We start from the raw sequence: 57,486 nt of genomic DNA, 5'->3' as shown, positions 1-57,486 counted from the left end.
TAGAGTCGGGCACAGATTAATTAAGATTTACCGTAATCAATTCTCCATTTATTACTGTCGATATAATGAATGCAGTTGAATTATTTCTTCAGATAATTCGCGGGCCAGTAACGACGTCATTAAGTGATCCTGGGCATGCACCATAATTAACGTCATTGGCTGACGGGCTTCACCGGCATCCTGCTCAATCAATTGTGTCTGCATTTTGTGCGCCTGGCGTGAATAACCATCGGCCTCGCGCAGCAGGCTGCGGGCTTCTTCAATATTGCCCTCCCTGGCCGATCGCAGCGCCTCAAAACACAGGCTGCGCGACTGTCCGGCATTGACGATAATTTCCATTACCGCTTCTTCAAGTGCGACCATAATCATTATTCCTGAGTAAAACCATTAAGCGCGGCGGTGGCGGCAAACCACTCTCCACTTTTCTTAATAGTGCGTTGCTGAGTTGCCAAATCTAATTGCACAAAACCGTAGCGGTTTTTATATGCGTTACACCATGACCAGTTATCAATAAATGTCCACATATGGTAACCAAGACAATGACAGCCTTCGCTAATTCCTTTATGTAGCCATTTCAGGTGATCGCGAACAAAGGTAATACGATAACTATCGTTAATTTGTCCGTTTTCAATAAAGCGTTCTTCATTCTCGACTCCCATACCGTTTTCAGAAATAAAACAGCGTGGGTTGCCATAATTAAGACGCAGGTTGGTGAGAATATCGTAAATACCTGGCTCGTAAATTTCCCATCCGCGATAGGGGTTCATTTTACGGCCTGGCATTTCGTAATAATCAAACAACCACTCCGGCATAAATGGCGCATCGGGATTAACCGCGCTGTCCCGGCACTTTACCCGCCGCGGCTGGTAATAGTTGATGCCGAGCAGGTCGATTTTCCCTTCTGCAATCAGCGAGATATCTTCCGGCTGGCAGGCGGGGAGCTGATCGTACTCTTTGAGCAGCGCCACCAGGTCAGCGGGATACTCGCCACGCAGTACCGGGTCGAGAAAACTGCGGTTAAATAGCAAATCTGCGTGGTGTGCCGCTTTCACATCCGCAGGATGTTGCGAGCGCGGATAAGACGGAGTCAGGTTCAGCACAATGCCAATGTCGCCGGAGTGGTGTCCGGCGCGAAACGCTCTGACTGCGCTGGCATGAGCCAGTACCGTGTGGTACGCCACCGTCGCCGCGCGTTTGAAATCCACCACGTTTGGGTAATGGAAATCGTACAGATAGCCACCTTCGACCGGAACGATCGGCTCGTTAAAGGTAAACCAGTGCTGCACCCGATCACCGAACAGCTCAAAACAGATTTGCGCGTAGCGACTAAAAGCCTCAACCACTTCGCGGCTTTCCCAGCCGCCTTTTTCCTGCATTACCATCGGCATGTCGAAGTGAAACAGCGTAATAAACGGCGTAATTCCCTGCGCCAGCAGCTCGTCGATTACGTCGTTGTACCAGGCGACAGCCTGCGGGTTCACTTCCCCGGTTCCATCCGGGATCAGGCGCGACCAACTCAGCGAAGTACGAAAACTGTTGTGATTAAGCTGCTTCAACAGCGCGATATCTTGCCGCCAGTGGCGGTAAAACGTCGAGGTCTCCTGCGGCCCAATCTGCTGGTGAAAACGCCACGGTTCGCGAGCAAACCACGTATCCCAGGTGGTGGCGCTTTTTCCGCCTTGCTGGCTTTCCCCCTCGGTTTGCAGTGCCGAGCACGCACTGCCCCACCAGAAGTTTGCGGGAAAAACATATTTCATTACCGACTCCTTTTTAGTTACTGCGAACAGTTTCCGTCATCGGTGCGCTGGTCTGCGCTTTTTGTTCTTCCGCTTTCATCAGCGAGTGTTCATACGCCCGCAGGAACGGCAGATACATCAGGGCAGACATCACCATACAAATCAGGCACATCACCACCGGGCTAAAGGCCCAGTTCGCCGCCCATGAGGCACCGATTGGCGCAGGCGTTGTCCACGGTGTCAGCGAAACCACCTGCGCCAGCAGACCCATTTTTGTCGCCGTGTAAGCCAGCACGGCGTTAACCAGCGGTACGCAGACAAACGGCACAAACAGCATCGGGTTCATGATAATCGGCGCACCGAAAAGAATCGGTTCGTTGATGTTAAAGAAGCTTGGCACAACCCCCATTTTGCCAATGGTACGCAGATGCGCGACGCGGCTACGCAGCAGCAGGAACGCCAGCGGTAAGGTCGAACCCACGCCGCCAATCAGCAGGTAGTGATCCCAGAAGCCTTGCAGATAGACGTGCGGCAGCGCAGCACCTGCCGCCAGCGCAGCCTGGTTGGCGGAGAGGTTGGCCATCCAGAACGGGTTCATGATGCCAGTGACAATCAGCGAACCGTGAATACCGGCGAACCAGAAGATTTGGCACAGCAGCACGGAGAGCAGAATGGCGGGCAGGGAATCAGAGGCGGAAACCAGCGGCTCCAGCAGGTGCATAATCGCCTGCGGCAGGATCATTCCGGTTTGTGCTTCGATAAACAGGTTCAGCGGGTGCAGCGTACCAATGATCACCACCACCGGAATCAAAATCTCAAACGAACGCGCCACGCCGGTCGGGACCTCTTTCGGCAGGCGGATGGTGATGTTGTGCTGTTTGAGCCAGGCGTAAACGCGCGATGAGTAGATGGCGGTCAGCAAGGCAGTAAAAATGCCCTGACCGGAGAGATACTGAGTGGAGATTTTGCCGTCTGCATACGGCGCAGCAACCAGCAGGAACGCCATAAACGCCAGCAGGCCAGTCATCACCGGATCGAGATTAAACTGGCGACCGAGGCTGGCGCCAATCCCGACGGAGATAAAAAACGTCATCACCCCCATGCTGAGATTAAACGGCAGCATCAGTTGCGCGCGGTATTCGGTCGAGAAATCGAGCCAGGCGCGGGCGAAACCAACGGTGGTGTCGGCGGAAAACGGCGGGAAGATAAACACCAGCATAAAGGAGCCGATGATCATAAACGGCAGCGCAGCGGTAAAACCGTCGCGGATGGCGATAACATACTTCTGCTGTCCAAGACGACCGGCCAGCGGCGTAATGGATTGCTCAATAACCGTAATCATTGATTGATATAAGGAACTCATAAGAACACCTTTTTAATGCGCCGCTTCAATCAGCGACAAAGCGTAGTCCAGTACCTCATTACCGCGTTGCATACCGTAATCCATCGGATTGATGGATTGAACCGGAATGCCGTGTGCGGCGGCCTTTTCTGACAGCGTATTTAACATGTACTTAACCTGCGGTCCGAGAAGCACGACCTGATAACGCGGAAATTGCGTGTCGAATTCCGCAACGCCGTATGCGTCGATCTCCACTTGCAGCTCCCGTTCCTTCGCCGCCTCAAGCATTTTCCTCACCAACAAGCTGGTGGACATCCCGGCAGAGCAGCACAACATAATCCTGAACATCGTTAACCATCCTCGAAGTGTAAAAAGTTATTGCCGGGATGATTGGATATCATATGGAAACCGGTTTCCATTTTTTCTCCATAGAAGTGTGATAGCTATCAATATCTATTGCTCATAAGGTATTTTTATTGGATTTACATCACGGAATTTTGCGCCTCGTTGAGAGCAAAAGAGGTGAAATGGAAATTCGGTTTCCATCAAAAAGGGAAACAGTTATACTTTGAGTGGTTATAGATTGAACCGATTTTGCAGGGCGAATTTTCAGGCGCAGGCTACGCGCCGCTCAGGGGTGAAAGATGTCTACAATCAACGACGTATCACGGTTAGCTGGGGTTTCTAAAGCCACAGTCTCACGGGTGTTGAGTGGTTCGCGTGGCGTTAAAGAAGCCAGTCGTCTCGCGGTACTGAAAGCGGTCGAAGAGCTGAATTATCGGCCCAATGTTATCGCCCAGTCATTGCTCAGCCAGTCGACAGGCTGCATCGGGGTGATTTGCGCCCAGGAAAATATAAACCAGACCACCGGTTACCTGTATGCGCTGGAAAAACATCTTAGCCAGAGTCAGAAACATTTGCTGTTGCGCTTCGCCAATACCAAAGCCGGGGTGATGAGCGCGCTGGATGAATTGACCTGTGGGCTGTGCGACGATGTATTGATTATCGGCGCACGTTTCCCTCTGAAAATTGAAGATGAAAATGTGATTCTGGTCGATTGCGAAGAGTCCATCGATTCCACACCGAACAACATTCAGTTCGACCACGCCTTTGCGGCGGAAACCGCCTGCAACTACCTGATTAGCCAGAGCCGCCGACAGATTGCACTTATCCATCCCGATACCGCTGCGGCTGAGCAGGTGCTACACGGCTACAAACTGGCGCTGGAAAACAATTTCCTGCCGTTTAACCGCAACCTGGTTTTTATGGATGACACCAGTTCATCGGTAGCATTGCAGGTGCTGCTCAATAACGCTACCACGCTGAACTTTAACGCACTGCTGGTGGCTGACGAGCAGGAAGCGCAGCGCGTGATCCCGCAACTGCAAGCATTTAATAAATCCGTGCCGGGCGACATCATGGTCTTCAGCCTTGCTGGCTCCTTGCATTTACCGGGGATCCCGACCATTCCGGCGATTGAATATTCAATGGATGCGATGGCGGCGCGCATTGTGGCCTGGTTGAATGAAAAAACGCAGAGCGTGCTCGGTTCGCACCGCGTACGCGGTGATTTAATTATTCCCGATATCAGTAAACGCTAATCACTATTTTGAATAGCCTCCGATGAACTGCCCCCCAAAAGTTGGACACCCAGCTGACTAAGGTGCAGTTTTTTATTTCCTGCCTGCAATTTCCGCCCTTAAGTCAAATAAAAAACCAATTTAAGGTAAATTGCATTTTTACCTCTAACAATTCTCTCTCTCTGCTTGTTACTGCCGATAATCCGTTAGAACATCGTAAAAACGCGTAATGAAAGTGGGGGCGGAAGATGAACCGACTGCAGACCATTTCTGTCGAACTGGCGCAGAAGATGGATCAGTTGCAAGCGAGAGATAACAAACCGCTTGCCATCGCTGCCTGCCAGTATGCATTGCACACATCGGGCTGGAAGGACACCAATGTAGATGAAGCGTTCTCAAGGTTGCAACGCAACGTCACCCTGACGGAACCTGAATTGGCGTTCTTGAGAAAGCGCTGTGAGGCGCTGGATAACGACTATTTCATTAAGCAAGAAAACAGCGAGACTGATTCTTTAATCTCATTTAGCCGCGCCCGAATAGTATCCGCGTTACTGTTTTTGCATTCTGGCGAGTACGCTAAATCTGTCTATGAGTCATTGGTTTCTTTAGAGGATACTGCGCCGTTACTGGCGGTACTCCATGAATAAGGAGAAGTGATGAACAGTTTAAATAGTGATTGGGTGCCTGAGTTCGGTACGATCCATACCTGGTTTGCCGCCGATAAACACGGTCATATTGCCGTGATGGTGAATAACTGTTTTGGCGATCTTCCCAAAGCGTTACTGCAAATAACAGACGTTGAATCGCTGCTGGAAAATATGAATGAGTTTATATGGGAAGAATCGCCCATTTTTGATGCATATCCAGAAAATAAAAATGGCGCGTTTTCGGTGGATTTATTTTCCCATTTAAGGTTCGGAAGTTACCCTGATAAAGCACATGTTACAGAAGACCTTAAACAGGAGTGGCAACGGTTAGGATCGCAAAGTGATGCCAATCTGGCCATCAATAAAGGGATGTTTCTTTATTTTGGCGTAGAAGGTTCCAGGCCCGGTGAGGATTATCCTGTTGGGTATGAAGGTACGACGCATTTGGGCGATTACTTTCGCTTCTTAGTCCCTACGCTATTCGCATCGGTTGATGATTTTCCCCAACCGCTTCGTCGGGGTATTGCCGTTTCGACTCTGATTGATTTCGGGAAAGACAGGTTGCTGGATAATCGACAAATCAATACCTGGTTTCCAGCCATGTTTACGGACCACTAAAAATGAGCGGCGAAGGTACTATTCCGATGGATGAATCGCTCCTGGAATGCGATCTGGACTGGTTTGGTGTCGCGCCGGATGGTTCACTCGCCCATTTCGCTACCGCCGTATCGGCCCCGTTCCGGCGGAGATTAGCGACTCTGTTGCCCACTATGAATGGGTTTTTGACTATTTCGCTTCGCTGCAACCGATGTCAGATTTTGAGGTAATTGAGGAAAATCTGGCGGAGTTTTCTAATGAGGCGCAGCGCCAGAGCTATCTGGCCTCATTTATTGCCATGTCGCAAAAGGGGTTTTGTAGCTATGATGGTGAAGATGGCAAATACAGGCTTATATCACGGCCAAAAATAGCGTTAAGGTATGAAGCGCTACCAGAAAAAATAAAATGCGAAATCGTCCCGGTCCCTGCGTCGGAAAGATAATAATGCAACTCTCTCGGTGGCTGCTGTTATTTTTCTTCGTGATAATGATTTTCGGTATGCTTATTTCCTGTTTCTGATCTCGTTTTCCCTGCGTGGATATTTGTATGTCTTAAATCATTCATGGAAACCATTATCAGAGGGAGGATGTTAGGTTTATATTTATCAAGGTTTTTTTTTGGAGTTCATCGCGCTTTACCGGGGAACGCTGCTTTTATTTTCAGGAAGAAACAGTCGTTATTCCGGTATCCATATGCCATTCGCTTTATCACCCTGATCCTGTTGTTCATCCCTTCCAGTATGCGTGTACTGAGCCTGCGTGTCGCTGAGGGACTGCGGTTACACCCGCGACAACAGAGCTGCTGCGAATCGAGAAGCTGAAGACGGGTGAAGAGAGAGTGGTGGGTAATTTCAGTACAGGAAGAGACGGTGAACCCTAAAAAGGGAGGTTTCAGCCTCCCTGGTTGATCAATTCACTTTCGGGAAATCCACCACCGTGTCATTGACGCGGTTAATCATATTGGTGAACAGAATCGCGCTGACGGCGCTGATGGTTTCTACGACCTGGCGATCGTCGAAACCGGCATTGCGAAAGGCGGAAACGGTATCATCAGCCAGTGTGCCGCGCGTGGTGACCAATGTTTGCACGAATTTCACCAGTGCATCAATGTGCGCATCCTGCGGGTATTCCCCGCGACGTAACTGCCGGGTCTGCTCTTCGCTATACCCTGCGCTTTTTGCTGCCAGCGTGTGAGCGGCCAGGCAGTAATCACAGCTGCTTGCTTCGCTAACGGCAAGGTTAATGGCTTCACGCTCTTTGGCGCTCAGGCTGCTTTTTGTCAGCATGGCGTTATGTTGCAGCGCCTGGCCCAGCGCCTCCGGCGAGTGGCTGCCAATGGTCAGATAAGCATTCGGCACTTTGCCTATTGCGCGTTTGATAGCAGTAAATAATTCTGCGGCTTTACCAGTGGCTTCTTCAGCCTGAATGTGCGTTAAACGGCTCATGATTTGCTCCTATTCAGTTTAAATGAGGGCCGCTGTGGCGGCGTTGGGCTTATGTTAGGCTGGGCGGACGTTATAGAATGCGCCAAATCGTCTCTATTTTTTGTCTTATCGTCTCAGGGGAAAGGTGGATACTCTTAGCCAGATACTGACTCTGCTTGCGCCAGTTTGCGCGGTGAATCTTCACTGCCGTTTCGCTGGACGTTGGCAGGCAGATCATGTTCAACTCGCGCCCGGCGCGGTGCCCTGGCATGCGATTCTGAAAGGGGAAGCGCGGCTGAATGTCGCGGGGAAAATCTATGATGTACGCGCGGGAGACGTGTTGCTGCTGCCGCACGGTTCTCCGCATCTGTTGCAGGGGCTGATTGACTGGGGGCACCTTGCGCCAGTGACCAGCCAGCACAACGGCACGCTGACGGAGGTTGTCGCAAAAGGCGAAGGCAGCGCGGTGGAAGTATTATGCGGCGAGTTCAATTTTGGGCCGCACAGCGACTGGCTGTTTGCCCATGAAGTCGATGTTGTCCATTTGCATACCGACGGACAGCAGAATTTCCCGGGACTGCAAGCCCTGCTGGCGATGCTGGTGCGAGAAAGCCTGAGCAACCAGCCCGGAGGGGCGAAGATGGTACAAAGCCTGGCGATGTCGTTTTTAACGATGCTGCTGCGTATTTTACTGTCAGCGCAGGAGCCGCCAGAAGGTCTGTTGCGGTTGATGAGCGATCCGCGCCTCGCGCCTGCCGTACTGGCAGTGCTGGCCGATCCAGCGCAGCCGTGGACGCTGGAGACGCTGGCACAGCGCTGCTTCCTCTCCCGCGCAACCTTCGCCCGCCATTTTTCCCGCTGTTATCACCTGACACCACAAAGCTGGCTGACACAAATTCGCCTCGCGCAGGCTGCGCGTTTGCTGCACCAGCAACGGAGTCTGACGATCGATGCCATTGCAGATCGTTGTGGGTTTCTCTCCCTCTCTTCATTTTCCCGCGCATTTAGGCAATGTTACCAGCAAACACCTGCACAATACCGGCGAACATAGCCTGGTTGATGGCCACATATTCATGGCAGAAAAAGGCACGTGGGACGAAAAGCGGGATCATGTGATGAAAATCGTTATGGATGAACTGCCAGTGATTTCCGGGGTGTATTAAACCTGATTCACCCATTGCAGGCCCGGTAAGCGTCACGCTACCGGGCGTATCGGGATTAGATAAAGGTAAAAATTTCGTCGCGCGGCAGGCGGGATTTCGGCAGGGCGGCGTTGAAGTCTTTATCGCTGCGTACGCCGAGCGATACCAGTACTACGCTGGTCAGCCCTTTTTCACGCAGACCCAACGACAGATCCAGTGCGCGCTGGTCAAAACCTTCCATTGGCGTGGCGTCAATGCCGAGCATGGCCGCACCCAGCAGCAGGCCGCCTAACGCCAGGTACACCTGTTTCTCCATCCACTGTGGCAGATCGCGCTGTTCATAGCGATGCATATCGACGTAAGAACGGCGGCTTTTATCCTGGCCCGCCTGCGCGCCCTCTGCGACGAAGCGGCCATCTTTCTGCTCCTGCGCGAGAATATTTTGCAGATGTTTGTCATCAATATCACTGCGTATGCACAGCGCAATCACATGAGAGGCGTTCAGGACTTTCGGCTCGTTATAGACAAAAGCGCCGGTGGTGGATTTAGCCATGGCTTCGCGCCCTTGTGCCGTAGCGGCAACGACAAAATGCCACGGCTGTGAGTTAACGGAAGAGGGGCTGTTCTGCAGCACGTTCAGCAGTGTTTCGATTTTATCCTGCGGCAGCGTGTGGCCAGGTTCGAACGCTTTTACGGTATGGCGGGCAACGACGGCATCATCAAGGGTCATTCTTTTTCTCCTGGTGGAAATATAAACAAATCAGGGACGGTACTGTTGATTACAGCGAGCATAAACGCAAAACATAACCAGATAAATCGGTGTAAAAAGGCAGCACTTTCACTCGATGAGTGAAAATAACATTTCCCGCCACAGGGATTTCTGGCAAAACAGAAGGGTATTTGCGCTATGGGAGCCACCATGATTCGCCTGGAAGATGTCACGCTGTTTGTTCGTTCGGCAATACTGGGCAGTTTTTCCAATGCCGCTCGGGAAGCCGGATTACTACCGGGTCAGGTCAGCGCTGCCGTCAACCGACTGGAGCGCGATCTCGATAAGCGCCTGTTTGTGCGTTCGACGCGCAGCCTGCGTCTGACTGCTGAAGGAGAAAAATATCTGCCCTTCGCCCAGGAGATGCTGGAAGTGGTGCAGGCGGGCGCTGAGAGCCTGCACAGCGGCGATAACGAGATCCGCGGCGAGCTGCGCGTTGCTGTTCCTTCGGACATTGGCCGCAATGTTTTGCTGCCGCTGATCACCCGTTTTTGCCAGCAGTATCCGAAAATTTCGTTGCGCCTGTCACTTTCCGATCAGATAAGCGATGTCTTTCGCGATCCGGTCGATATTGCCATTCGCTACGGCGTGCTGGATAACAGCAGCTATGTCGCGCTGCCGGTGGCCGAGGATAATCGTCGGGTACTGGCCGCTTCCCCTGATTATTTGGCGCAACACGGTCGTCCCAAAACGCTGGATGAAATCGTGAATCACCACTGTCTGTTATTCACCATGAACAACCAGGTGTATGACAAATGGAGCTTTCCAGAAAATGGCATGCGGCGTCAGCTGATTGTTAAAAGTCGTATGCTGTGTGATGACGCGGATATTGCCCGCCGCTGGGCGCTGGACGGAATGGGCATCGTCTATAAATCCTGGATCGACATCAGCGCGGATGTGCTTGCAGGCCGGTTGGAAGTGTTGTTACCGCAACATACTGGCGAAGCAGCCCCGCTGAATCTGGTGTGTCCGCACCGCAAACAGTTCAACCCGGCCATCCGTCACCTGCATAGCGTACTGCGCGAGAATCTACGGCCAATCACTGCGCTGTTGCAGACGCATCCGGTGTTTAAACCGCACGGATGACCAAAAAACGTATGACTCAGCAGACCAGGATTAAAGTCTTTACGTAAACAGATACGCTATTTCACGGAGGTATGAGCAGATGGCTTTACGTTCACTCGGTACGACGGGTTTACAGATTCCCGCACTGGTTTTTGGCGGCAATGTTTTTGGCTGGACGGTAGATGAAAAGCAGAGTTTCAGCCTGCTGGACGCGCTTTTCGAACGCGGCTTTACCGCGATTGATACCGCAGATGTCTATTCGGCATGGGTGCCAGGCAACAAAGGCGGCGAATCAGAAACCATTATCGGCAAGTGGCTGGCGGCGCATCCGGGCGTGCGCGACAAAGTGACGCTCTTTACCAAAGTGGGGGCCGATATGCGCGAACCGGGAAAAAAAGGGCTTTCTGCTCGCTGGATAGCGCAGGCGATTGAGGATTCACTGCGCCGTCTGCAAACTGATTATATTGATCTCTACTTCTCCCATTGGCCGGATAACGACACACCGTATGAGGAAACTCTTGGTGCGTATGAAAAGCTGCTGAAAGCGGGGAAAATCCGCGCCATCGGCGCATCGAACCTCAATGAGGAGCAACTGACGGAATCGCTAAAAGTAGCAGATGCGAAAGGGCTACCGCGCTACCAGGTCCTGCAACCGGAATACAACCTCTACGATCGTTCCGGTTTTGAAGGCGCGTTGCAGAACTTAACGGTGCGGGAGAATATCGGCGTAGTGACTTACTACAGCCTCGCTTCCGGTTTCCTCTCCGGGAAATACCGTAGCGAAAAGGATCTCAGCCAGAGTCAGCGTGGGCAGGGCATTACCAAGTACCTGAACCCACGCGGCTTCGCTATTATTGATGCGCTGGAAAAGATTGCCGCAAAAAACAACGTAAAACCGGCCGAAGTCGCGCTCGCCTGGCTGATTAACCAGCCGGGCGTAACCGCACCGATCGCCAGCGCCACCAACGTCGCCCACGTTGAAAGCTTCGTCACTGCCGTAGCGTTAAACCTCTCTGCAGATGAACTGGCAACCCTGACCAAGGCGGGTGACTGATCCTCAGAGGCCCGGCGATGGAAAGCCTGCCGGGCCGTGTCCCTCCCCTCTTAAAGCTGGTTTACCTGCGCCCGTCTGCTCAGCGCCATACAAATCATCGGCAGTGGCAGAGTGACGATCAGCAACAGCCACAGCAGGGTATAAACGGAATCGACGCCGTCGTTTTGCAGGTTGGTGTAGAGTTTGACCGGAATCCCCTGTGGAAAGTAAGCGAAAATCATCACAATGCCGAACTCGCCAACCGCCCGCACCCAGGCCAACGCGAACGCCGAGGCCAGTCCTGGCATCGCCATCGGCAGTGCCAGATAGCGAAAGCGCTGCCAGCCGCCCGCGCCAAGCGTTTGCCCGGCTTCAAGAATCGTTTTCGGTACGGTACTAAAAGCGCTGCGTGCCACCACAATAAAATAGGGTAGCGCGCCGTAAAGTTGCGCCAGCACAAAGGCGGCAGGATTGTTGACCAGCGTCATACCTACCTGCGACAGCCACTGACCAAACAGGCCGTAAGGCCCCCATGCGGAAACCAGCAAAATGCCCATCGATAGCGGCGGTGTCAGCAGTGGAACCATCACCAGCAGCTCAGCGATCAGACGTTTGCGACCGGTAGCCCACGCCAGCCACCAGGCCACCGGCAGGCCAATCAGGATAACCAGGCACAGCGCCAGCAGCCCAAGACCGAGCGATACGGCAATCGCATTATCATCCCGCCAGGCAAGCCGGAAGTGGCCCCACGGCGTTTCATGCAGCAGGGTAACAAACGGAATGCACAACAGCAGCAATGCGGGAAGCGACAACCAGCCCGCCAAACGCCCGGCCTGGCGCATCAGCGGTACAGCGCGTCGCCTTTCGGCGCGGCGTAACCATATTGATTAAGGATCTGCTGACCCTGCGAGCTTTGCATAAATTCAACGAATTTCTTCGCCTGATCGGTGCCGTTTGGTGCGTTCTTCAGCACGGCTGCGTAAAATACCATCGGCTGCGTGTGCAGGGTTTGATCTTTACCTGCGCTGTCTTTAATGGTGAAGCTAACTGTGTCATACCACTGTTTCGCCAGCGCCGGGTTGCTGAGGTTGATCTCATCCGGCAGCGCAACATACGGCAGATGGGCAGAACGCACTTCGCTTTCGTAACCGGCTGCGGCATCAATCTGACCACTCTCCAGACGCGCCAGCAGCCCGCCTTCCTGGTGCGTTTGTTGCGGGTTTTGCAAGCCGCCCAGCACTTTCTGCGCCATGCCCGGCTGGTGATAATATTTTTCCGCCAGCAGCAGGGTAAAGACAATGTTCTGCCCTTTCGGATCGACATACGGATCGGTGCGGCCGAAGTGAATATCTTTCTGTGTCAGCAGATTCAGCCAGTTGGCATCATGATGTTTACTGGATTCGGCAAACTGTGCGGCATATTTTCCTTTCGGACTGTACGCGACCACCATGCTGGTGCTGGCGACCGGGACGGCATCATCGATTAAGCCTGCATCTTTCAGGATCTGCATTGGGCCTGGGTTAATGGAGACAAACACATCCGCCGTCAGTTTATGGCTCGCAAGCAGGCGTGCCATACCGTAAGCACCCTGTCCCTGGCCCTGCCAGGCACCGTTTTCCGCTTTTGCAAACACCGGCCCCAGCCCCTGATCCATTACTTTGCCCATCGAACCGGCATAAGTGACACGAATATCTTTTGCCAGAACGGGCGTAGCGCTAAACACCGCCAGCGCCATCACCGCTGCACACTTGCCTGTTATCGTTTTCATCATGCTTCTCGTTATATAAAAAAGTAAATAACGATTATCTTTTCCACACAGGAAATGAACAACGTAAGCGGCGAATTCGTTGATGTTTTGTTGAAGTTAACGAAGCGGCAGGCGGCAATTTCCGCGCACTGACATCTCCTGTCAGCCAGGGCGTTTATCTTTCCCTTAGTGGAATAAGGGAATTGCACAGAATGCGAAAATTTCATTTTAGTTTTCCTGTTTTCTGCCGTTAATCCCTATGAAAAAAACAAGGTCTTACCTGAAACTTCGGGCAGGGGCGCGATGGTCAGGCTGTACTTTTAACGTCTTGTGAGACTTTATTCCCGGAACCCGCAGCAATGAAGGAAAGTCACGACAGAAAACACGACCCGTTGATTGAGCGGTTGTGCGAAATTTTCGCAGCGCTTTATCAGGGCAAAACCATAGATAAGGCGTGGCTGTGCGATAAATTCGGCATAACGGAACGCACGGCTTACCGCGACCTTGCGCGGCTGGGACATATCCTCGATCAGGTCTCGCCTGGACGTTATAAACTCAGCGCCCCCCTTCTTCCGACATTACACAGCGGTCATCTGGCGGAATTCGCTGACTTTACCGGCGTGGCGCATCTCTTCCCTCGCCAGGACGGACAATCGCTGCGTAACAGCATGAAACAGCGCAGCAATATCGCCTTTCACGCGCCAGGCAGCCGGCAAAACCAGTTGCTCGAACCATTGCTTACCCAGTTAAATCAGGCCATTAGCCAACGTATAGAAGTGGAATATTGCTACCGCGACAAAGCCCGGCGGGCGCAACCTTACCGGCTGATTAACCAGTACGGCTTGTGGTATCTGGCGGCCGTGGAAAAAGGACAGTTGAAGGCTTTCGAAGTGGCGCGTATTCAGCGGCTAACCAGCACCGACCAGCGCTTTGAGCTGCATGCCGGGGTGGTCGCCGAACTGGAAAGTCATGTTGGTATTCGCTTTGGCTCGCGGGTGGAGACGGTACTAAGCGTATCGGCGCATGTCGCAGAATATGTCACTCGCCGGGCGCTGTTCCCCGCGCAACGAATTATTGAACACCACGACGACGGCAGCCTGACGCTCTCTACAGCGATTAGCGATCCGCATACGCTGTTTCGCTGGCTGCGTTACTGGTTGCCGGACATCGGTATTCTTTCTCCTGCCTCGCTGCGCGAGCAATTTGAACAGGATTTACATACCCGATTTCACGCCGTATAGCGGCCGCGACGTTATCAAGGACAGGGACTTATATGTTTGGTTCGCGTAAACCGAAACCGTTAACACAGAGAGACGACAGTTTGACATCCGGACGCATCAGCCCGCAGTTCGCCCGGCAACAGAAGAGAGGCGTTTCTGTACCGTTTATGACGACAACTACACACTCTCCGCCGCCCGTGCGCGGGAAGCGCGCAAGCTGCTGGTGGCCTCGCTAGATGAACAACAATCGCGGCGCGTGATTGTCGCTGGTTTTGGCGATTCACAACCGCTCAGCGGCATTTCACCTAATGATGAGCGCAACCGCCGCGTTGAAGTGCAATTTCTCACCCATGCTGCCGCACGTCAGGACAGCACTACCACAGAGTCAACAACCGATGGCAAATAACTACAGACAGGATAAAGACCTGGAGCTTCTTCGCTATGCAGACCAGGAGATGCTGGGCGTACTGGTGAACTATTTAACCACCGACAAAGACGGTTCCACGCGCTACACCGAGTCGTTAACCGGTGATGAGACATTCAAGGCTGCAAACGGCGATTTTCGCAAAATTTGGCAGCTTATCGGTGCGGAGTTGCAGCATTTTGGCGGTGATTCGCTGATGAATTTCATTCGCCGTAACGGCGTGCCATACAAAGAGATCCTGACGGATGTGTGTAAAAAAATCGGCGTAAAAACGGATTTCTCCGCCGACACGGTGGAGATCGAGAAAGCGATGCTGGCGAAGTTATTTGAGGACTCCTGGGAAAAAATGAGTGAGGCCGAACGCGCCAGCATACGCACACAGTTGAAAATCAACGGCAATCTGGCGAGCGGTGCGGCGCTGTCCGCCATTATCGCGGCGATTCGCCTCGGTGGATTTATGTCTTACCAGGTATCGTTGATTGTGGCCAATGCTGTCGCCAGAGCGCTGCTCGGACGTGGGCTGGCGCTGGCCGCCAACGCGGGATTGATGCGGGCAATTGGTATTTTTGCCGGACCAGTGGGGATGGCGATCTCCGCGCTACTCACGCTACCGGCGCTGACCGGCCCGGCCTATCGCGTTACGTTACCGGCAGTGGTGCAAATTGCGGCGATGCGTCAGCAGCTTCTGAAACCTGAAGAGGACATTTTTTGATGGATACGATATTCACGTTTGACTGGCTTAAGGTCTATCCGGAGGTGCTGGAAGCGCTGCAAAACGGGAAAGCGGTCCTGCGCGACGGCGTGGCGTACTGGACGGAACTGGCGGAAAAATCAGGGATTGCGCAACATATGCCGCTCAAACAGATCCCTTTTAACCCGGAATCCATCACCGAACTGAAACAGTTGGTGCAGATGGCGCAGGCCACGCAACTAGCGGCGATCGGCCTTTCGACGGGCATTGTTGTCGGCGCAATTGTGGTGCAAACCCTGTATCTGGCGAAAAAAATCGACAAGCTACAACAGAGCATTGACGTGATCTCCGCCGATATTCATGCGCAGAACGTCATCTTTTATATGGAAAAACTGTCGCGCTATTTTGGCGTGGTGGAATCGGCCCGCGTGCTGCTGCTGGATAAAGTGCTGGTGGAAGAGACCAGAGACGTAGCGGCAAGCCTGTTGGCACAGTTGGCCTGCGAGCGTAATGAAGTGTTATCCCTGATTGATAATCTGCTCTCGTTCGCCGATGAGCTGACCGATCGCCATCTTGAGCAAGTGCTGGATTTTATCACCCTGATGATGGATATCCTGCCGAAAGCGATCTACATCGAAAGCCAACTTTGCGACCGCTACGGCAAATTCCGGCTGGCCGAACACCTAATGCGTGAGAATGCACAGCGCTACCGCGCCACGCTGGAAGAGTATCGCCAGTGGTGTAACCGTAAAGCGAAACAGGCGATCAGTGGTAAAGCGAACCCGGAAGCGCTGGCCTTCCATAACAAAAAAACGGAGCTTAGCGAGCTATTTAACTCGCCGGATAACCCGCTGTTGTTGAGTGAGTTGCAGCGCTTTACGCCGGAATTTTTGCCGCGTTAAGGTTAAACTGTCGCGCAGGCACACTCTGTGCCACGGTTTAACTGTTCTTGTCACGTCGGGCGAAAGAGGATGTCATTGATATCCACGTCGTCCGACGGACTCCGGCAATCGCTACCACGTTGTTTTCAACGTTATTCATAACTCCTTCCTTAGCCGCGATATTGCTCGTCGGTAACCTGTTCAAGCCAGGTCACTGGGCTGCCATTTAACGACTCGGCGATGGCAATATGGGTCATGGCGGTATCCGCCGTCGCACCGTGCCAGTGTTTAACATCCTCAGGGATCCAGACAATATCGCCCTGGTTCATCTCCTGAATGGCTTCGCCTTCACACTGGATCCAGCCTTTGCCGTGGGTAACGATCAGCGTCTGGCCGAGCGGATGGCTATGCCATGCGGTGCGCGCGCCCGGTTCAAACGTCACGGTTGCACCGCCGACGCGGGCAGGTTCTTCGGCCTTAAACGGCGCGTCGATCCGCACGCGGCCAGTGAAATATTCCTGCGGGCCTTGCGCGGAAGGAACGGAAGCATTGCGGGTGATCTTCATGGTCTTCTCCAGTGTGGGTCTTATCGTTAAGTTTACTCACCGGGCGGAAAATCGGTGGAGTCTGGCGTGACAGATGCCCCGCACGTTTTCTGGCAACAGCGGCCATGGCCCTGCCCATTACCTGCGGCTATTGGGGAAAATCGATATGAGCTTATTAGCCTGAATCATGACAGCGGCCGACGGTGTCACTGAACGGTCTCCAGACCAGCTGTGCCAATGCGAAGCCGATTAAGAAACCAGGTAATGGTCCGTTCGATATCCCCTTGCAGCTCGCTGGCCGTCAGCGCGCTGAGGATCGCGAGGAACAGCGACCCGTGTATCTTGTTGCTCATAGAATCCTGATTCAGCAACGAGGAGGGTGCCGACAAAGGCGGAACGCTATCTTAATCAGAACGACACAAATGATAACCTCATTAAATCATAATGATGTCATGAGCGAGATTCATGAATGGTGTTCGTTGACCGTCAGGGTAAGACTACCGGCGGTGCGCTGTCGTTGGCATAGTGGTGCGGGATATCCGTTTGTGCGACGGCGTGGTACCGCCCATTGACCTGGTGGTGGATCTCTACAACGCTATCAACCTGCGTTACGTTGTTCCGGTTGACGGCGAAAACGATGGTTCATCCTTGAGAGCCTGTCTCACATAATACCGCAGGCCGCATTATGTGAGGCAGGCGACGAACTGATCGCCAGATTGCAACGTATGATGCCAGGCTGTTGCTGTGAGAAGACAGCGCTGGGTTTCTGACTATGAAGGGGGGAAGATATGGATTTCACTGGACTGAGCGCATTTCCGCTGACGCCGCTGGTTGATGAGCGACTGGATGAAGCGGCATACGTTCGGCTGATCGAGAAGCTCCGCGTTGCCGGGGTGGATTCGATTGGCGCGTTAGGATCGACGGGTTGCTATCCCTATTTCAGCCGTAATGAACGCGCCGCCGCACTGCGCCTGGCAACGGAAACTTCCGGCGCGGTTCCAGTGATCGCCGGGATTGGCGCACTGCGTACCCGCGATGTGCTGTGGCTGGCGGAAGATGCGCAAAAAGCGGGGGTTAGCGCGGTGCTGCTGGCGCCGGTTTCCTATCACGCGTTAACCGAAGAGGACGTCTTTGGCCTGTACGCGACGGTGACTCGCGAATTGTCGGTACCGCTCTGCGTTTACGATAATCCCCGTGCGACACATTTCACCTTCAGCGATGCGCTGATTGCCCGTATCGCCCAGTTACCCAATATCGGCTCGATCAAAATTCCTCCCATTGCCGCTCTGGAGCGGATTGCGGCGCTGCGGGAGCACATTCCGTCACATATTACGCTCGGCATCAGTGGCGATGCTATAGCAGTTGACGGTCTGAGCGCTGGCTGCGGGATCTGGTATTCAGTGCTGGGTGGACTATTCCCGCAAGCAGCACTGGCCATCTCCCGCGCAGCGCAGGCCGGCAATATGGCACTGGCAAGGGCGCATTCCGACGTGCTGGCACCGCTGTGGGATCTGTTCAACCGCTATGGCGGCAGCCTGCGCGTGATCGCAACTGCCGCCGAATTGCTTGGCGTGGTGAAGGCGCCGTGTCTGCCTCCACCATTACAGACGCTACAAGGCGACGCACGCCGTGAAGTGGCTGGAGTGATCGAAAGGCTGCGTCTGATTGTGGAGTGATTGTCGTCCCGGCATTGACGTTTTTGCCGGGATTATGCTCCAAGCCTCTTCGCCACAAAGCGTGAAATCGCCGGGCCGGTGATCAGCACCAGAATAAAGCGCCCGGTCTGCATCGCCATCACAAACGAGATATCAACGTGACTTGAAGAGGCGATAATCGCCACCGTGTCTGCCCCGCCGGGACTGGTGGCGAGATAGGCGGTGAGTGGATCGATACCGGCGAACTGTACCAGCAAAAATGCAAAGCAACAGCACACAGCCACCAGTGTCAGCACCGACAGTAGCACACGCGGCAGTGCGCGGGCGGCGTACCAGACAATCTCCCGCGTAAAGCGCAGCCCAATGCTCCAGCCAATCACAGCATAGGAGAGCGCCAGCAGCCATGGCGGCAATTCCAGCGACAACACCCCGGTATCTTCAATAATGGTTCCCAGTATTAACGTTATCAACATCGGACCAGAGGGAAGTTTTACTCGCCGGGCAATCAGATAACCCGCCGCAATGACCAGCAACGTACCGGCAAACGGTAGCCAGCGTACCGGGCCGAACAGGGTAAATGTCGCGACCGCGTGATCCGGGCTATTAGCGCCCATCCATATGCGGGTTACCAGTACCGCAACCAGCGCCACAATCATTACCCGCAGATACTGCATAAATGCCACCAGGCGGACATCGGCGCCGAAACTCTCAGCCATAATGGTCATGGCCGACGCCGCGCCCGGTGACGACCCCCAGATCGCCGTGGAGCCCGGAAAAACCTGTAGCTTCGCCATAATCCAGCCGAGAATGGCGCTGGCGAAAATCACCGAGACAATGCAACTGATAAATAGCGGCCAGTCGGCAGCAATGCGACCGAACACCGAAGGGGGAATAGCATGAGCGATCATGGCACCGACCACCGCCTGCGCAACACCGAAACTGGTTTTGCTTATCACCACATGCCGGTCAAGGATGGCGAGAGTAATCCCGGCAAACATCGGCCCCAGCAGGAGCGCAGCGGGCAGATGAACCAGCTCCATCATAGCGACAAAGAGCAGTGAGAGGAGAAGAAGCGGCAGCCCGTTACGCAGTTTGGGCATCGCCATCAGCAGCACTCCGGATGAGTGACAGTGATAACTGTGGGATCAGCGAAAGACATAACACTCCCCGAACAATAACAGTCTGAAAAGCAAAGCATGTCTTTCGAATGTAAGCGTTCTCTCAGGGTGGTGCAATCTTTCATCCATCACTGTGCAGCGCTGTTCGCTTTTTTATATTACACATGAAAGTTTATGGGCAGCTTACAACCTCGTTTGCCAGCCCTGGATAAAATGCAACTTGCGAAGGTGTTAACGAAAACATAATGTGTTGTGAACTATATACCTGTTACAGGTGAGACGGTTGATTAGAATACCTAAGGACATTATTTGTTAATAACATAATAGGTTGAAAGCTTTTTCAATGTAAAAGAATACCCCTCCAGAAAATATTAAAAATTACCAGAGAAAACGTATCAGTCATGTAAATGAGGCGAGAAAATAACTTTGTAGGCGGCTGAATATGTATATCATTTCACTGGGCAATGACTTTGTAATGGGCATGGATTTACTGCTCAAAACGATTAATCCTTGCCCAATGCATACGCAATAAGCCGTACTCACAAAATGATTCAGGTCGTCTGGTGCAACGCCGCTACAATGTACCAGGATATTCTGTGGGTACTTTTCGTAATGTATTCACGCCAGAAAAGGCGATCAGAAATCATAGGCATTGATGATCTTCATTAATTTCTCATCGTTTTTGTACTTTTCCCGTAACGTTTTAAGCTGAGCCACAGCCTTGCCGCAGGTAGCTTCAAGGCTGGCATCCAGCTCTTTTTGCCGTTGCTCATCGAGATCGCTGTCCTGTTCGCTGGCAAAATGTTCGCACTGCTCGGCAAGCACGCGGAAATCACTGACATCTTTCGGTAATGGCGCTGAGGCGAAAGCGGTGTTGAAGTAAAAAATGGTGGCGACGATAAAAAGTGAGCGTTTCATCGATTGTTGTCTGTCGGTTTTTGAAGCGCCTATGTTACTCCTGAACGCCCTGAGTGATAAATCACTGTTGTGACCGGTATTGGTTATTTTTCGCCCGAACAATATTGAGGGAGCTACATTGCATGTCTCCGTTCAGCCTTTAAATACAACGCTGCGGAAGTCGCGTCACTGGTGCGTATTACCATGAAGGAGATCGGTGAGTAACATTCATGGAAATCACCGAATAACAAAACGCGTCAAAAGTGATCTCCATGAATGTTATTCAGCGATCCCGTCAACTGTTATTACCCGATCTCGATAGATGTTATTGGACGATCTCCATTCGTGAAAATATGCAACCGTCAGGACGGCCACTACTGGGAAAAGACAGTTACACTGAATGTGCTACAGTTTCGTGAAGTGATATACAGGCAGATCAACGGATAGGGAAAAGGTTAAAAAAATCCCCGACGACCACATCAGGGATTTATATATAAAAGACAGCACAGAGAGGGGGTTGTGCTATATCACTCTTTGACATCTTTTCCGGCGAGCAGTTTATCCAATTCATCGCCGCCAACATGACGGAAATCTTGTCCCTTCACGAAGTAGAAGATGTATTCGCAGATATTCTGGCAGCGGTCACCGATACGTTCGATGGAACGGGCGCAGAACAGTGCGGTCAGGACACTCGGAATAGTACGGGGATCTTCCATCATGTACGTCATTAACTGACGAACGATGCCTTCGTATTCCTGATCCACTTTTTTATCTTCGCGATAGATCCGTACCGCTTCGTCCAGATCCATACGGGCGAAAGCGTCCAGCACATCATGCAGCATCTGCACGGTGTGACGGCCCAACGATTCCAGGCTCACCAGTAGCGGCTGATGCTGGTGAGAGAACTTCTCAAGTGCAGTACGGCAGATTTTGTCTGCCACATCGCCAATACGTTCCAGCTCGGCAATGGTTTTGATGATCGCCATAACCAGACGTAAATCGCTCGCCGTTGGCTGGCGTTTTGCAATGATGCGCACACAGGCTTCATCGATGGCGACTTCCATCATATTGACCTGTTTGTCGCCTTCAACAACTCGCCTGGCCAGATCACTGTCCTGATTGTGCATGGCGGTGATCGCATCAGAAAGCTGCTGCTCCACCATCCCACCCATGGTCATTACCTGAGTGCGGATACTTTCCAGCTCAGCGTTGAACTGCGCGGAAATATGTTTGTTAAGGTTGAGATTGTCCATGGTGCACTCCAAATGCCCGACAGATTTCACGTGGTAACAGGTAACAAGGTCGCTTATACCCTCTGGGTGCAGCAAATCAACCATAGCGCCCGGTAATGTAGTCTTCCGTTTGCTTCTTCTTCGGCTTCGTGAACAGATCATCTGTGTTGCTGAACTCAATCAACTCACCGAGATACATAAACGCCGTATGATCGGAGCAACGTGCAGCCTGCTGCATATTGTGCGTCACGATAACCACGGTGTAATCCTGTTTCAGTTCCGTGATCAACTCTTCGATACGACCGGTAGATATTGGGTCAAGGGCTGAACAGGGTTCATCGAGCAGCAGAACTTCCGGGCGAATTGCGATACCACGGGCGATGCACAGACGCTGCTGCTGGCCACCGGAGAGAGAGTATCCGCTCTGGTGCAGTTTATCCTTGGTTTCGTTCCATAATGCAGCCTTGGTTAAAGCCCACTGTACGCGCTCATCCATATCCGGACGCGACAGCTTCTCAAACAGGCGCACACCAAAGGCGATATTGTCGTAAATCGACATCGGGAACGGCGTCGGTTTCTGGAATACCATCCCCACTTTCGCACGCAGCAGCGCGATATCCTGCGTATTGGTAAGAATGTTGTCGCCATCCAGCAGGATCTCACCTTCGGCTCTCTGCTCAGGGTAAAGCTCAAACATTTTGTTAAAAGTACGCAGCAGCGTTGATTTACCGCAGCCTGAGGGCCCGATAAACGCCGTCACCTGATTTTTGGCAATATCCAGGCTGATGTTTTTCAGTGCATGGAATTTGCCGTAATAGAAGTTCAAATCACGAACTTGAATTTTGCCCGGCGTCGTATCAACCATACTCATTTATCTTTTTCCTCAACTCGACGCCGCTTTCGCCGCGTCGCAAAAATTAACCGTGTTTACTCTTCGCGAAAATGACGCGCGCCAGAATATTCAACAGCAATACGCAGAGCGTGATAATCAGAACCCCGGCCCAGGCCAGTTGCTGCCATTCGGCAAACGGGCTCATGGCAAATTTGAAAATGGTCACCGGCAGGTTAGCGATAGGCTGCATCATATCGGTGCTCCAGAACTGATTAGAGAGCGCGGTAAACAACAGCGGCGCCGTTTCCCCGGCGATACGCGCCACGGCCAGCAGCACTCCGGTCATAATCCCGGAAACAGACGCTTTCAGCGTAATAGAAGAAATCATCTTCCACTTCGGCGTACCCAGCGCATACGCCGCTTCACGCAGGCTGTCCGGCACCAGTTTCAGCATATTTTCCGTGGTACGAATAACAATTGGCACCTGCAACAGCGCCAGCGCAATCACGCCCGCCCAGCCAGAGAAGTGCTGCATATGCGCGACGACAAGGGTGTAGACGAACAGACCCACCACAATCGACGGAGCAGAAAGCAGAATGTCATTGATAAAACGGATAACTTCAGCCAGCAGAGATTTCCGTCCATACTCCGCCAGATAGATCCCCGCCATGATACCGAGCGGCGTACCAACAACGGTCGACCACAGGATCAAAAGGCCACTACCTGCCAGGGCGTTCGCCAGACCACCACCTGCCGTGTTTGGCGGCGGCGTCATTTCAGTAAACATCGCCAGTGACATCCCGTCAAAGCCGCGTGTTACGGTAGATAGCAGGATCCAGACCAGCCAGAAAAGACCAAACGCCATGGTCGCCATCGACAATGTCAGCGCAATGCGGTTTTTCAGACGGCGCTTAGCCTGCATTTTACGGCGCGATTCAGCCAGCTTTGCGATGCTTTGCATTTCGAGCGTAGCCATCAACGTGCCCCCTCGTTTTTCGCCAGGCGCATGATCATAAACTTAGAGATAGCCAGTACGATAAAGGTGATCACAAACAGAATCAGACCCAACTCCATTAATGCAGCAACATGCAGACCGGATTCCGCTTCGGCAAATTCGTTCGCCAGCGCAGAGGTAATACTGTTACCCGGCATAAACAGCGAAGCGCTGTCGAGTTGGTAGGTGTTACCGATGATAAAGGTCACCGCCATGGTTTCACCCAGCGCGCGCCCCAGCCCCAACATCACGCCGCCAATCACCCCGTTTTTGGTAAATGGCAGCACAATGCGCCAGATAACTTCCCAGGTGGTGCAGCCAATACCGTAGGCCGACTCTTTCATCATCACCGGCGTTTGTTCGAATACATCGCGCATTACTGACGCAATATAAGGAATAATCATAATGGCGAGAATAACCCCGGCCGCCAGGATCCCAATACCAAATGCCGGGCCAGAGAACAGCGCGCCGACAAACGGGATGTTAGAAAGTACGTTACCCACCGGTTCCTGAAAGTAAGTCGCGAACAAAGGAGCAAAAATAAACAACCCCCACATGCCGTACACGATACTTGGAATCGCAGCCAGTAATTCAATGGCGATACCCAGTGGGCGCTTCAGCCAGTTCGGCGACAGTTCTGTCAGAAACAGGGCAATACCGAAACTCACCGGAACGGCGATCAGCAGAGCGATGACAGAGGTAACGATCGTCCCGTAAATAGGCACCAGCGCGCCGTAAATATCATTGGGCGCATCCCACTCTTTGGTCCACAGGAATGAAAAACCAAACTTCTGAATGCTTGGCCATGAGGAGAAAATCAGCGACACGATGATGCCACTCAACAGCAATAGCACAATCAGCGCAGCCAGTCTTACCAGCGCGCCGAAAATCATGTCACCTTTTTTACCCGGAGGATTAAATGCCGGCTTGGTTGCAGCCATAAGTTACTCTTCAGTTTAACGTCTTACGAATTTGCCCGGTAATGCTTACGCAGCCAGGCCTACAGAGGATCTGTAAGGCGGATGGTGTAAGCGCCATCCGCCATATTCCAAAAAAACCGTTGTTAGTACAGTGCCTTACCGCTGCTGTCTTTCACATTGGTTTTCCATGCAGCACGAACTTGTTCAACGACGCTATCCGGCAGGGTTGCGTAATCAAGGTCGTTAGCCTGTTTGCCACCTTTTTTGTACGCCCAGTCAAAGAATTTCAGGACTTCAGCACCTTGCTCCGGCTTAGCCTGCTCTTTGTGGACCAGAATAAAGGTGGTTGAGGTGATCGGCCACACATCAGCACCTTTCTGGTTGGTCAGGTCCTGGGCGAAGGATTTGCTCCAGTCGATATTTTTAGCCGCATTGGAGAAACTCTGCTCAGTCGGGCTTACAGCCTTACCATCCGCAGACAGCAGCTTGGTATAGGTCAGGTTGTTCTGCTTAGCGTAGGCATATTCAACATAACCGATTGAACCCGGCAGACGCTGAACAAATGCCGCGATACCGTCGTTACCTTTACCACCCAGACCGGTCGGCCAGTTAACCGTTGAGCCGGAACCCACTTTGGATTTCCACTCTTCGTTCACTTTTGCCAGGTAGCTGGTGAAGACAAATGATGTACCGGAACCGTCAGCACGGCGAACTACGGCGATGTTCTGCGAAGGCAGTTTAAGGCCTGGGTTGAGTTTAGCGATCGCTGCGTCATCCCATTTTTTAATATTACCCAGGTAGATGTCACCCAGGGTTTTACCGTCCAGCACCAGCTCACCGGATTTTATGCCCGGGACGTTGATAGCCAGCACGATACCGCCGATCACGGTCGGAAACTGGAACAGGCCTTCCTGAGCCAGTTTATCGTCAGCCAGAGGGGCATCAGATGCACCGAAATCCACAGTTTTAGCAGTAATTTGTTTTACGCCACCAGAAGAACCAATACCCTGGTAGTTGATCTTGTTACCCGTTTCTTTCTGGTAAGTATCAGCCCACTTGGCATACACCGGCGCCGGGAAAGTTGCGCCCGCACCAGTCAGGCTAGCTGCTGCATTAGCAGCAAAAGCACTCAGAGAAAAGGTCGCGGCGACAACAGTTGCGACAGTGGTACGCATAACGTTCATAATGTCTCCTGCAAAGATCGTAAATCGTTGTTTAGTGGCTACGACGAGCAAAATAGGACACTTTGATGACAGTTATATGTGATCATTGTTACTGTTTGATGACAGCAGGAAAATATCGTTATCGCATGATATAAAATAGATAGAAATCAAATTATTAATAAAAAACATCACAGTAAGATTTCAGTCATATTTTATTTTTGTGACAATGCAAACGTAGTTGAAACGAACGAGAATTCACAAAATAAAGTCAAAAAAAGAGGTTGCCCGCAGGCAACCTCTTTCGCATTAAATGTCAGTAAATGTTTACTCTACCGTTACTGATTTCGCCAGGTTACGCGGCTGATCAACGTCGGTGCCTTTAATCAGCGCAACATGATAGGCCAGCAATTGCAGCGGCACCGTATAGAAAATCGGCGCAATCACCTCTTCGACATGCGGCATATCAATAATGTGCATATTGTCGTTGCTGGTGAAACCCGCAGCCTGATCGGCGAACACATACAGTACGCCGCCACGGGCACGCACTTCTTCGATGTTGGATTTCAGTTTTTCCAGCAGTTCGTTGTTAGGCGCAACGACAATCACCGGCATATCCGCATCAATCAGCGCCAGCGGGCCATGCTTCAGCTCGCCTGCCGCATAGGCTTCGGCGTGAATGTAGGAGATCTCTTTCAATTTCAACGCGCCTTCCAGCGCGATCGGATACTGATCGCCACGCCCCAGGAACAGAGCATGATGCTTGTCGGAGAAATCCTCGGCCAGCGCTTCAATGCGTTTATCCTGCGACAGCATCTGTTCAATACGGCTCGGTAAAGCCTGCAACCCGTGAACGATATCATGCTCAATGGATGCATCGAGCCCTTTCAGGCGGCTCAGTTTCGCCACCAGCATCAGCAGAACGGTAAGCTGAGTGGTGAACGCTTTCGTGGAGGCAACACCGATTTCAGTACCGGCGTTGGTCATCATCGCCAGATCGGACTCACGCACCAGGGAGGAGCCCGGAACGTTACAAATCGCCAGCGACCCCAGATAACCCAGTTCTTTGGACAAACGCAGCGCCGCCAGCGTATCTGCCGTTTCACCGGATTGCGACAGGGTGATCATCAGGCTGTTACGACGCACAGCGGATTTGCGGTAGCGGAATTCAGAGGCGATTTCGACATCACACGGCACACCGGCCAGCGCCTCAAACCAGTAACGGGAAACCATACCGGAGTTGTAAGAGGTGCCACAGGCAACGATCTGAATATGTTCAACTTGCGATAACAGCACGTTGGCATTCTGACCCAGTTCGCTCAGATCCACCTCACCGTGGTTGATACGGCCGGTCAGCGTATTTTTAATCGCGTTCGGCTGTTCGTAGATCTCTTTTTGCATGTAGTGACGGTAGATACCTTTGTCGCCCGCATCATATTGCAGGCTGGATTCGATATCAGGACGTTTTACTTGCACGCCGGATTTGTCAAACACTGTCACGTTGCGGCGAGTCACTTCCGCTATATCGCCCTCTTCAAGGAAGATAAAGCGACGCGTTACTGGCAGTAATGCCAGTTGATCGGAGGCAATAAAGTTTTCACCCATGCCGAGACCAATGACCAGCGGGCTGCCAGAGCGAGCCGCAAGCAGAGTGCCGCTGTCACGGGTATCCATAATCACTGTGCCATAAGCGCCGCGTAATTGCGGAATAGCGCGCATAACCGCTTCACGCAGCGTGCCGCCCTGCTCAAGCTCCCAGTGAACGAGATGTGCGATAACCTCGGTATCCGTTTCAGAAACGAACACATAGCCACGCTCTTTTAACACTTCTCGCAGAGGCTCATAGTTTTCAATAATACCGTTATGTACAACCGCAATATGATCAGAAACATGCGGATGCGCGTTACCTTCTGACGGTTCACCGTGTGTTGCCCAACGGGTGTGCGCAATACCGGTTCCACCATGCAGCGGATGCTCTTCTGCGGCCTGGGCCAGCATCTGGACTTTACCAAGACGACGCAGACGGGTCATATGACCTTCTGCATCTACAACGGCCAGACCAGCAGAGTCATAGCCACGGTATTCCAGACGACGTAATCCCTCGAGAAGGATTTCTGCAACATCACGCTGCGCGACTGCGCCAACAATTCCACACATATTTTTCGATTCCGATTTAGGCGTTATGCCTTTTGTTGTCGGTCAACCTGCATTACCCCGAGCCTTGTAGAGAGTGGGGATATTTTTATAGGTACTGCCTGCCGGGTGGAGGAATTATCTTTCCCCTCACCCTAAAATCGTTATGAATACATTGCCGGATGGTGCTGCCCTTATCCGGGCTACTTCTTCTTAACCGGACGTATCCAGCCTTGTTTATTGATCTGCGGTACACGGCTGATAACCAGTTCATTTTCAGCAACATTGCGTGTTACTGTGGTACCCGCAGCGATAGTTACACCTTTCGCAACGGTAACCGGTGCCACTAGCTGCGTATCGGAGCCAACAAACACATCATCGCCAATAATGGTTTTGTGCTTGTTCGCACCATCGTAATTACAGGTGATAACACCCGCGCCAACATTCACGTTGTCACCAATTTCCGCATCACCCAGGTAAGTCAGGTGGCCTGCTTTAGAACCTTTGCCCAGACGTGCTTTTTTCATTTCCACGAAGTTGCCAACGTGCGCACCGGCAAGCAGTTCAGCGCCAGGACGCAAACGCGCAAATGGCCCGATGGTACAATCGGCTTCGAGTCGCGCATCTTCCACCACACTGTAGGGACTGATTTCACAGTCGTCACCGATGTCGCTGTTTTTCAGCACGCAACCTGCGCCAATCTTCACCCGATCGCCCAGTTTTACATTACCTTCAATGATGACGTTAGCATCGATCTCAACATCCCGCCCGTGCTGCAGTCTTCCGCGCAGATCGAAGCGCGCAGGATCACGCAGCATAACACCAGCCAGCAGCAGCTTTTCGGCTTGTTCAGCCTGATACGCACGCTCCAGCCGGGATAGCTGAAGACGGTTATTCACGCCTTCCACTTCACTCAGACGCTGCGGATGCACGGCGGTAATCTCACGGCCTTCATGCCAGGCAAGGCTGATGATATCCGTGATGTAATATTCACCCTGCGCATTATTGTTAGTCAGCTTGCTCAACCAGCGTTTCAGATCGCCGCCGTTGGCAATCAAAATACCCGTGTTGATCTCAGTAATCTTACGCTGTTCTTCAGTGGCATCTTTCTGTTCCACAATGCCTGTCACCGCACCGTTTTCACGCGTGATACGCCCATAACCCGTCGGGTCTTCGAGCACCACCGTTAGCAGACCGATACCACCCCGCGGTTTCACATCGCGCAGACGCTGCAACGTCTCCAGCGAGATAAGCGGAACATCGCCGTAGAGCATCAAAATATCTTCGTCGTCGGCAAAGAACGGCGCAGCCTGCTGCATCGCATGGCCGGTACCCAACTGTTCTGCCTGCAGGACCCAGTTAAGTTTGCTATCAGCGAGACGTTGTTTAAGCAAATCGCCACCGTGGCCATAAACCAGATGAACATTATCGGTGCCGAGAAGATTAGCAGTATCAATGACATGCTGAACCATTGCTTTCCCTGCAAGGGTATGCAGCACTTTGGGAATATCGGAATACATGCGTGTGCCTTTACCTGCGGCAAGGATCACCACACTCATTTTTGTGTTCAACATACGCGTCCTGACTGTCATTGGAGAAAGAAGTTAACCTCTTTCATATTGAAAATTCTACATATTTTGTAGCATGAAATGGAATGCTGGTGAAAAGCCCAACATCCATAGTTACTGCGCTTTTGCGGGCTATTTTACCGACAAAGCAACCTGGTTTGCCGCTAAAAAATCTCTCCATTTCTGTTTACCGCTAATTCATACAATACGTTAGCTGTTTTTTTTCATCATGAATAAAGATTGTAAAAAAACAAAACGCCGTTTTGATCATCGAGGATTGTGATACATAAAAAAGAAACGGCGTTTCATTCTGATAATAATGGCGGGCATTAATCAATCAGGAGAATAAAATGAATTATAAAATACCTCTGGATTTAACGGTTTGCAGCTCTCTTATCACTTTTCCGTCAGCAGCAGCAGTCTGGAAAGCAATCGCATTCGGCCAATCGACCGACGTGAACTTTTCATCGAATGTTTTGCCGGAAAAGATTGGCGTGAACGATGTCATTATTGACGGTAAAAAACTCTCCATAACAGATAGTGCCGATCTCTCCAGACCCGTTACTCTCGAAAGTTGCGGCGGTAAAATCGCTAACTCTCATGACGGACTGACGTTTTTTTATACCACTCTGCCGGGCAGCGAAAATTTCGTTTTACAGGCCACCGTGACTCAGGAAGGCGCTGGATTGCTGGTGCGTGACGTGATTGGCAAACCACGTCAGCAGCCGCTTAAAGAGGGTTATGAGGAATATCCTGCGGCGTCGAATATGGTGATGAATACCATCATGACCCAGGATAAAAAAGACAATTTTCGCGTGAAGATGCAGGCGATCTCCCGTGAAGGGATCACACAACCCTGGGGCAATACTGGCGCAGCAATTATGAAATAGAGCTAGCAGGAAGAGGTTGATCTGCGCCAGACGCCAACTTTTCGCCTCAAACTGGAGCGCACCAATGACGGTTTTATCACAGCCTGGGCTCCGCATGGCAGCGACCAATGGGTTAGCCGCAGTGTACCGCGCGCAGATCTGATCACTGTGCAGGATAAGGATCATTACTACGTCGGTTTCTTTGCCTCGCGTAATGCCAAAATCACCATCAGCGATGCTTCGTTAACCACTTCGATAGCACATACCGCAGTAACAAAACCCTGGCAAGCTAAACCGCTACCGGTCGTGCTGCAAATTGCCTCCCCTGCGCAAAGCACCAGCGACAGCTACACATTACAGGCCCGGGCCAGTTATGATGGCCTGTTCAGCACCCGACAGGACGAAGTGGTGATCGGTAATGAAAAACCGGTTAAAGCAGGGGAAATGTATAGCGTACCCGCCACACTGAATGGTAATGCCACGTTTGCAGTAACATTTACCCCCACCAACACCAGCAACAATATGCCTGTCAGCCAGCAGATTAAGGTAGAAAAAATTGCCGGCCCAACAACAGCAACGCTTTATGTCGCACCACAGGGTAAAAGCGAAGGTAAAGGCACGGCTGTGTCCCCGCTGGATCTAACCAGCGCGATTCGTTTACTGCCTCCGGGCGGCAAAATTGTGTTGCAAGCCGGAGATTACGCACAGACGGAGATCCCTCTTTCCGCCAGCGGGCTTCGCGATAATCAGAAAATGCTGCAAGCGGATGGAAAAGCCGTGATCCACGGTTTGCTGGTTGACGCCAGCTACTGGCATATCAAAGGCATAGAGGTGACTGAGAAAAGTTTGCGTATTCAGGGTAGCCATAACGTTATCGAAAAAGTGGTCGCATGGCGTAATGACGATACCGGTATTCAGATTTCATCGCCGGAAAAAATGGGCCGCGCATTGTGGGCGAGCAATAACCTCGTTGTCGATTCAGAATCCTGGGGGTAATGAGGATCCGGGGAAAATTAACGCTGATGGTTTTGCCGTGAAGATGCGCGTTGGCGGCGGCAATCGTCTGAAGCGTTGCTATTCGCACGACAATATTGATGATGGTTTTGACCTGTTTAACAAAATCGAGGATGGCGCAAATGGCGTTGTGGTGATCGAGGACTCTATTGCCAGCAACAATACCAGCAATGGTTTCAAACTGGGTGGAGAGGGGCAACCGGTCGCGCATCAGGTTCGTAACAACAAAGTGACAGGTAACCATCTGGATGGTTTCACAGACAACTTCACCCCAGGAAAACTGCGGGTTGAAAACAACATTGCAGTCGATAACCAACGCTTTAATTTCATCTTTCGACCGGGTCCATATGGCGATGCGTCAACGCAGGGCGTGTTTACGGGCAACATCTCTGTGCGCAGTCAACCGGGGAAATATGATGATGCAGTGGTGGGGAATGTGGATGCGACGAACTACTTTATCGTCGACGGTAAGAGCGTAAATCTGATGAAAAAAGAGCTGGATAGTAAACCATAAGTGATGCCAGATGGCGCTTCGCTTATCACACAACGGTAAGCACGGCGCCACTCAGCATATCAGCACATTAGTGGTTGAACGTACCGAAAGAGATGTTCATGTTGCTGAAAAGAGCGATGATTTTATTGATCAGTTTCATGATGGCGTCCTGATAAGTTAGAGTGTTTTCTGTGATTTACATCACAAAAGCAAGTTTACGCCTCATTTTTTAACCGATCAATATTTTTGTGACTAACATCACAAAATAATAAAACATATTTTTAGTTCAACTTTTCCTGAACCGCAGTCATAAAAAAAAGCCAGCCTGGAAACCAGACTGGCTTTTTAGGTTCAAGCCGGTGTTACATCGCTTTTTTGGTTAACTCGATAACACGCAGTTTCGCGATAGCTTTCGCCAGTTCCGCAGACGCCTGAGCGTAATCCACGTCACCGTGAGAAGATTTAATATGCTCTTCTGCTTTGCGTTTCGATTCCAGGGCTCGCGCTTCGTCGAGATCCTGACCACGAATAGCAGTATCAGCCAGAACGGTCACGTTGCCAGGCTGCACTTCAAGTATGCCGCCGGACAAATAGATAAACTCTTCATGACCGTGCTGTTTCACGATGCGGATCATACCAGGCTTAATGGCGGTGAGTAGCGGCGCGTGACCCGGGTAAATCCCCAGTTCACCTTCGCTACCCGTTACCTGGATTTTTTCGACCAGACCAGAGAACATTTGTAACTCTGCGCTGACGACATCCAGGTGGTAAGTCATTGCCATATCACCCTCCGATTAAGGCGTTAAAGTTTTTTGGCTTTTTCCACGACTTCGTCGATGGAACCGACCATGTAGAACGCCTGCTCCGGCAGGTGATCGTATTCGCCTTCCATGATGCCTTTAAAGCCACGGATGGTATCTTTCAGGGAAACGTATTTACCCGGAGAGCCGGTGAATACTTCTGCTACGAAGAACGGCTGGGACAGGAAGCGCTGGATCTTACGCGCGCGAGCTACCACCAGTTTGTCGTCTTCAGACAGTTCATCCATACCGAGGATGGCGATGATGTCTTTCAGTTCCTGATAACGTTGCAGCAAAGACTGAACGCCACGCGCAACATCATAGTGTTCCTGGCCAACAACCAGCGGATCTAACTGACGGCTGGTGGAATCCAGCGGGTCAACGGCCGGGTAGATACCCAGAGACGCGATCTGACGGCTCAGTACCACGGTTGCGTCAAGGTGCGCAAAGGTGGTTGCCGGAGACGGGTCAGTCAAGTCATCCGCAGGTACGTATACCGCCTGAACAGAGGTGATGGAGCCGGTTTTGGTGGAAGTAATACGTTCCTGAAGCACACCCATCTCTTCTGCCAGCGTCGGCTGGTAACCTACCGCTGAAGGCATACGGCCCAGCAGTGCGGATACTTCAGTACCGGCGAGGGTATAACGATAAATGTTGTCGACGAACAGCAGAACGTCACGACCTTCGTCACGGAATTTCTCTGCCATAGTCAGACCGGTCAGCGCAACGCGCAGACGGTTTCCCGGCGGCTCGTTCATCTGACCATATACCAGGGATACTTTGTCGATAACGTTGGAGTCGGTCATTTCGTGGTAGAAGTCGTTACCCTCACGAGTACGTTCACCCACGCCCGCAAACACAGAGTAACCGGAGTGCTCGATCGCGATGTTACGGATCAGCTCCATCATGTTTACGGTTTTACCTACGCCCGCACCACCGAACAGACCGACTTTACCGCCCTTAGCAAACGGACACATCAGGTCAATAACTTTGATGCCAGTTTCCAGCAGTTCCTGAGAGTTTGACAACTCTTCATAGGTCGGTGCTGCGCGGTGGATAGCCCAACGCTCTTCTTCACCGATGTCGCCTTTCATGTCTACTGGTTCACCCAGTACGTTCATGATACGACCCAGTGTTGCTTTACCTACCGGGACTTCGATTGGGTGCTCGAGGTCTTTCACTTCCAGACCACGACGCAGACCGTCGGAGGAACCCATTGCGATGGTACGTACGATACCGCCGCCGAGCTGCTGCTGAACTTCCAGCACCAGACGCTCATTACCATTTTGCACCTCAAGAGCATCGTACACACGCGGTACGGCATCCTGAGGGAATTCGACGTCAACCACGGCGCCGATTACCTGGACAATTTTTCCAGTAGCCATCTTGAATCCTCTACGAATTAACCTGGTTATACCGCGGATGCACCACCGACGATCTCGGTGAGTTCCTGAGTAATGCTGGCCTGACGAGCCTTGTTGTATACCAACTGCAGCTCTTTAATCAGGCTGCCACCATTATCGGTTGCGGCTTTCATCGCCACCATACGTGCGGCCTGCTCGCTGGCCAGGTTTTCCACAACACCCTGATAAACCTGAGACTCGACGTAGCGACGCAGCAGAGTATCCAGCAGCGCTTTCGGGTCTGGTTCATACAGATAATCCCAGGCTTTATGCTTCAAACCTTCATCCTCTGAAGCCGGCAGCGGCAGCAGTTGGGTGATGGTTGGCACCTGAGACATGGTGTTGATAAATTTGTTGCTGACAATATAAAGCTTGTCCAGACGGCCTTCGTCATAGGCCTGCAACATCACTTTTACCGGTCCAATCAGTTCGGACAGGGAAGGGTTATCCCCCATACCTGTCACCTGCGCGACAATTTTCGTGCCGACGGAATTAAAGAACGCTACGCCCTTTGAGCCGATCATTGCGAGTTCGCTCTGAACGCCTTTATCGGACCATGCTTTCATATCCGCCAGCAGTTTTTTGAACAAGTTAATGTTCAAGCCGCCACACAGACCACGGTCGGTCGACACCACAAGGTAGCCCACGCGTTTAACGTCGCGTTCTTCCAGGTAAGGGTGCTTATATTCCAGATTACCGTGGGCAAGGTGACCAATCACTTTGCGCATGGTATCTGCATAAGGACGGCTGGCCGCCATTCTGTCCTGCGATTTACGCATTTTGGAAGCGGCGACCATCTCCATCGCTTTAGTGATCTTTTGCGTGTTCTGGACGCTTGCGATCTTACTACGTATCTCTTTTGCGCCGGCCATGAGCTTCTCCTCAATGCCTTGCGGCCTGCCTCAGGGCAAGCCGCCAGACGTTACCAGGACTGGGTTGCTTTAAAGGAGTCGAGGATGCCTTTCAGCTTGCCTTCGATCTCATCGTTATAGCCACCGGTCTGGTTGATCTCTTGCATCAGCGGAGCGTGGTCACGGTCAACGTAAGCCAGCAGAGCGGCTTCAAAGCTACCGATTTTCGCCAGTTCAACATCCGCCAGGTAACCACGTTCAGCCGCGAACAGAACCAGAGCCTGCTGCGCGACAGACATCGGCGCATACTGTTTCTGTTTCAGCAACTCGGTCACTTTCTGACCGTGGTCGAGCTGTTTACGGGTTGCATCGTCAAGGTCGGAAGCAAACTGAGAGAACGCAGCCAGTTCACGATACTGTGCCAGAGCGGTACGAATACCACCGGACAGTTTTTTCATGATTTTGGTCTGCGCTGCACCACCTACACGGGATACGGAAATACCCGGGTTTACCGCAGGACGAATACCGGCGTTAAACAGGTTGGATTCCAGGAAGATCTGACCATCGGTAATAGAAATTACGTTGGTCGGAACGAACGCGGAAACGTCACCAGCTTGCGTTTCGATAATCGGCAGCGCGGTCAGAGAACCGGTTTTACCTTTCACTTCACCTTTCGTGAAGCTTTCAACGTATTCCACGTTAACGCGCGCAGCACGTTCCAGCAGACGGGAGTGGAGGTAGAATACGTCGCCCGGGAATGCTTCACGTCCAGGCGGACGACGGAGCAGCAGGGAGATCTGACGGTATGCGACTGCCTGTTTAGACAGGTCATCATAAATGATCAGCGCATCTTCACCGCGATCGCGGAAATATTCGCCCATTGCGCAACCAGCATACGGAGCCAGATATTGCAGTGCAGCGGATTCAGACGCGGTTGCCACAACAACGATGGTGTTAGACAGCGCGCCGTGCTCTTCCAGCTTACGCACCACGTTAGAAATGGTGGACGCTTTCTGGCCGATAGCAACGTAGATACATTTAATACCGGAATCACGCTGGTTGATGATGGCATCAATTGCCAGCGCAGTTTTACCGGTCTGACGGTCGCCGATGATCAATTCACGCTGACCACGACCAATTGGGATCATGGCGTCAACAGATTTGTAACCGGTCTGTACCGGCTGATCAACGGACTGACGATCGATAACGCCCGGTGCGATAGCTTCGACAGCAGCAAAGCCGTCGTTATCAACCGAACCTTTACCATCGATTGGCGCACCCAGAGTGTTCACCACGCGACCCAGCAGGCCACGGCCAACCGGAACTTCAAGAATACGGCCAGTACACTTGACCTTCATGCCTTCGGCAAGGTCAGCATACGGACCCATCACAACTGCACCCACGGAGTCGCGCTCCAGGTTCAGTGCGATTGCGTAACGGTTACCCGGCAGGGAGATCATTTCACCCTGCATACAATCGGCAAGGCCGTGGATACGGATAACACCGTCGCTTACAGAAACAATAGTACCTTCGTTGTGAGCTTCACTCACAACACTGAACTGAGCAATGCGCTGCTTGATCAGTTCGCTGATTTCGGTGGAATTCAGTTGCATGCTCCAGTCCCCTTAAGACTGCAAGACGTCTGCAAGGCGCTCAAGACGGCCGCGAACGCTGCCATCAATGACCATATCACCCGCACGGATGATTACGCCTGCCATTACAGACTTATCGATATTGCAATTCAGCTTCACTTTGCGTGACAGACGTTTTTCCATCGCTGCGCTGATTTTCGAAAGCTGTTCTTCACTCAGTGCAGTAGCCGAAGTCACATCGACTTCTGCAATAGCCTCGCTGGCTGCACGCAATTGAATAAACTGCTCAAGAACATCAGGAAGCACCTTGATACGACCGTTTTCAGCCATCACCCGAATCAGGTTCTGACCTTTGTCGTCAAGTTGCTCCCCACAGACTGCGATAAACGACTTAGCGAGCGTTTCCGGCGCTAAAGCACCAGAGATAAGCTCGGCCATGTGTTCATTTTTCGTCACCTCAGCAGCGAACGCCAGCATATCCTGCCAGCGGTCAACGCTCTGGTTTTCGACGGCAAAGTCAAAAGCTGCTTTGGCGTAGGGGCGAGCTACCGTTACAAATTCAGACATCAGCCCCTCCTCCTTACAGTTCAGCGACCAGTTTATTCACGATGTCGCTGTTAGCAGCTTCATCCACGGAACGTTCGATGATCTTCTCGGCGCCAGCTACTGCCAGCAGAGCCACCTGTTTACGCAGCTCTTCGCGCGCACGTTTACGCTCGGCATCGATTTCAGCCTGCGCCTGGGCGACGATTTTGTTACGTTCCTGCTCGGCTTCTGCTTTCGCTTCATCCAGGATCTGAGCACGGCGTTTGTTCGCCTGTTCAATGATAACCTGAGCTTCAGCTTTCGCTTTTTTCAGCTGGTCGGTCGCATTGGCCTGTGCAAGATCCAAATCCTTTTTAGCTCGTTCTGCGGAAGCAAGACCGTCAGCAATTTCTTTCTGACGTTTTTCGATGGCAGCCATTAACGGCGGCCATACATACTTCATGCAGAACAGAACGAACAGGACAAACGCGATGGCCTGGCCGAGGATTGTTGCGTTTAGATTCACAGCACAATGCCTCTTATCTGGTTAACGTTCTAAACAATTGCTTGTAAAGCAACCCTTACTACGCGACAGCAAACATCACGTACAGACCCAGACCTACAGCGATCATCGGGATAGCATCCACCAGACCCATTACGATAAAGAACTGAGTACGCAGCAGAGGAATCAGATCCGGTTGACGCGCAGCGCCTTCCAGGAATTTACCCCCGAGGATGCCGATACCGATCGCAGCACCGATTGCCGCCAGACCCATCATAACAGCGGCAGCCAAGTACAGCAGATCCATATTCAGGTTTTCCATGACAGTCTCCAGTTTGTTTCAGTTAAAACGTAGTAGTGTTGTTAAAAATCAATGCTCTTCAGATGCCATCGACAGATAGACAATCGTCAGAACCATGAAGATAAAGGCTTGCAGCGTAATAATCAGGATGTGGAAAATGGCCCATGGCACATTCAGGATCCACTGTGACCACCACGGCAGAAGACCTGCGATCAGAATGAAAATCAACTCACCCGCGTACATGTTGCCGAACAGTCGCAGACCGAGAGAAACCGGTTTGGACAGCAGGCTCACGCCCTCAAGGATAAGGTTTACCGGAATAAATACCGGGTGGTTGAACGGCTGGAGAGTCAGCTCTTTAGCGAAACCGCCAATACCCTTCATTTTGATGCTGTAGAACAGAATCAGGATAAATACGCCCAACGCCATAGACAGGGTGATGTTGACGTCCGCAGACGGCACCACGCGCAGCGCAGGAAGACCAAGTACATTTTCAGCGATGTACGGCAACAGGTCGATAGGCAGCAAATCCATCAGGTTCATCAGGAATACCCAGACGAAAATCGTCAGGGCCAAGGGCGCGATAAGCTTGCTTTTGCCGTGGTACATGTCTTTAACGCTACCATGAACAAAACCAATCACTAGCTCAATCGCCGTCTGGAATTTCCCTGGGACACCGCTGGTGGCTTTTTTCGCTACGCTACGGAACATCACCAGGAACAACAGACCCAGTACCACCGAGAAAAACATGGAGTCGATATTCAGCGTCCAGAAGGTGGCCGGGGGGTTATGCGGATCCACCATCGAGAAGGTACGAAGATCAATCTGAAGGTTTTTCAGATGGTGACCTATGTACTCCTGTGGTGTAGAGATTTCTCCTGCAGACATGATGCCTCTTACCCTTTGTTGTTAATTACAGCGGGTGCCAGTATCTGAACAACCAGCACCGAAACCCACGTGACTATCAGCGGCAAAAAAGCCACCTTAAAAACCCCCAACGCCACCACCAGTAACAAGAATGTTACCAACACCTTGAGCGCTTCACCAAAGGCGAAGGTCCAGGCCACGCGGCCTTTAGCAGGTGTATGCGCCTGATGACGCCAGGCAAAAATCATAAAAAACACATTCGGCAGTAAGACTGCCATACCTCCGCACACGGCGGAAATGCCCCAGAAGGGGTCTTTGAGGCTAAACAGCAATCCACTTGCCGTTACCGCCAGAAACTGAATAAGCAGAAGCTTGCGAGCAACGTTTCGACTATAAAGCGACACAGACATGACGTTTCTTAACTCCTGCTCCCTTTGAGGTATGCCGCGTGTCGTATAAAACGTTCTTTATGGCCCGGAGTCAAGCATCAAAAAGCGGTCAAATTATACGGTGCGGCCCCGTGATTTCAAACAATAAGTAGCAAAAAGGTGAATAAATGTTTAAATATTTTTCCCGACCGCTATTTTTAAACTTTTGATGAAACTGTGAACTGTCGGGCAAAAGTGCGGATAACACTAAAAACCCAACGATAAAGCGTGCACTCGGTCACAAATTAAACATTTATGTATCTATAGGGTTAATCACGCAAAGAAATCACCGCTGTTCAACTTTATGATCTTCAAGATGATTTATCACAACTCTTTTTAAAACACCCGCCTATACATCGAAAACCTTCCATTGACATTTATAATAATTATTTTACATCCGTATTTCATTCTACTTGTCGACTTTTAGCGGGCTGATATTTTCACTGTTGACTATTATTTCAATGAATCAAATTCTGGACGTTAAATGTCAGAAAAATTCTGGTAACAAGACGGTGAAATGTAACTGAACGTATCGCCCTTTTTTACTTCATTTTTTAACATCTAAGCAACAGCACGAAAGATACATTTTTTGATAAAAATTAAACTTTATTTGGCTTAATGATCACCAGATGACGTTCGCCTTCCAGGTGCGGAACATTCAGTTTAACAATAGATTCAACGGATAACTCCGCGGGTAAAAGTGCGATCTCTTCTTCGGGTACCAGCCCTTTCAGCGCGTAGAAACGCCCCTCTTCGCCCGGCAAAGCGTGGCACCAGTTAACCATATCATTCAGCGAGGCAAAGGCCCGGCTAATCACACCGTCGAATGGCGGTTCGGCCGGGAAATCTTCAACGCGGCTCTGAATCGGCTCAACGTTGCTCAATTTAAGCTCATGCTGCACCTGGCGTAAGAAACGCACTCGTTTCCCCAGGCTGTCAAGCAGCGTGAAATGGGATTCAGGACGGACGATCGAAAGCGGGATCCCAGGCAAACCCGGACCTGTGCCAACATCGATAAAACGCGTCCCTTGCAGGTACGGCGCGACAACAATGCTGTCGAGAATATGGCGAATGAGCATCTCGTTCGGATCGCGCACAGAGGTCAGGTTATAGGCCTTGTTCCATTTGTGCAGTAGTTCGACATAGGCCACCAGCTGTTTCTGCTGTTCAACCGACAACAAAATGCCTGCTTCATCCAGCAGACGAGAGAGTTTATTGAGCACAGTGAATACCTGTTGAGATACTAAGCAGCGGGCAGCGCGATGCTCCCCGCAATAAGCGTTGAATCAGCCCGCCAGGCACTGGCAGGGCAATATTGTTAAGCGCTGCGGCGCAGCATACCTTGTTTTTTCAGCCATACCAGCAAAATGGAAATTGCCGCTGGCGTGATGCCGGAAATACGTGATGCCTGACCAATTGAGGAAGGTTTGTGATCGTTCAGTTTGGCGATCACTTCGTTGGACAGCCCATTCACCTGACGGTAATCCAGCGATGCCGGCAACAACGTATTTTCATTGCGCTGCTGTTTTTCGATCTCATCCTGCTGGCGTGCAATATAACCTTCGTATTTCACCTGGATTTCAACCTGTTCAGCCGCCTGCTGGTCATTAAGACCCGGCGCGAACGGCGTAATCTGTACCAGTTGTTCGTACGTCATTTCCGGGCGACGCAGCAGATCTTCACCGCTGGCTTCACGCGATAATGGCGCAGTCAAGTGCGCATTCACTGCCGGAGCATGTTCCGATGCAGGTGAAACCCACTGCGCTTTCAGACGCTGGCGTTCACGTTCAATCGTTTCCAGCTTCTCGTTAAAGCGCGCCCAGCGTTCATCGTCCACCAGACCCAGCTCCCGACCAGCTTCTGTCAGACGCAGGTCAGCATTATCTTCACGCAACATCAGGCGATACTCCGCGCGTGAGGTAAACATGCGGTACGGTTCTTTGGTGCCGAGCGTACAGAGATCGTCCACCAGCACGCCGAGATAAGCCTGGTCGCGACGCGGCGCCCAACCCTCTTTTTCAGCAGAGAAGCGCCCGGCGTTCAGACCGGCCAGCAGCCCTTGTGCTGCAGCCTCTTCATAACCGGTGGTACCGTTAATCTGGCCAGCAAAGAACAGGCCATGGATGTATTTGCTTTCCAGCGTCAGTTTCAAATCTCGCGGATCAAAGAAATCGTACTCAATGGCATAACCTGGGCGCACGATCTTCGCGTTTTCCATTCCTTGCATGGAACGAACGATTTGCATCTGCACATCGAACGGCAAGCTGGTGGAGATACCGTTCGGGTAAATTTCGTTGGAGGTCAATCCTTCCGGTTCCAGAAAGATCTGATGCTGGTTACGATCGGCAAAACGCATCACTTTGTCTTCGATCGATGGGCAATAACGCGGGCCGATCCCTTCGATCACGCCTGCGTACATTGGGCTACGATCGAGGTTATTGCGGATCACGTCATGGGTTTTTTCATTGGTATGCGTGACATAGCACGGTACCTGACGCGGATGCTGCGCGGCGTTACCCATAAACGAAAATACCGGCATCGGGTTATCCCCGTGCTGCTGCGCCAGAACGCTGAAATCGATGGTACGGGCGTCAATACGCGGCGGCGTACCGGTTTTCAAACGGCTGACGCGCAACGGCAGCTCGCGCAGACGGCGTGAGAGCGGAATAGACGGCGGATCGCCAGCGCGCCCACCGCTGTAGTTATCAAGCCCGATGTGGATTTTACCGTCGAGGAATGTCCCGACTGTCAGCACCACGGCTTTGGCGCGGAATTTAAGCCCCATCTGGGTGACAGCACCAACGACGCGATCGTTTTCCACGATCAGATCTTCCACTGCTTGCTGGAAGATCATCAGGTTCGGTTGGTTTTCCAGAGCGGTGCGTACCGCCTGACGATAGAGCACGCGGTCTGCCTGCGCACGGGTGGCTCGCACTGCAGGACCTTTGCTCGCGTTTAGTATCCTAAACTGAATGCCTGCCTGATCGATAGCTTTCGCCATCAGCCCGCCGAGCGCATCCACTTCTTTTACCAGGTGTCCTTTCCCAATACCGCCGATCGCTGGGTTGCAACTCATCTGCCCCAGTGTGTCGATATTGTGTGTCAAAAGCAGAGTCTGTTGACCCATACGTGCTGCTGCCATCGCGGCCTCAGTACCTGCATGACCCCCGCCAATAATAATGACGTCAAAAGGATCCGGATAAAACATGGTGGTATGCCTCGCCTAAGCGGTTAGAAATTGGATTGAAGCCCGGGCCGTGGATTCTACTCAACTTTAGTCCAGTGAGAAAGATCCGGATCCTGGGTATTAAAAAGAAGATCTTTTATATAGAGAGATCTGTTCTATTATGATCTCTTATTAGGATCGCGATGTCTTGTGGATAACCCGGATCATCGCTGTAAGATCAATTCATTAGAGAGGATCATTAACTGTGAATGATCGGTGATCCTGAACCGTATAAGCTGGGATCAAAATGCCTGTTTATACACAGGCTGAAAACTATACAACAGTTGTTAATGGGATAACTACCGGTTAATAAGGCCTTTTAAGCATAGTTATCCACAACTGATCGCACGATCTTTAATCGTTATTGAGTAAATTTTTCCAGGATCCCAACCATTCTTCCGCTGGATCCTCCGGAATATCGTGCTCAAGAATGTTGATCTTCAGTGTTTCACCGATCTGTTTGGCACCATTAGCCTTCAACGCTTCCTCAATTTTCTCGATTGCCTGACAGAAGGTGTCATATTCGCGACTGCCGATGCCGATCGCGCCAAAGCGCACCTGTGTGAGATCCGGCTTCTGTTCATGTAGATCGTCTAAAAACGGTTGCAGGTTCTCAGGCAGGTCGCCAGCGCCATGGGTGGAACTGATCACTAGCCAGGTTCCCTGCGGAGAAAGATCCTCTAATAGCGGGCCGTGCAGCGTCTCGGTACTATAGCCAGCGTCTTCCAGCTTTTCCGCCAGATGTTCTGCCACATATTCCGCACCGCCGAGGGTGCTACCGCTAATAAGAGTGATATCCGCCATGAAAATCCCGCTCCGTTTATTCACCATCCGGCGACAAAGTGAGGCGTATTGTACGCTGTGAAAGGCCTGGGATCTACCTGTGGACAATATGGGTATTAATGAAGGACGAAAGCACCCCGTTAAGGGCGGATCGTACGCATGATAGGGTTTTGCAGGGAGATCAACGTTTCTGTGGATTGAATTTCATCAATTGTTTGGATCTTGTTGATAAGTACCTGTTGCAAGGCATCAATGGATCGACACATCACTTTTATAAAGATGCTGTAATGCCCGGTGGTGTAATAGGCTTCGGTCACTTCTTCCAGACTTTCCAGTTTCGTCAGCGCCGAAGGGTAATCTTTCGCGCTCTTCAAAATGATTCCAATAAAGCAACAGACATCGTAACCCAGTTGCTTCGGGCTGACGTCGATACGCGCACCGGTGATGATCCCGGCTTGCTTCATTTTTTCTACACGCACATGAATAGTGCCGGGGCTGACACCAAATTGTTTGGCCAGTTCTGCATAAGCGGTGCGCGCATTGGTCATTAAAGCGTCGAGGATACCGCGGTCCAGATTATCGATCTGATAATTTTCCATAGGGTTTTCTATAATGGATGAGGGTTCTTTCTATTTTATCCGCTTATTTTATCTATTTAAAAGCATACTGACCTTTGTAATTGCGTATTGTTGAGTTGAGGCGGCTTTTTGTTAATTAATGATTAGCAACAGAAGAGAGGGGCAACTTCCCGCCAACTGGAAAAGAAACTGGGCCTGATTGAAGCTAAGGCGCTCAGCCGCGTCGGTGATGGCCCGCAGCGGTTTGCAAGAAGGTTTCCAGTCAGCTCTAACGCCGCCAGCGTCGCAGCAAACGGCTGCGCATCCCGGTATCAAAGCGCCAGATGTGATCGAAAATACGCATGATGCCGGGTTTGCCATGTATCGACATTGCTACTGCGTGGAAGCGGTGCTGGTGAACGTTCTGCAACTCTTTTACTTTACTAATGATATCGTCCGGCAGGCGCTGAGCGATAAAATCCGATATCACCACGGCGTCGGCATCAAACCATTCACCGCCCTGCATCCGTTCAATGATCGCCCGAAAACAGCTTGCCAGATCGGTTCCTCCACGGAAGCGCTGGCTCAGAAAGCGGATCGCCTGCTCTAGTCCTTGTGCACAGGTCAGTTCATAACGCACGACTTCACTGGAAAACAGCATAATAAAACAACGCCGTTTATCCGCCAGCGCCACGCGCATCAGTGCCAGACAGAAGGCTTTCGCGCACTGTTCATTAAACCCGCCCATTGAACCGGAAGTATCAACGCAGACGATAAACGGCCCGCGCGGTTGTTCATCAAAATTCTGATGGATTACTGGGCGTTCGGTAACCTTTTCCCGCCAGGCATCACCATGTAGACGGTAGGTGAGCAGTTGCTTTTCCACCAGCCGCCGATAAAACTCATATTCCAGCTCTGTGATACCGAGCGTTGCCAGCTCCGGCGGCAACAGGCGCAAAATATCATCGCTCTGATGCAGCCCGTCTACCTGTTCCGGTATGGTTGCCGGTTCACGCACCAGCATACGGAACGTTTCCATCGGCGCATCTTTGCGCGGTACTGATTTCGCTTCCCGCGAGCGGCCAAGCTGCTCCGCCAGTTGCTGAAGCTCCGGCTGCTCTTTCAGGAAATCGCCGTATTTGATGATCAACTGGTAGTCGCCGCGTTTAAGCTGACCGGCACTCATATCCCACAAGCGTCCGGCGGCGTTTTCATTTTCGACCAGTACTGGCTCCAGTTGCCCGCTTAGCGTCATGCGCTCCTGCACCTCACTCAGCAACTGCTCGCGTTCCTCTTCCAGCAGTTGTTGATTAAAGGTGGTGGTTTGCACGATAAGGCTCAGACGCCAGCGCTGTAAAAAAAGGGTATGCAAAGCGAGTGTAAACTGCGGATTATCCTTTACCATTTGCCGGGACTGGGCGGCAAAAGGCGAATGCAGCTTTTCCAGTAATGCCAGGATCTGGGGTAACTGCACGATAAATTGCGATGTTGAGAGTAGCTGGCTCTGCTGGTAACTCAGCACTTCTTCCGCCAGTTCCGGCGGCACAGCGGTCTCTTTCAGATGCTTTTTTAGCGCTTCGCGCCAGCGGGGAATATCTTCAGTGATAGCATGTTTTAAGCGCGGGAATTTTTCAAAAAACAGCACCAGTTGCGGAGAAGCCAGCAGCAGAACGATGAGTTCTTCCACCAGTGTCTCTTCGCTGATGGTGAGCATCACGTTCAGTGTTTCCAGCGTTATCATTGGCGAGCCTGTTGGATCTGCGTGCGAACGTCCTGCAGGCTGGATTCAATGCGACCCAGCCAGTCGCCAGAGACGAACAGGCATTTTTGCTGCTCGCTAAAACGGGTGTGCTGCTGGTGCCAGGTGTTATCCAGCGTTTCCAGTTGTTGGGCGATCTCTTCTGGCACGTTTTCAGTAGTGACACCCGGCAGCGCAAGACGCGATCCCTGCAAACTGACATCGCGGATCACCAGATGAAGCGAGGTATCAACCTCAAGGTTTAAAGGTTGCGCAAAACCAATACCGTTAAGTTTGCCGCGGATTTCACCGCCTTTCGCCAGCCACTGCTCTAGCGCGTTGCGCTCAATGGTGACGTGAATCACCTGTAAATCGTGCAATTTTAGCGGCTGCTGTAATAGTAGTGTCAACAGCGGTTCATTCAGGTCTTCGGGTAAATCATAGTGTGGGCGACGGCTGAACATACCACCCTGGCGGCTGACTTTTAGCGCGGTTTTGTCACTTTGTTGCTGCTGAAGTTGCATATGACGCTGATTGATGCTGGTGAGCTGTGTCAGCATCGATTGTTGCTGCCACGCGTGTCCGGTCATCAAAATATCCAGTTGCTGCTGCAATAAACGCAGGCTTTCGGCATCGTGCCACAGACAATCTTTCAACAGAATCAAATCAATGGGTGCAACTGTATCGCGCCCGCTGAAAAAGGCGCTGGACTGTAATAAACGGATAGCTTTTTTCCAGCGGCGATCGGAAACATACGGCGCATTCGGTAAGGCATCGAGCTGCTGGCGCAGCGTATAGATCAATTCAAATACCGGATCGGGCAGTTTGACCAGCCCAATCTCCTGTTGCCAACGCTGATATTCCTCGTCGGTGATTTGCAATTCGTTGGGCACCGGGTTTTCGTTCTCGTCCTGCTGACTGAGCAGCATGGAGCGGAAATTACCCTTCTCTTGTACTTTGTCGAGCCACAAGCGGATTAACATACGATCATACAGCGCTTCGAGGCTGCTGTCGGTTTCCGGCAGTTCGTTCGAGGCGGCCACCAGCAAACGCATCGGGATCTTTTCTTCGCTCGCGCCGTTACGGAAGCGGCGTTCGTTAATGGCGGTGAGCAGGGTGTTGAGGATCGCCGGGCCGGCTTTCCAGATTTCATCCAGGAATACGATTTCTGCTTCTGGAAGATAACCGTCGGTTAAGCGCTCATAGCGCCCTTCATCTTTTAATGCCTGAATGGAGAGCGGACCGAAAACCTCTTCCGGCGTGGAGAACCGCGTCATCAAGTATTCGAAGGCATGAGCATGTTTAAAGGCGAATTTCAGGCGACGTGCGATCAGGCTTTTCGCAATACCTGGCGGGCCAAGAAGAAATACGCTCTCGCCGCTAAGCGCAGCCAGCAGGCACAACCGGATAGCGTGGCTACGCTCAAAGAGTCCTTTTTCCAGCGCGTTGCTTAAGCGGGAAATTCTTTCTGCTAATAAATGTGAGTGAGCCATAATAGATTTGCGTCCTTTCGCCGTGTTATCCGGCTTGCAAAAGCGAGTATAGACGTTTCCGAAAGGGCTTGTAATAGACTGAAGAACGGCTTTATTTTCATTGCGCCAGATTAATGTGGTCGCATTTAGATGTACGGTTTTGCAATTAATCGTGCATACTGTGCGCTTTTTGTGGGCCAAGGGACTAAGCACACATTTGTCATTCAAACAAAAGATTAGCCTATGAGCACTGATAATAAACAATCGTTACCCGCTGTCACTCTTGCGGCAATTGGGGTTGTCTACGGTGATATCGGCACCAGCCCACTTTATACACTTCGTGAATGTTTGTCTGGTCAGTTTGGCTTTGGCGTTGAGCGCGATGCCGTCTTCGGCTTTTTGTCACTGATCTTCTGGCTGCTGGTTTTTGTGGTCTCTATTAAATATCTGACGTTCGTCATGCGCGCGGATAACGCCGGCGAAGGCGGTATTCTGACCCTGATGTCGCTGGCCGGTCGCAACACGTCGGCCAGAATGACTTCGGTGCTGGTGATCATGGGATTGATTGGCGGCAGCTTCTTCTATGGTGAGGTGGTTATTACTCCCGCGATCTCGGTGATGTCGGCGATAGAGGGGCTGGAGATTGTCGCGCCTTCGCTCGATAGCTGGATTGTGCCGCTGTCGATTATCGTTTTAACTTTGCTGTTTATGATTCAGAAGCACGGTACAGGGCTGGTGGGGAAGCTGTTTGCACCGATCATGCTGGCGTGGTTTTTAATTCTGGCCGTACTGGGCGTGCGCGGTATTATCGAGAACCCCGAAGTGTTGCAGGCTATGAATCCGCTTTGGGCGGTGAATTTCTTCCTTAAGTATAAGGTTGTCTCTTTTGTTGCGCTTGGCGCTGTGGTGCTGTCGATCACCGGTGTCGAGGCGCTGTATGCGGATATGGGACACTTCGGTAAGCTGCCGATCCGAGTGGCATGGTTTATTGTGGTGTTGCCGTCGCTGGTGCTGAATTACTTTGGCCAGGGCGCATTGTTGCTGAAAACGCCGGAAGCGATTAAGAACCCCTTCTTCCTGCTCGCGCCTGAGTGGGCGCTGATCCCGATGTTGATTATTGCCACGCTGGCGACGGTCATTGCGTCGCAGGCGGTTATCTCCGGTGTTTTCTCCCTGACCCGCCAGGCGGTGCGTCTGGGCTATCTGGCACCGATGCGTATTATCCATACTTCAGAGATGGAATCCGGGCAGATCTATATCCCGTTCATTAACTGGCTGCTCTATTTTGCGGTGGTGCTGGTGATTGTCAGCTTTGAGCACTCCAGCAATCTGGCGGCGGCTTATGGTATTGCCGTTACCGGGACGATGGTACTGACCTCAATTCTTTCCTCGACTGTGGCATTCAAAAACTGGCACTGGAATAAAGTGCTGGTGGGGCTGATTTTGCTTTTCTTCCTGAGTATTGATGTACCGCTGTTCTCGGCGAACCTCGATAAAATCGTTTCCGGCGGCTGGTTGCCGTTAACGCTCGGTATGGTAATGCTAATGGTGATGACTACCTGGAAAAGTGAACGTTTCCGTATGCTGCGCCGTATGCACGAACACGGCAACTCTCTGGAGGCGATGATTGCTTCGCTGGAGAAATCGCCGCCGGTTCGTGTGCCGGGTACTGCGGTGTATATGTCCCGTGCGCTGAATGTCATTCCATTTGCCATGATGCATAACCTGAAACACAACAAGGTTCTGCATGAACGCGTGATTCTGTTGACGCTACGTACTGAAGATGCGCCTTACGTCCACAATGTACGTCGGGTACAAATTGAACAGTTATCGCCCACGTTCTGGCGCGTGGTGGCCAGCTACGGCTGGCGCGAGACCCCGAACGTTGAAGAGGTGTTCCACCGCTGCGGTCTGGAAGGGCTCAATTGCCGGATGATGGAAACCTCCTTTTTTATGTCGCATGAGTCGTTGATACTTGGTAAACGACCATGGTATTTGCGGCTGCGCGGCAAGCTCTATCTGGTATTACAGCGCAACGCGCTGCGCGCGCCGGACCAGTTTGAGATCCCGCCAAACCGGGTTATCGAGTTGGGAACGCAGGTTGAAATTTAACGTTTATCAAAACCCCTCTTTATGAGGGGTTTTTGTTATTTATGCCTGTAAATTTGATTTAAGCTAATCAGGCTGTCTTTTTCATCACATCCACACGCGAAACGTTTCGATATCGATCACACTTCTGTAACTCAGGCATAGTTATACGATTATTCTTTGTACTACACTACTTTCAGCGAAACGTTTCGCTAGTGGAGCATAAAAAATGAAAAAAGGTCGTGTATTGAACGCTGACATTTCGTCAGTTATCTCTCGTCTTGGTCATACCGATACGCTGGTGATATGTGATGCCGGGTTGCCGGTACCGCGTAATACGCAACGCATTGATATGGCACTAACGCAGGGCGTACCGTCCTTTATGCAGGTGCTGGATGTGGTGACAGCCGAAATGCAGGTTGAATCCGCTATTCTGGCGCTGGAAATCAAACAACATAATCCGCAGCTCCACGAAACGTTGCTTAAGACTCTTGAGCAACTGCAACAACACCAGGGAAACACCATAGAAGTGCGGTACGTTTCGCACGAGCAGTTTAAAAAACACACCGCGGACAGCCATGCGGTGATTCGCAGCGGGGAGTGTTCCCCGTTTGCGAATATTATTCTCTGTGCTGGCGTCACTTTCTGAGGCTACCATGGACGCGTTACTGCAACTCAAGGGGATCGATAAAGCATTCCCCGGCGTTAAAGCTCTTTCCGGCGCGGCGCTGAATGTCTATCCAGGCCGTGTGATGGCGCTGGTGGGGGAAAATGGTGCCGGTAAATCCACGATGATGAAAGTGCTGACAGGGATCTATACCCGTGACGCCGGTTCGCTGTTGTGGCTGGGAAAAGAGACCACCTTTAACGGCCCAAAATCATCGCAGGAAGCCGGTATCGGCATCATCCACCAGGAATTGAACCTGATCCCGCAGCTCACCATTGCTGAGAACATTTTTCTCGGGCGCGAGTTCGTCAATCGTTTCGGCAAAATAGACTGGAAAAAGATGTTTGCTGATGCTGACAAGCTGCTGGCCAAACTGAATCTGCGCTTTAAGAGCGATCGGCTTGTCGGAGAACTCTCCATCGGCGATCAGCAAATGGTCGAAATCGCCAAAGTGATGAGCTACGAATCGCAGGTCATCATTATGGATGAACCCACCGACGCTCTGACGGACACTGAAACTGAGTCACTGTTCCGCGTGATCCGCGAGTTGAAATCGCAGGGACGAGGGATTGTCTATATTTCCCACCGTATGAAAGAGATCTTCGAGATTTGCGATGACGTGACTGTTTTCCGTGACGGGCAGTTTATCGCCGAGCGTGAAGTGGCTACGCTCACTGAAGATACACTGATCGAAATGATGGTTGGCCGCAAGCTGGAGGACCAATACCCACGGCTGGATCAAGCGCCGGGCGAAGTGCGTCTTACCGTCAATAATCTGTGTGGTCCCGGTGTGGAAAACGTCAGTTTCAACCTGCGCAAGGGCGAGATCCTTGGCGTCGCTGGGTTGATGGGTGCTGGCCGCACCGAGCTGATGAAAGTGCTGTATGGCGCACTGTCGCGCACCAGCGGTGATGTGACACTCGATGGCCATGAAGTCATTACCCACTCTCCGCAGGACGGGCTGGCGAACGGCATCGTTTATATTTCAGAAGATCGTAAGCGTGACGGTTTAGTACTCGGTATGTCGGTGAAAGAGAATATGTCGCTGACGGCGCTGCCTTACTTCAGTCGCGCAGGCGGTTCGCTGAAGCATCAAGATGAACAGCAGGCGGTGAATGATTTTATCCGTCTGTTCAATGTGAAAACACCATCAATGGAGCAGGCGATTGGTTTGCTCTCCGGCGGTAACCAGCAAAAAGTGGCGATTGCCCGTGGTTTGATGACACGGCCAAAAGTGCTGATCCTCGATGAACCGACGCGCGGCGTCGATGTTGGGGCGAAAAAAGAGATTTATCAGCTTATTAACCAGTTCAAGGCTGATGGGCTGAGCATCATCCTGGTCTCCTCCGAAATGCCGGAAGTGCTGGGAATGAGCGATCGCATTATGGTGATGCATGAAGGGCATCTCGGCGGTGAATTCACGCGCGAGCAGGCCACTCAGGAAGTGTTGATGGCTGCCGCTGTGGGCAAGCTTAATCGTGTGAATCAGGAGTAAAAAAGATGACTACCCAGGCTGTTTCTGGTCGCCGTTATTTCAGCAAAGCATGGCTAATGGAACAAAAATCGTTAATTGCTTTGCTGGTGTTGATTGCAATTGTTTCGACCATGAGCCCGAACTTTTTTACCGTCAATAACCTGCTGAACATCCTGCAACAAACCTCGGTGAACGCCATTATGGCGGTGGGGATGACGCTGGTTATCCTGACCTCGGGAATTGATCTGTCCGTCGGTTCCTTGTTGGCGCTCACCGGCGCCGTTGCGGCGTCGATGATTGGTGTGGAAGTGAATGCGCTGGTGGCCGTTGCTGGCGCGCTGGCGCTGGGGGCTGCGATCGGCGCCGTTACCGGGGTGATTGTCGCGAAAGGCCGTGTACAGGCATTTATTGCGACGCTGGTGATGATGTTGCTGCTGCGCGGCGTAACGTTGGTTTACACCAATGGTAGCCCAATCAATACCGGATTTACCGCTAACGCAGATATTTTTGGTTGGTTTGGTATTGGCCGCCCGCTTGGGATCCCGACGCCAGTGTGGCTGATGGCTGTGGTCTTTATCGCCGCCTGGTATTTATTGCATCAAACCCGCCTGGGTCGCTATATCTATGCTCTGGGCGGTAACGAAGCGGCGACGCGCTTGTCCGGTATTTCCGTCGATAAAGTAAAAATTATCGTCTACTCGCTGTGCGGCCTTCTGGCTTCATTGGCGGGCATAATTGAAGTGGCGCGTCTCTCTTCTGCCCAGCCTACTGCGGGTGCCGGTTATGAACTGGATGCTATTGCTGCGGTGGTATTGGGCGGAACCAGTCTGTCTGGCGGTAAAGGTCGCATTGTTGGGACGTTGATCGGCGCATTGATTCTGGGCTTCCTTAATAATGGATTGAATTTGTTGAGCGTTTCCTCCTATTACCAGATGATCGTTAAAGCAGTGGTGATTCTGCTCGCGGTGCTGGTAGACAACAAAAAGCAGTAATTACCTACACAACAGGACTCGTGAATATGAACATGAAAAAACTGGCCACCCTGGTTTCTGCTGTTGCACTGAGCGCCACCATTAGTGCAAACGCGATGGCGAAAGACTCTATTGCTCTGGTGATTTCCACGCTGAATAACCCGTTCTTCGTCTCCCTGAAGGATGGAGCGCAGAAAGAGGCGGATAAACTGGGGTATGACCTGGTTGTCCTGGATTCGCAGAACAACCCGGCCAAAGAGCTGGCCAACGTGCAGGATCTGACCGTTCGCGGTACCAAGCTTCTACTGATTAACCCGACAGACTCCGATGCTGTCGGCAACGCGATCAAAATGGCTAACCAGGCAAAAATCCCGGTAATTACCCTCGACCGCGTAGCAAACAGCGGTGAAGTGGTAAGCCACATTGCATCTGATAACGTGCTCGGCGGTAAAATTGCTGGTGACTACATCGCTAAAAAAGTAGGTGAAGGCGCGAAAGTTATTGAACTGGCGGGTATCGCAGGGACTTCCGCTGCGCGTGAACGTGGTGAAGGGTTCCAGCAGGCCGTTGCTGCTCATAAATTTAATGTACTGGCCAGCCAGCCGGCAGACTTCGATCGTACTAAAGGCCTGAACGTCATGCAGAACCTGCTGACGGCCCACCCGGATGTTCAGGCGGTCTTTGCCCAGAACGATGAAATGGCGCTGGGCGCGCTGCGTGCCCTGCAAACTGCCGGTAAAACTGACGTGATGGTGGTAGGTTTTGACGGTACGCCAGATGGTGTAAAAGCAGTAAATGACGGCAAACTGGCAGCAACTGTTGCTCAGTTGCCAGAACAGATTGGCGCGAAAGGCGTTGATACCGCAGACAAAGTGCTGAAAGGCGAAAAAGTCTACGCGAAAAACCCGGTTGACCTGAAACTGGTCATCAAGCAGTAATAAGCAGTTCAGACGGTGGGTTTAAACCTGCCATCTGAGGACAACGTAAAAATAAAGAAAAGCATGGCACGCGCCACCGGGAACGGTGGCGCAATTTATGGACAAGCTCATCATGAAAACCGCAGGCAAACTCGTCGTCCTTGGAAGTATCAATGCCGATCACATTCTTAACCTTGAATCTTTCCCGACGCCGGGCGAAACCGTCACCGGTAGCCAGTATCAGGTGGCTTTCGGTGGTAAAGGCGCAAACCAGGCTGTTGCCGCCGGGCGTAGCGGCGCCGATATCGCTTTTATCGCCTGTACCGGCGATGACGACACGGGGGCACGCGTTCGTAAACAACTGGAAAGCGATCATATTGATGTGACACCAGTAAGCGTTGTTGCAGGTGAATCCACCGGCGTTGCGCTGATTTTTGTTAATGGTGAAGGTGAGAATGTCATCGGTATTCATGCGGGAGCGAATGCGGCGCTCTCGATTGAACGCGTAGAAGCGCAGCATGCACTGATTGCGAACGCGTCGGCGTTACTGATGCAACTGGAGTCGCCGGTAGAAAGCGTACTGGCTGCCGCGCGTATCGCGCAGCAGAACCACACGACTGTAGCGCTTAACCCTGCTCCAGCGCGGGAACTCTCCGATGAACTGCTGGCGCTGGTGGATATCATCACACCAAATGAAACCGAAGCGGAAAAACTGACCGGTATTCGCGTTGACAGCGATGAAGATGCCGCGCGCGCCGCGCAAGCACTTCATGCCAAAGGGATCAAGACGGTAATTATTACTCTTGGTAGCCGTGGCGTGTGGGTAAGTGTTAGTGGTGAAGGTAAACGCGTGTCCGGTTTTAAAGTGAAAGCCATTGATACCATTGCAGCTGGCGATACCTTTAACGGCGCGCTGTTGACGGCATTACTGGAAGAGAAAACATTGGATGAAGCGATCCGTTTTGCTCATGCAGCAGCGGCGATTGCCGTCACGCGTAAAGGCGCGCAACCTTCTGTTCCGTGGCGCAAAGAGATTGATGATTTTCTCTCTCAGCAGGGGTGAAACTTGGCCACCATGAAGGATGTTGCCCGCGTGGCGGGCGTTTCCACCTCAACGGTATCCCATGTTATTAACAAAGATCGCTTTGTCAGTGATGCTGTTCGGGATAAGGTGGAAGCGGCGATCAAAACGCTGAATTATGCCCCTTCCGCGCTAGCGCGGAGCCTGAAAATCAATCAGACCCGCACCATCGGCATGCTGATAACCGCCAGTTCTAACCCCTTTTTTTCCGAGCTGGTACGCGGCGTTGAGCGTAGTTGTTTTGAGCGCGGTTACAGCCTGGTGTTGTGCAATACCGAAGGCGACGAACAGCGTATGAACAGTAACCTGGAAACGCTGATGCAGAAGCGTGTCGACGGGTTGCTGCTGCTATGCACTGAGACCCATCAGCCTTCGCAAGAGATCATGCAGCGCTATCCTTCTATTCCAACCGTAATGATGGACTGGGCGCCGTTTGACGGTGATAGCGATCTGATTCAGGATAACTCCTTGCTGGGTGGCGATATGGCAACGCAGTATCTGATCAATAAAGGATTCACGCGTATAGCCTGTATTACCGGCCCGCTGGATAAAACGCCTGCACGTCTGCGTCTGGAGGGGTATCGCGAAGCGATGACGCGCGCTGGATTAACCATTCGCGAAGGCGACGAAATCGAGAGCGACTTTGAATTCGGCGGCGGTTTTGATGCCATGCAGGCATTACTGGCTATGAACGAACCCCCGCAGGCGGTTTTTATCGGCAACGATGCTATGGCCGTTGGCGCATACCAGGCCTTGTATCAGTCCGGGTTGAAGATCCCGCAAGATATGGCGATTGTCGGTTATGACGATATTGAACTGGCGCGCTATATGACACCCCCGCTCACCACAATTCATCAACCAAAAGATGAATTGGGTGAGCTGGCAATTGATGTACTTATCCACCGTATTGCTGATCCAGGTTTGCAGCAACAGCGATTGCAGCTCACGCCGATTCTGATGGAGCGCGGTTCAGCCTGATTTTTTGTGGCGCTCTTTGATCAGGTTGATGCCATCTTTCGCTTTCAGCAGAATAAAGACCAGCGCGGACAGCAGCGTGATAGCGCCCATGGTTATAAAGGTGTAGTGGAACTGCTCTACGGTATTAAAGCTATCGAACCCTTCATAGAAACGCAGCACCGCAGCACTGATCGCGACCCCCAGGCTTATCGATAACTGTTGCGTGACCGCCAGAACACTGTTGCCGCTGCTGGCATTTTCATCGGTTAAGTCCGCCAGAGTAATGGTATTCATCGAGGTAAACTGGGTCGACATCGCCATCCCCAGGATGAACAGCGGCAGTACCAGCATCCATACTGCCATCGCCGGAGTTTGTAGCGCGAACTGTGCAATCATCAAACCAATAAATAGCGTAATACCAACCAGCGTCTTGCGATAACCGAACCAGCGCAATATCTGCGTGACCATGGATTTTGCCAGAATAGAGCCCAGTGCGGTTGGTGCCATCATGCAACCAGCAATCAGCGCGGGATATCCAAAACCGACTTGCAACATCAGTGGCATCAAAAACGGTACGCAACCCGTTCCCAGACGGGAAGCTATGTTCCCGGCGATGCCGACGGAAAAGGTGCGGGTGTTAAATAGATTGAGTGATATCAGCGGAGCAGGGTGGCGGCGTGCGTGGCGGACATAAGCCCAAAGCAAACCGAGACCGCTGAGGATAATTGTGAAAGCAATCCAACTGGCGACCAGCTTCTCTCCAAATAACTCCATGCCGCTGGAAAATAGCACCAGACTTAAACCAAAAAGGAAAAAACCACCCATATCGAAATTTCGCCGTGGCGTAGTGAAATTCGGCATATATTTCCGCGCATAGAACAGACCAGCGATACCAATCGGGATATTAATCAAAAAGATCCAGTGCCAGCTTGCCCAGGTAACCAGCACACCACCCAATACTGGGCCAAGAATCGGCCCAACAAGCCCGGGCATGGTGACGAAGTTCAGGACCGGCAGCAGTTCACTGCGCGGATACGCGCGTAGTAATGCCAGACGGGCCACTGGCATCATCATCGCACCGCCAATTCCCTGGATGACACGGAATACAACCAGCATTGGCAGTGAGTTGGAAAGCGCGCACGCCAGGGAGCCGAAGGTAAACAGGCTAACCGCCAACATAAATACCCGACGAGTGCCAAAACGGTCTGCCAGCCAGCCGCTCATCGGGATCAACATTGCCACGGTCAGCGTGTAACTAATAATGGTGGATTGCATCGCCAGCGGGGAACGTCCAAGGCTCTGTGCTATTGCGGGTAGGGCTGTGTTAAGAATGGTGGCATCCAGTGACTGCATAAAAAAAGCCATTGCTGCGATCCATGGCAGGCCGGCCATACTGCGCGCTTTCTTATCTGTCATACCAATTCCCGTTAATTAGGCGTATTCAGTAATAACTGGCTCGCCCGGAATGCGCTCTCACCGTCGCTTTCCTGAATGGCGTTCACTATAGCCTGGTGAAGGTCGAGTTTGATCGCTTCGTTTTGCGTGATAGAGGTAAAGTAGGTGTGATAAATCGAGTGAAAGAGTGAAGCGAAAGAAATAAGGAAGGGATTATCACTCATCGCGTAAATGTGTTCATGCCAGGCCATATCCACTTCAATCCAGCGTTCGCGGTTAAAGTCTTTTTTCAGTCTAACCATCTCTTCCATTAAGGTATTGAGATGCGCTTTTTGTTCTGCACTGGCGAGTGTTGCTGCGAGCAGGCAAGCCTGAGGCTCAAGACTGCTGCGCATAATAAGGAAGTGCTGAATGATTTCCTTAAAGTTATCTTCGTGCATCCACCAGAACAACAATTCTTTATCAAGGAAGTTCCAGTTGTCACGGGGCATTACCCGGGTACCAATACGCGGGCGAGGCAAGACCATCCCTTTTGCGGTTAATGTCTTTACCGCTTCCCTGACAGCGGTGCGACTGACGCCAAACTTCTCACCCAGTTCCATCTCACCCGGTAAAATCGAGCCAGGAGCATATTCACCTTTCAGGATCTGTTGCGCCAGTTTCTCTGCTAGCACCCAGGAGATGTTTTTCTGCGCGGCAAGTTGCTGTGCGTTTAAAGGCATTTCTCACTTCCTTTTTTCTTTGTGTCACGCGCTAGTATGCCATTCGATATCTGTCAGTGGTGGAAAAAACAGCAAAATCAGCATTTCATGACGCTTTTTGCTGCGGTTTGTTGAAAAAAAACACGGTTGAAAACTTTTTTTAAATTAGGGGTTGTCAGCCGGAATTAACTCCCTATAATGCGCCTCCACTGACACGGCACAACGGCAAACACACCGGCCTGTCAGGTGAAGAAATCTGAAAATAATCAGTTGACTTCACAGCGGGAAAGCGTAATATGCACACCCCGCGCCGCAGCGAAAATACAGCGGCACTGCTCTTTAACAATTTATCAGACAATCTGTGTGGGCACTCAGGTGACATGGATTCTTGATGTCTTCGGACAAAAAATGAATACCAAGTCTCACGGGTGAACACGTAATTCATTACGAAGTTTAATTCGAT

The 57,486-nt window shown here is 51.7% G+C and carries 56 protein-coding genes and 2 pseudogenes; 21 read left to right on the top strand and 37 right to left on the bottom strand.

The annotated features are described in order from the left end of the window. Positions 1 to 51: 51 nt before the first annotated feature. Genes BM427_RS18355 through BM427_RS18340 form a run of 4 tightly spaced genes read right to left on the bottom strand, consistent with a single transcriptional unit; the run spans position 52 to position 3,426 of the window. Positions 52 to 363 carry a PTS lactose/cellobiose transporter subunit IIA gene (locus tag BM427_RS18355; protein ID WP_175518632.1) on the bottom strand — a complete coding sequence of 104 codons (312 nt, stop codon included), beginning with the start codon at positions 361 to 363 and terminating at the stop codon, positions 52 to 54. A 5-nt stretch (positions 364 to 368) separates the two neighbouring features. Further along, positions 369 to 1,757: a glycoside hydrolase family 1 protein gene (locus BM427_RS18350; RefSeq protein WP_090123947.1), complete on the bottom strand. Its 1,389-nt coding sequence runs from the start codon at positions 1,755 to 1,757 to the stop codon at positions 369 to 371. A 13-nt stretch (positions 1,758 to 1,770) separates the two neighbouring features. After that, positions 1,771 to 3,099, bottom strand: coding sequence for a PTS sugar transporter subunit IIC (locus BM427_RS18345; protein WP_090123945.1), 1,329 nt, complete (start codon positions 3,097 to 3,099; stop codon positions 1,771 to 1,773). Between the two features lie 12 nt (positions 3,100 to 3,111). Then, positions 3,112 to 3,426 (bottom strand): PTS sugar transporter subunit IIB, encoded by a 315-nt coding sequence (locus BM427_RS18340; protein ID WP_090123944.1) that lies wholly within the window; start codon positions 3,424 to 3,426, stop codon positions 3,112 to 3,114. 296 nt (positions 3,427 to 3,722) lie between these two features. On the opposite strand from BM427_RS18340, the gene BM427_RS18335 reads away from it, so the two are divergent. The 4 genes from BM427_RS18335 (at position 3,723) to BM427_RS18320 (ending at position 6,344) form a co-directional block, all read left to right on the top strand. After that, on the top strand, positions 3,723 to 4,679 hold the full coding sequence (locus BM427_RS18335) for a LacI family DNA-binding transcriptional regulator (RefSeq protein ID WP_090123942.1): 957 nt from the start codon (positions 3,723 to 3,725) through the stop codon (positions 4,677 to 4,679). A gap of 227 nt (positions 4,680 to 4,906) precedes the next feature. Further along, entirely contained in the window at positions 4,907 to 5,305 is a 399-nt protein-coding gene (locus BM427_RS18330) for a hypothetical protein (RefSeq protein WP_090123940.1), read from the top strand. Positions 5,306 to 5,314: 9 nt separating this feature from the next. Beyond that, positions 5,315 to 5,923, top strand: coding sequence for a hypothetical protein (locus BM427_RS18325; protein ID WP_090123939.1), 609 nt, complete (start codon positions 5,315 to 5,317; stop codon positions 5,921 to 5,923). A gap of 46 nt (positions 5,924 to 5,969) precedes the next feature. Beyond that, complete coding sequence (locus tag BM427_RS18320; RefSeq protein ID WP_244316536.1) at positions 5,970 to 6,344, top strand: hypothetical protein; 375 nt, start codon at positions 5,970 to 5,972, stop codon at positions 6,342 to 6,344. 182 nt (positions 6,345 to 6,526) lie between these two features. Here the strand turns inward: BM427_RS18320 and BM427_RS18315 are convergent. Together BM427_RS18315 and BM427_RS18310 are read right to left on the bottom strand one after the other, a co-directional pair. Then, positions 6,527 to 6,655: pseudogene (locus tag BM427_RS18315) on the bottom strand (transposase); the annotation flags it as partial. A 154-nt stretch (positions 6,656 to 6,809) separates the two neighbouring features. Further along, positions 6,810 to 7,346, bottom strand: a complete 537-nt coding sequence (locus tag BM427_RS18310; RefSeq protein WP_090123937.1) for a carboxymuconolactone decarboxylase family protein — start codon at positions 7,344 to 7,346, stop codon at positions 6,810 to 6,812. Between the two features lie 124 nt (positions 7,347 to 7,470). Between BM427_RS18310 and BM427_RS18305 the strand changes: the two genes are divergently transcribed. Continuing rightward, complete coding sequence (locus tag BM427_RS18305) at positions 7,471 to 8,376, top strand: cupin domain-containing protein (protein ID WP_090123936.1); 906 nt, start codon at positions 7,471 to 7,473, stop codon at positions 8,374 to 8,376. A 167-nt stretch (positions 8,377 to 8,543) separates the two neighbouring features. Here BM427_RS18305 and nfsB read toward each other — a convergent pair whose 3' ends face one another. Further along, the gene (gene nfsB, locus BM427_RS18300; RefSeq protein WP_090123934.1) at positions 8,544 to 9,197 is read right to left on the bottom strand and encodes an oxygen-insensitive NAD(P)H nitroreductase; all 654 of its coding nucleotides are present in this window, start codon (positions 9,195 to 9,197) and stop codon (positions 8,544 to 8,546) included. Between the two features lie 189 nt (positions 9,198 to 9,386). On the opposite strand from nfsB, the gene BM427_RS18295 reads away from it, so the two are divergent. Then, on the top strand, positions 9,387 to 10,322 hold the full coding sequence (locus BM427_RS18295; RefSeq protein WP_090123932.1) for a LysR family transcriptional regulator: 936 nt from the start codon (positions 9,387 to 9,389) through the stop codon (positions 10,320 to 10,322). A 79-nt stretch (positions 10,323 to 10,401) separates the two neighbouring features. Beyond that, complete coding sequence (locus BM427_RS18290) at positions 10,402 to 11,355, top strand: aldo/keto reductase (protein ID WP_090123931.1); 954 nt, start codon at positions 10,402 to 10,404, stop codon at positions 11,353 to 11,355. Positions 11,356 to 11,405: 50 nt separating this feature from the next. Here the strand turns inward: BM427_RS18290 and BM427_RS18285 are convergent, their stop codons facing one another. Together BM427_RS18285 and BM427_RS18280 are read right to left on the bottom strand one after the other, a co-directional pair. Then, a complete protein-coding gene (locus BM427_RS18285) occupies positions 11,406 to 12,176 on the bottom strand; it encodes a molybdate ABC transporter permease subunit (protein WP_090123929.1) in 771 nt (256 codons plus the stop codon). Continuing rightward, positions 12,176 to 13,069: an extracellular solute-binding protein gene (locus tag BM427_RS18280; protein WP_244316631.1), complete on the bottom strand. Its 894-nt coding sequence runs from the start codon at positions 13,067 to 13,069 to the stop codon at positions 12,176 to 12,178. Before BM427_RS18280 ends, BM427_RS18285 begins: the two co-directional genes overlap by 1 nt. A 371-nt stretch (positions 13,070 to 13,440) precedes the next feature. On the opposite strand from BM427_RS18280, the gene BM427_RS18270 reads away from it, so the two are divergent. From BM427_RS18270 to BM427_RS18250, 4 genes are all read left to right on the top strand, one after another. Beyond that, positions 13,441 to 14,322 carry a helix-turn-helix transcriptional regulator gene (locus BM427_RS18270; RefSeq protein ID WP_090123924.1) on the top strand — a complete coding sequence of 294 codons (882 nt, stop codon included), beginning with the start codon at positions 13,441 to 13,443 and terminating at the stop codon, positions 14,320 to 14,322. Positions 14,323 to 14,524: 202 nt separating this feature from the next. Continuing rightward, positions 14,525 to 14,707, top strand: coding sequence for a hypothetical protein (locus BM427_RS18260; protein ID WP_244316535.1), 183 nt, complete (start codon positions 14,525 to 14,527; stop codon positions 14,705 to 14,707). Further along, the gene (locus BM427_RS18255; protein WP_090123921.1) at positions 14,697 to 15,437 is read left to right on the top strand and encodes a YaaW family protein; all 741 of its coding nucleotides are present in this window, start codon (positions 14,697 to 14,699) and stop codon (positions 15,435 to 15,437) included. The genes BM427_RS18260 and BM427_RS18255 overlap by 11 nt, the downstream gene beginning before the upstream one ends. After that, positions 15,437 to 16,318 carry a hypothetical protein gene (locus BM427_RS18250; protein WP_090123920.1) on the top strand — a complete coding sequence of 294 codons (882 nt, stop codon included), beginning with the start codon at positions 15,437 to 15,439 and terminating at the stop codon, positions 16,316 to 16,318. The genes BM427_RS18255 and BM427_RS18250 overlap by 1 nt, the downstream gene beginning before the upstream one ends. A 149-nt stretch (positions 16,319 to 16,467) precedes the next feature. Here the strand turns inward: BM427_RS18250 and BM427_RS18245 are convergent, their stop codons facing one another. Then, complete coding sequence (locus tag BM427_RS18245) at positions 16,468 to 16,863, bottom strand: (R)-mandelonitrile lyase (RefSeq protein WP_090123918.1); 396 nt, start codon at positions 16,861 to 16,863, stop codon at positions 16,468 to 16,470. Positions 16,864 to 17,048: 185 nt separating this feature from the next. Beyond that, positions 17,049 to 17,195 carry a hypothetical protein gene (locus tag BM427_RS25485; protein WP_244316534.1) on the bottom strand — a complete coding sequence of 49 codons (147 nt, stop codon included), beginning with the start codon at positions 17,193 to 17,195 and terminating at the stop codon, positions 17,049 to 17,051. Between the two features lie 175 nt (positions 17,196 to 17,370). Between BM427_RS25485 and BM427_RS26530 the strand changes: the two genes are divergently transcribed. Both BM427_RS26530 and BM427_RS18235 read left to right on the top strand, forming a co-directional pair. Beyond that, a complete protein-coding gene (locus BM427_RS26530) occupies positions 17,371 to 17,511 on the top strand; it encodes a hypothetical protein (RefSeq protein ID WP_437438208.1) in 141 nt (46 codons plus the stop codon). Between the two features lie 119 nt (positions 17,512 to 17,630). After that, a complete protein-coding gene (locus tag BM427_RS18235; protein WP_090123917.1) occupies positions 17,631 to 18,518 on the top strand; it encodes a dihydrodipicolinate synthase family protein in 888 nt (295 codons plus the stop codon). Positions 18,519 to 18,550: 32 nt separating this feature from the next. On the opposite strand, the gene BM427_RS18230 is transcribed toward BM427_RS18235, so the two are convergent. The 9 genes from BM427_RS18230 to glmU all read right to left on the bottom strand — a co-directional run bounded on the left by BM427_RS18230 (position 18,551) and on the right by glmU (position 29,357). Next, on the bottom strand, positions 18,551 to 19,603 hold the full coding sequence (locus BM427_RS18230; protein ID WP_090123915.1) for an AbrB family transcriptional regulator: 1,053 nt from the start codon (positions 19,601 to 19,603) through the stop codon (positions 18,551 to 18,553). A 648-nt stretch (positions 19,604 to 20,251) separates the two neighbouring features. Further along, positions 20,252 to 20,533, bottom strand: a complete 282-nt coding sequence (locus BM427_RS18225; RefSeq protein ID WP_090123914.1) for a hypothetical protein — start codon at positions 20,531 to 20,533, stop codon at positions 20,252 to 20,254. 506 nt (positions 20,534 to 21,039) lie between these two features. Beyond that, the gene (gene phoU, locus BM427_RS18220) at positions 21,040 to 21,765 is read right to left on the bottom strand and encodes a phosphate signaling complex protein PhoU (protein WP_090124391.1); all 726 of its coding nucleotides are present in this window, start codon (positions 21,763 to 21,765) and stop codon (positions 21,040 to 21,042) included. Positions 21,766 to 21,841: 76 nt separating this feature from the next. Next, positions 21,842 to 22,615, bottom strand: coding sequence for a phosphate ABC transporter ATP-binding protein PstB (gene pstB, locus BM427_RS18215; RefSeq protein ID WP_007369386.1), 774 nt, complete (start codon positions 22,613 to 22,615; stop codon positions 21,842 to 21,844). A 46-nt stretch (positions 22,616 to 22,661) separates the two neighbouring features. Continuing rightward, the gene (gene pstA, locus BM427_RS18210; RefSeq protein ID WP_090123912.1) at positions 22,662 to 23,552 is read right to left on the bottom strand and encodes a phosphate ABC transporter permease PstA; all 891 of its coding nucleotides are present in this window, start codon (positions 23,550 to 23,552) and stop codon (positions 22,662 to 22,664) included. Next, complete coding sequence (gene pstC / locus BM427_RS18205; RefSeq protein WP_090123910.1) at positions 23,552 to 24,511, bottom strand: phosphate ABC transporter permease PstC; 960 nt, start codon at positions 24,509 to 24,511, stop codon at positions 23,552 to 23,554. Before pstC ends, pstA begins: the two co-directional genes overlap by 1 nt. Before the next feature lie 122 nt (positions 24,512 to 24,633). Further along, positions 24,634 to 25,674: a phosphate ABC transporter substrate-binding protein PstS gene (pstS, locus tag BM427_RS18200; RefSeq protein ID WP_090123908.1), complete on the bottom strand. Its 1,041-nt coding sequence runs from the start codon at positions 25,672 to 25,674 to the stop codon at positions 24,634 to 24,636. 303 nt (positions 25,675 to 25,977) lie between these two features. Continuing rightward, entirely contained in the window at positions 25,978 to 27,807 is a 1,830-nt protein-coding gene (gene glmS / locus BM427_RS18195) for a glutamine--fructose-6-phosphate transaminase (isomerizing) (protein WP_090123907.1), read from the bottom strand. A gap of 179 nt (positions 27,808 to 27,986) precedes the next feature. Next, the gene (gene glmU, locus BM427_RS18190) at positions 27,987 to 29,357 is read right to left on the bottom strand and encodes a bifunctional UDP-N-acetylglucosamine diphosphorylase/glucosamine-1-phosphate N-acetyltransferase GlmU (RefSeq protein WP_090123905.1); all 1,371 of its coding nucleotides are present in this window, start codon (positions 29,355 to 29,357) and stop codon (positions 27,987 to 27,989) included. A gap of 344 nt (positions 29,358 to 29,701) precedes the next feature. On the opposite strand from glmU, the pseudogene BM427_RS18185 reads away from it, so the two are divergent. Then, a pseudogene (locus BM427_RS18185) lies at positions 29,702 to 31,748 on the top strand (right-handed parallel beta-helix repeat-containing protein). A 341-nt stretch (positions 31,749 to 32,089) separates the two neighbouring features. Here BM427_RS18185 and BM427_RS18180 read toward each other — a convergent pair. The 15 genes from BM427_RS18180 to ravA all read right to left on the bottom strand — a co-directional run bounded on the left by BM427_RS18180 (position 32,090) and on the right by ravA (position 46,793). Beyond that, positions 32,090 to 32,509: a F0F1 ATP synthase subunit epsilon gene (locus BM427_RS18180; RefSeq protein ID WP_090123903.1), complete on the bottom strand. Its 420-nt coding sequence runs from the start codon at positions 32,507 to 32,509 to the stop codon at positions 32,090 to 32,092. Between the two features lie 20 nt (positions 32,510 to 32,529). Next, positions 32,530 to 33,912 (bottom strand): F0F1 ATP synthase subunit beta, encoded by a 1,383-nt coding sequence (atpD, locus tag BM427_RS18175; protein ID WP_007369373.1) that lies wholly within the window; start codon positions 33,910 to 33,912, stop codon positions 32,530 to 32,532. A 26-nt stretch (positions 33,913 to 33,938) separates the two neighbouring features. Next, positions 33,939 to 34,802 (bottom strand): F0F1 ATP synthase subunit gamma, encoded by an 864-nt coding sequence (atpG, locus tag BM427_RS18170; RefSeq protein ID WP_090123901.1) that lies wholly within the window; start codon positions 34,800 to 34,802, stop codon positions 33,939 to 33,941. 50 nt (positions 34,803 to 34,852) lie between these two features. Next, complete coding sequence (gene atpA, locus BM427_RS18165; RefSeq protein ID WP_090123900.1) at positions 34,853 to 36,394, bottom strand: F0F1 ATP synthase subunit alpha; 1,542 nt, start codon at positions 36,392 to 36,394, stop codon at positions 34,853 to 34,855. A gap of 12 nt (positions 36,395 to 36,406) precedes the next feature. After that, the gene (gene atpH / locus BM427_RS18160) at positions 36,407 to 36,940 is read right to left on the bottom strand and encodes a F0F1 ATP synthase subunit delta (protein WP_090123898.1); all 534 of its coding nucleotides are present in this window, start codon (positions 36,938 to 36,940) and stop codon (positions 36,407 to 36,409) included. Between the two features lie 13 nt (positions 36,941 to 36,953). Further along, entirely contained in the window at positions 36,954 to 37,424 is a 471-nt protein-coding gene (gene atpF / locus BM427_RS18155; RefSeq protein WP_007369369.1) for a F0F1 ATP synthase subunit B, read from the bottom strand. A 58-nt stretch (positions 37,425 to 37,482) separates the two neighbouring features. Continuing rightward, positions 37,483 to 37,722 carry a F0F1 ATP synthase subunit C gene (gene atpE / locus BM427_RS18150; RefSeq protein ID WP_007369368.1) on the bottom strand — a complete coding sequence of 80 codons (240 nt, stop codon included), beginning with the start codon at positions 37,720 to 37,722 and terminating at the stop codon, positions 37,483 to 37,485. 48 nt (positions 37,723 to 37,770) lie between these two features. Continuing rightward, a complete protein-coding gene (gene atpB / locus BM427_RS18145; RefSeq protein ID WP_090123896.1) occupies positions 37,771 to 38,589 on the bottom strand; it encodes a F0F1 ATP synthase subunit A in 819 nt (272 codons plus the stop codon). 8 nt (positions 38,590 to 38,597) lie between these two features. Continuing rightward, positions 38,598 to 38,978 carry a F0F1 ATP synthase subunit I gene (gene atpI / locus BM427_RS18140; RefSeq protein WP_090123894.1) on the bottom strand — a complete coding sequence of 127 codons (381 nt, stop codon included), beginning with the start codon at positions 38,976 to 38,978 and terminating at the stop codon, positions 38,598 to 38,600. 617 nt (positions 38,979 to 39,595) lie between these two features. Further along, the gene (gene rsmG, locus BM427_RS18135) at positions 39,596 to 40,219 is read right to left on the bottom strand and encodes a 16S rRNA (guanine(527)-N(7))-methyltransferase RsmG (protein WP_090123892.1); all 624 of its coding nucleotides are present in this window, start codon (positions 40,217 to 40,219) and stop codon (positions 39,596 to 39,598) included. 95 nt (positions 40,220 to 40,314) lie between these two features. Beyond that, positions 40,315 to 42,204, bottom strand: a complete 1,890-nt coding sequence (gene mnmG, locus BM427_RS18130; RefSeq protein WP_090123890.1) for a tRNA uridine-5-carboxymethylaminomethyl(34) synthesis enzyme MnmG — start codon at positions 42,202 to 42,204, stop codon at positions 40,315 to 40,317. A 372-nt stretch (positions 42,205 to 42,576) separates the two neighbouring features. Then, on the bottom strand, positions 42,577 to 43,026 hold the full coding sequence (gene mioC, locus BM427_RS18125; RefSeq protein ID WP_090123888.1) for an FMN-binding protein MioC: 450 nt from the start codon (positions 43,024 to 43,026) through the stop codon (positions 42,577 to 42,579). Between the two features lie 119 nt (positions 43,027 to 43,145). After that, positions 43,146 to 43,604, bottom strand: coding sequence for a transcriptional regulator AsnC (gene asnC / locus BM427_RS18120; RefSeq protein WP_090123887.1), 459 nt, complete (start codon positions 43,602 to 43,604; stop codon positions 43,146 to 43,148). A 247-nt stretch (positions 43,605 to 43,851) separates the two neighbouring features. After that, positions 43,852 to 45,303, bottom strand: coding sequence for an ATPase RavA stimulator ViaA (viaA, locus tag BM427_RS18115; protein ID WP_090123885.1), 1,452 nt, complete (start codon positions 45,301 to 45,303; stop codon positions 43,852 to 43,854). Next, a complete protein-coding gene (gene ravA / locus BM427_RS18110) occupies positions 45,300 to 46,793 on the bottom strand; it encodes an ATPase RavA (RefSeq protein WP_090123883.1) in 1,494 nt (497 codons plus the stop codon). Before ravA ends, viaA begins: the two co-directional genes overlap by 4 nt. A 222-nt stretch (positions 46,794 to 47,015) precedes the next feature. Here ravA and kup point away from each other — a divergent pair, with 222 nt between their 5' ends. The 7 genes from kup (at position 47,016) to rbsR (ending at position 54,948) form a co-directional block, all read left to right on the top strand. After that, positions 47,016 to 48,884, top strand: coding sequence for a low affinity potassium transporter Kup (gene kup / locus BM427_RS18105; RefSeq protein WP_090123882.1), 1,869 nt, complete (start codon positions 47,016 to 47,018; stop codon positions 48,882 to 48,884). 205 nt (positions 48,885 to 49,089) lie between these two features. Next, a complete protein-coding gene (rbsD, locus tag BM427_RS18100; protein WP_090123880.1) occupies positions 49,090 to 49,509 on the top strand; it encodes a D-ribose pyranase in 420 nt (139 codons plus the stop codon). 7 nt (positions 49,510 to 49,516) lie between these two features. Then, complete coding sequence (gene rbsA / locus BM427_RS18095; protein ID WP_090123879.1) at positions 49,517 to 51,022, top strand: ribose ABC transporter ATP-binding protein RbsA; 1,506 nt, start codon at positions 49,517 to 49,519, stop codon at positions 51,020 to 51,022. Positions 51,023 to 51,027: 5 nt separating this feature from the next. Further along, a complete protein-coding gene (rbsC, locus tag BM427_RS18090; protein ID WP_090123877.1) occupies positions 51,028 to 51,993 on the top strand; it encodes a ribose ABC transporter permease in 966 nt (321 codons plus the stop codon). Between the two features lie 26 nt (positions 51,994 to 52,019). Continuing rightward, positions 52,020 to 52,910 (top strand): ribose ABC transporter substrate-binding protein RbsB, encoded by an 891-nt coding sequence (gene rbsB / locus BM427_RS18085; RefSeq protein ID WP_090123875.1) that lies wholly within the window; start codon positions 52,020 to 52,022, stop codon positions 52,908 to 52,910. A gap of 112 nt (positions 52,911 to 53,022) precedes the next feature. Continuing rightward, positions 53,023 to 53,952, top strand: a complete 930-nt coding sequence (gene rbsK, locus BM427_RS18080) for a ribokinase (RefSeq protein WP_090124388.1) — start codon at positions 53,023 to 53,025, stop codon at positions 53,950 to 53,952. 3 nt (positions 53,953 to 53,955) lie between these two features. Continuing rightward, on the top strand, positions 53,956 to 54,948 hold the full coding sequence (gene rbsR, locus BM427_RS18075) for a ribose operon transcriptional repressor RbsR (protein WP_090123873.1): 993 nt from the start codon (positions 53,956 to 53,958) through the stop codon (positions 54,946 to 54,948). On the opposite strand, the gene mdtD is transcribed toward rbsR, so the two are convergent. Together mdtD and BM427_RS18065 are read right to left on the bottom strand one after the other, a co-directional pair. Beyond that, complete coding sequence (gene mdtD, locus BM427_RS18070; protein WP_090123871.1) at positions 54,940 to 56,343, bottom strand: multidrug transporter subunit MdtD; 1,404 nt, start codon at positions 56,341 to 56,343, stop codon at positions 54,940 to 54,942. The genes rbsR and mdtD overlap by 9 nt on opposite strands. Positions 56,344 to 56,354: 11 nt before the next feature. Continuing rightward, on the bottom strand, positions 56,355 to 57,044 hold the full coding sequence (locus BM427_RS18065; RefSeq protein WP_090123869.1) for a FadR/GntR family transcriptional regulator: 690 nt from the start codon (positions 57,042 to 57,044) through the stop codon (positions 56,355 to 56,357). Positions 57,045 to 57,486: the final 442 nt, after the last annotated feature.

This window comes from Kosakonia arachidis (assembly GCF_900116535.1).
Taxonomy (GTDB): domain Bacteria; phylum Pseudomonadota; class Gammaproteobacteria; order Enterobacterales; family Enterobacteriaceae; genus Kosakonia; species Kosakonia arachidis.
The sequence above is the reverse complement of the archived record's forward strand: the minus strand, read 5'-3'. Positions and strand labels throughout refer to the sequence as shown.

Coding starts and splice junctions, on each gene's coding strand:
- BM427_RS18355 (WP_175518632.1), bottom strand. CDS start 363: ATGGTCGCACTTGAAGAAGCGGTAATGGAAATTATCGTCAATGCCGGA.
- BM427_RS18350 (WP_090123947.1), bottom strand. CDS start 1,757: ATGAAATATGTTTTTCCCGCAAACTTCTGGTGGGGCAGTGCGTGCTCG.
- BM427_RS18345 (WP_090123945.1), bottom strand. CDS start 3,099: ATGAGTTCCTTATATCAATCAATGATTACGGTTATTGAGCAATCCATT.
- BM427_RS18340 (WP_090123944.1), bottom strand. CDS start 3,426: ATGTTCAGGATTATGTTGTGCTGCTCTGCCGGGATGTCCACCAGCTTG.
- BM427_RS18335 (WP_090123942.1), top strand. CDS start 3,723: ATGTCTACAATCAACGACGTATCACGGTTAGCTGGGGTTTCTAAAGCC.
- BM427_RS18330 (WP_090123940.1), top strand. CDS start 4,907: ATGAACCGACTGCAGACCATTTCTGTCGAACTGGCGCAGAAGATGGAT.
- BM427_RS18325 (WP_090123939.1), top strand. CDS start 5,315: ATGAACAGTTTAAATAGTGATTGGGTGCCTGAGTTCGGTACGATCCAT.
- BM427_RS18320 (WP_244316536.1), top strand. CDS start 5,970: ATGCGATCTGGACTGGTTTGGTGTCGCGCCGGATGGTTCACTCGCCCA.
- BM427_RS18310 (WP_090123937.1), bottom strand. CDS start 7,346: ATGAGCCGTTTAACGCACATTCAGGCTGAAGAAGCCACTGGTAAAGCC.
- nfsB (WP_090123934.1), bottom strand. CDS start 9,197: ATGACCCTTGATGATGCCGTCGTTGCCCGCCATACCGTAAAAGCGTTC.
- BM427_RS18295 (WP_090123932.1), top strand. CDS start 9,387: ATGATTCGCCTGGAAGATGTCACGCTGTTTGTTCGTTCGGCAATACTG.
- BM427_RS18290 (WP_090123931.1), top strand. CDS start 10,402: ATGGCTTTACGTTCACTCGGTACGACGGGTTTACAGATTCCCGCACTG.
- BM427_RS18285 (WP_090123929.1), bottom strand. CDS start 12,176: ATGCGCCAGGCCGGGCGTTTGGCGGGCTGGTTGTCGCTTCCCGCATTG.
- BM427_RS18280 (WP_244316631.1), bottom strand. CDS start 13,069: ATGGCGCTGGCGGTGTTTAGCGCTACGCCCGTTCTGGCAAAAGATATT.
- BM427_RS18270 (WP_090123924.1), top strand. CDS start 13,441: ATGAAGGAAAGTCACGACAGAAAACACGACCCGTTGATTGAGCGGTTG.
- BM427_RS18255 (WP_090123921.1), top strand. CDS start 14,697: ATGGCAAATAACTACAGACAGGATAAAGACCTGGAGCTTCTTCGCTAT.
- BM427_RS18250 (WP_090123920.1), top strand. CDS start 15,437: ATGGATACGATATTCACGTTTGACTGGCTTAAGGTCTATCCGGAGGTG.
- BM427_RS18245 (WP_090123918.1), bottom strand. CDS start 16,863: ATGAAGATCACCCGCAATGCTTCCGTTCCTTCCGCGCAAGGCCCGCAG.
- BM427_RS25485 (WP_244316534.1), bottom strand. CDS start 17,195: ATGAGCAACAAGATACACGGGTCGCTGTTCCTCGCGATCCTCAGCGCG.
- BM427_RS18235 (WP_090123917.1), top strand. CDS start 17,631: ATGGATTTCACTGGACTGAGCGCATTTCCGCTGACGCCGCTGGTTGAT.
- BM427_RS18230 (WP_090123915.1), bottom strand. CDS start 19,603: ATGGCGATGCCCAAACTGCGTAACGGGCTGCCGCTTCTTCTCCTCTCA.
- BM427_RS18225 (WP_090123914.1), bottom strand. CDS start 20,533: ATGAAACGCTCACTTTTTATCGTCGCCACCATTTTTTACTTCAACACC.
- phoU (WP_090124391.1), bottom strand. CDS start 21,765: ATGGACAATCTCAACCTTAACAAACATATTTCCGCGCAGTTCAACGCT.
- pstB (WP_007369386.1), bottom strand. CDS start 22,615: ATGAGTATGGTTGATACGACGCCGGGCAAAATTCAAGTTCGTGATTTG.
- pstA (WP_090123912.1), bottom strand. CDS start 23,552: ATGGCTACGCTCGAAATGCAAAGCATCGCAAAGCTGGCTGAATCGCGC.
- pstC (WP_090123910.1), bottom strand. CDS start 24,511: ATGGCTGCAACCAAGCCGGCATTTAATCCTCCGGGTAAAAAAGGTGAC.
- pstS (WP_090123908.1), bottom strand. CDS start 25,674: ATGAACGTTATGCGTACCACTGTCGCAACTGTTGTCGCCGCGACCTTT.
- glmS (WP_090123907.1), bottom strand. CDS start 27,807: ATGTGTGGAATTGTTGGCGCAGTCGCGCAGCGTGATGTTGCAGAAATC.
- glmU (WP_090123905.1), bottom strand. CDS start 29,357: ATGTTGAACACAAAAATGAGTGTGGTGATCCTTGCCGCAGGTAAAGGC.
- BM427_RS18180 (WP_090123903.1), bottom strand. CDS start 32,509: ATGGCAATGACTTACCACCTGGATGTCGTCAGCGCAGAGTTACAAATG.
- atpD (WP_007369373.1), bottom strand. CDS start 33,912: ATGGCTACTGGAAAAATTGTCCAGGTAATCGGCGCCGTGGTTGACGTC.
- atpG (WP_090123901.1), bottom strand. CDS start 34,802: ATGGCCGGCGCAAAAGAGATACGTAGTAAGATCGCAAGCGTCCAGAAC.
- atpA (WP_090123900.1), bottom strand. CDS start 36,394: ATGCAACTGAATTCCACCGAAATCAGCGAACTGATCAAGCAGCGCATT.
- atpH (WP_090123898.1), bottom strand. CDS start 36,940: ATGTCTGAATTTGTAACGGTAGCTCGCCCCTACGCCAAAGCAGCTTTT.
- atpE (WP_007369368.1), bottom strand. CDS start 37,722: ATGGAAAACCTGAATATGGATCTGCTGTACTTGGCTGCCGCTGTTATG.
- atpB (WP_090123896.1), bottom strand. CDS start 38,589: ATGTCTGCAGGAGAAATCTCTACACCACAGGAGTACATAGGTCACCAT.
- atpI (WP_090123894.1), bottom strand. CDS start 38,978: ATGTCTGTGTCGCTTTATAGTCGAAACGTTGCTCGCAAGCTTCTGCTT.
- mnmG (WP_090123890.1), bottom strand. CDS start 42,204: ATGTTTTATCCGGATCCTTTTGACGTCATTATTATTGGCGGGGGTCAT.
- mioC (WP_090123888.1), bottom strand. CDS start 43,026: ATGGCGGATATCACTCTTATTAGCGGTAGCACCCTCGGCGGTGCGGAA.
- asnC (WP_090123887.1), bottom strand. CDS start 43,604: ATGGAAAATTATCAGATCGATAATCTGGACCGCGGTATCCTCGACGCT.
- viaA (WP_090123885.1), bottom strand. CDS start 45,303: ATGATAACGCTGGAAACACTGAACGTGATGCTCACCATCAGCGAAGAG.
- ravA (WP_090123883.1), bottom strand. CDS start 46,793: ATGGCTCACTCACATTTATTAGCAGAAAGAATTTCCCGCTTAAGCAAC.
- kup (WP_090123882.1), top strand. CDS start 47,016: ATGAGCACTGATAATAAACAATCGTTACCCGCTGTCACTCTTGCGGCA.
- rbsD (WP_090123880.1), top strand. CDS start 49,090: ATGAAAAAAGGTCGTGTATTGAACGCTGACATTTCGTCAGTTATCTCT.
- rbsA (WP_090123879.1), top strand. CDS start 49,517: ATGGACGCGTTACTGCAACTCAAGGGGATCGATAAAGCATTCCCCGGC.
- rbsC (WP_090123877.1), top strand. CDS start 51,028: ATGACTACCCAGGCTGTTTCTGGTCGCCGTTATTTCAGCAAAGCATGG.
- rbsB (WP_090123875.1), top strand. CDS start 52,020: ATGAACATGAAAAAACTGGCCACCCTGGTTTCTGCTGTTGCACTGAGC.
- rbsK (WP_090124388.1), top strand. CDS start 53,023: ATGAAAACCGCAGGCAAACTCGTCGTCCTTGGAAGTATCAATGCCGAT.
- mdtD (WP_090123871.1), bottom strand. CDS start 56,343: ATGACAGATAAGAAAGCGCGCAGTATGGCCGGCCTGCCATGGATCGCA.
- BM427_RS18065 (WP_090123869.1), bottom strand. CDS start 57,044: ATGCCTTTAAACGCACAGCAACTTGCCGCGCAGAAAAACATCTCCTGG.